The organism is Bradyrhizobium sp. CCBAU 51627 (assembly GCF_028128765.1).
GTDB lineage: Bacteria > Pseudomonadota > Alphaproteobacteria > Rhizobiales > Xanthobacteraceae > Bradyrhizobium.
Map to the genome: position 1 here is coordinate 1 of NZ_LBJG01000075.1, position 49585 is coordinate 49585.

The following is a 49585-nucleotide window of genomic DNA, read 5'->3' on the forward strand; positions in this document are numbered from 1 at the left end:
GCAAAGCCGCCCGCCCGCTACGGCGCTATGTGGGAGCGCGCGTCCGGGCGGCCTTGCTCTACCGAACTACACCACTACTGGGGACACGACCTTGCCGGATCCGGTGGTCGCGGGCGACGTCAGACCGACCTGGGCCACCCAGACATTCGGTCAGACGTCCGAGCTCTGGATCGCAATCGACAGGCGCAAGCTGAAGCGGCAGCCACAGGTTCGGCCAGGATTCGTTCTTGTCGGGATCGCAGGCTTGGAGCGTTTCTCAGGTCAATGAGCGGACACCCACGCCCTCGCCTCACGTTGCGCGGCAGAAATCTCCGCATCCGACATCTGGCCGGCCACTTCCTGACGCAGCGCGACGGCGTCCTTGCGGCCCTTCAGCGCGGCGAGATTGAACCATTTGTGCGCGGCGACGAGATCGACCAGGCCCGAGCGGCCGCTCGCCCAGTAGATGCCGCGTTCGAACAGAACGTCCGACAGCGCGCACGAATCGATCGGCGTTGCCGTATCGAGATCGAAAGTACCCTGAAACATGACGCATCCCCTTTTTCTTATGCCGCCTCGTTCCACCGAGCGCGGCTCCCGTCCAACTCTGATTTGCGCGATCCTTCCGGATCGTGCGCTGTTCAACTCATCCCCGATGCCGTTTGCCGGCTTGTTGGAGGCGATGATGGCGGGCAAATTTGAATGGCAGTTTAAGTATCGCGATGAAGCAGACGTAAACGGGAAGCCGCGCCACAGGCGCCGGCAACCCAAGAAGTCCGTGATTGGCAGGCACTTCTGAGATTCGTCAGATTCCGTTTACCGCAGGATTTTGGGACATCGATAACCATCGCACACGGTGGTGCCGGCGCTGTGGCTGCTTCCCTTCAACTGTCGTCACCCGCAAAGGCCGGTGACCCAATATCCGGAGCGGCTGCCGTCGTGCCCCGAGAAGCCGCGGCGTACTGGATCGCCCGGTCGGAGCCGGGCGATGACACTGTGCGTGGAGAAACAGCGCGCAATCACGCCACAGCCCCGCCTTGCCTCTCAAGCTAAGCGATGAAGCCAGCATGACGGAAGCGGAGCGACCACGTCGCGGTCAGATCAACAATGTCGGGAAAGGGATGCCGGCAATACCCCGGCCTCAAGGAGAACGAGGGCGTCGGCGAACACGTCAGGACCAGATTCCATGATGGCCCGAAGGCCGCTTGTGGAATTGCGGAGCTCCTTTGAAGGAGACCCGCACCGAACGAAGAAAACTCTGTTTCTTCTGCCGGACCGTAAAGTCGAACGATCCGACCGTTGACCTGATGTCTCGCCGACACCCTCTATCGTCGACCAGAACCTCTAGGAGGCGCTGATGACGTGCCGGCTGCTGGAGCCGGCAACTTCAGAAGCGAAGTTACTTCTTCTTCTTCGCGACCTTGCGGGTCTTCTTCGCAGTCTTCTTCACTGCGCTCTTCGCCTTCTTCGCCTTCTTCGCTTTCTTGGCCATGTTGCCCTCCGATGTGTGAGATGGCTTTAATCGCTGTGCGCATTCGGGGATCGAATGCACTCACCCCGAATACACCAACACGACGAAAAAAACATCTTCTGACTTAAGGAAGTGTTGACGACGCAGCGCGCGTGCGCCAGCCGCGCTTGATTTGCCGACACGCGGAGAGACGCGACTGCGATTGCCAATGCGCCTCGCAACATCGATGGCGGCAAGCGCTGCGATTGCAGGAAAACACTATGCAGCAAGTACTATTCTGTCTGTGCACATCACGCGCGATCGGTGCGACGACGCACGCTGCAAAGCGCGCGATGGTCTCGCGAGACCGAGTCGCGGACTCTGAGTCGCGAATTTTGGCAACGAAATTATTTTCATGCTTAATGGCGGCGGCGCGCGTCGGAGCATGTGCAGGACGCCGTTTTGCGCGAATCGCGAGGACCGCGATTCGGTCGTCGCATCGCGCTTGGATGGGATGATGCTTGCCGTCGATGACGCGTGCGAGCGTCGCATCGCGAGATGAAGCGAGGTGACGAAAGGCATCGTCACCTCGTCCGAACGCGCAGCTAGATACCGAGCTTGGACTTGAGCAGCTCGTTGACCGCCTGCGGGTTCGCCTTGCCGCCTGAAGACTTCATCACCTGGCCGACGAACCAGCCGAGCGACTGCGGCTTATCCTTCACCTGCGCGGCCTTGTCGGGATTGGCCGCGATGATGTCGTCGACAACCTTTTCGATCGCCGAGAGATCCGTGACCTGCTTCATGCCGCGGCTTTCGACCAGCGCGCGCGGGTCGCCGCCCTCCTGCCAGACGATCTCGAACAAATCCTTGGCGATCTTGCCGGAGATGGTGCCCTCGCCGATCAGGTCGATGATCCCTGAGAGCTGCTCGGACGTCACAGGAGAGCCCGTAATATCCCGGCCTTCCTTGTTGAGACGGCCGAACAGCTCGTTGATCACCCAGTTCGCCGCCATCTTGCCGTCGCGGGCGCGGTTGGCGAGCTTGTCCAGCACCGTCTCGTAGAACACCGCGCTCTCGCGCTCGGCGACCAGCACGCTCGCATCATAAGCCGACAGGCCGAAGTCGGCGACGAAGCGCGCCTTCTTCTGGTCCGGCAGCTCGGGCAGCTTCGCCTTCAGCTCGTCGACGAATGCCTGGTCGAACTCCAGCGGCAGCAGGTCCGGATCGGGGAAGTAGCGATAGTCATGCGCCTCTTCCTTCGAGCGCATCGAGCGCGTCTCGCCCTTGTTGGGGTCGTAGAGCCGCGTCTCCTGGTCGATTGCTCCGCCCTCCTCGAGGATCTCGATCTGGCGGCGCGCCTCAAACTCGATCGCCTGCCCGATGAAGTTGATCGAGTTCATGTTCTTGATTTCGCAGCGGGTGCCGAGCGGCCCGCCCGGCTTGCGCACGGAGACGTTGACGTCGGCGCGCAAGGATCCCTTCTCCATGTCGCCGTCGCAGGTGCCGAGATAGCGCAGGATCGAGCGCAGCTTCGTCACATAGGCCTTGGCCTGCTCCGCGTCGCGGATGTCAGGCTTGGAGACGATCTCCATCAGGGCCACGCCAGAGCGGTTGAGATCGACATTGGTCATCGTCGGCGACCGGTCGTGGAGCAACTTGCCGGCGTCCTGCTCGAGATGCAGACGCTCGATGCCGATGGCGACGCTGCGGCCGCCGTCGAGCTCGACCAGAACTTCGCCCTCGCCGACGACCGGCGACTTGTACTGGCTGATCTGGTAGCCCTGCGGCAGGTCGGGGTAGAAATAGTTCTTGCGGTCGAACACCGAGCGCAGATTGATCTTCGCGTTGAGACCGAGACCGGTCCGGACAGCCTGCCTGACGCATTCCTCGTTGATGACGGGCAGCATGCCGGGCATGGCGGCATCGACCAGCGAAACGTGGCTGTTCGGCTCGCCGCCGAACGCGGTCGATGCACCGGAGAACAGTTTGGAGTTCGACGTCACCTGGGCATGGATCTCCATGCCGATGACCATCTCCCAATCGCCGGTGGCGCCTTTAAGAAGCTTGTGCGTGGCCGTGCTCATGTTGTGCTCCCAAGCAGCGTGGCAACGATCCGTTCCCACTCCGCTTCCAATGAATCCTTCGCAGCGGGCTGGCCGGCCTGGCGGTACCAGTAGCCGGCATTGCCGAGGTCGCCTTCGACGCGGTGCAAATACGCGTGCACCCAGGCGGCGTCGCGGCCCTGGTCATCCTGGACGATCTTGTGCGCATGGTCCCAATCGCCCTTCGCAGCCCACCAGAGACCGGCAAGCGGCGCGTTCAGACCAGGCGCGGGCGCCGCGCCGTCGAGGCTTGCGATGAAGTCGACGACATTCACCACCACCTCGCGGGCGTGAAGCGGCCGGCAGCCTGCTCGATCACCTCGCCGAGCGAGAACAGAGTCTCCTCCTCGAACGGACGGCCGATCAGTTGCAGGCCGAGCGGCAGGCCTTGCGCGTCCTTACCTGCGGGCACCGCTATGCCCGGCAGACCCGCCATGTTCACAGTCACCGTGAAGATGTCGTTGAGATACATCTCGACCGGGTCGGCGCCGCCCTTCTCGCCGATGCCGAAGGCCGCCGACGGCGTGGCCGGCGTCAGGATCGCGTCCACGCCCCGAGCGAAGCAGTCCTCAAAGTCCTTCTTGATCAGCGTGCGCACCTTCTGGGCGCGCAAATAATAGGCGTCGTAATAGCCGGCCGAGAGCACATAGGTGCCGATCATGACGCGGCGCCGCACCTCGGCACCGAAGCCTCCAGCACGGGTGTTTTCGTACTGTTCGATGATGGTCTTGCCCTGCTCGCGCAGACCGTAGCGAACGCCGTCATAGCGCGCGAGGTTCGACGAAGCCTCGGCCGGCGCTACGATGTAATAGGCCGGCAGCGCGTATTTGGTGTGCGGCAGCGACACCTCGACCAGCTCGGCGCCGGCGGTCTTCAGCCACTTTGCCCCCGCTTCCCAGAGTTTCTCGATCTCGGCCGGCATGCCGTCGAGCCGATACTCCCGGGGGATGCCGATCTTCATGCCCTTCACGGACTTGCCGATCGCGGCCTCGTAATCCGGGACGGCAATATCGACCGAAGTCGTGTCCTTCGGATCGTGGCCGGCCATCGAACGCAGCAGCATCGCGGCATCGCGCACGCTGCGCGCGATCGGGCCGGCTTGGTCGAGCGAGGACGCGAAGGCGACGATGCCCCAGCGCGAGCAGCGGCCATAGGTCGGCTTGATGCCGACGGTGGCGGTGAACGCCGCGGGCTGGCGGATCGAGCCGCCGGTATCGGTCGCGGTCGCGCCCATGCAGAGCAGCGCCGCCACGGCCGAGGCCGAGCCGCCGGACGAGCCGCCCGGCACCAGCGTGGTGTTGCTTCCCTCACGCCGCCAGGGATTGCCGACCGGACCGAAGCACGAAGTCTCGTTGGCCGAGCCCATCGCGAACTCGTCATTGTTGAGCTTGCCGAGCATCACCGCGCCATCGCGCCAGAGCTGCGAGGTCACCGTGGACTCATAGGTCGGCACGAAATTGCCGAGGATCTTCGAGCACGCCGTCGTGCGCACGCCCTTGGTCGCGAACAAATCCTTGATGCCGAGCGGGATGCCGGCGAGCGGGCCGGCATCACCCTTGGTGATCTTGGCGTCAGCCTCCCGGGCCATGGCGCGCGCCTGGTCGGGCGTCTCCATCACGAAGGCATTGAGCACGCGCGCGGCTTCGATCGCGCTCAGATGCGCGTCGGTCAGCTCGAGGGACGAGAAAGTCTTGTCGGCGAGACCCTTGCGGGCCTCGGCGAGCGTCAACGATGTCAAATCGGTCATTTATTGATCGGGCTGCAGAAGAACGGAGACAGGGTCTTGTCGTTGGCCGGGTCGTCTTTTTTGGCGGCTGCATTCGCGGCGGCCTGGAGCTCGTCGAGCACGGCATTGACGGCGACATTGGGATCGGCAGCCTTGCCCTGCCGCTCCATCTTGTCGAGGTAATTCATGTAGGCCTGATAGGCCTTCTCATCGTCGCAAAGCAGACACATCGGACCACGTCCTAAGACTCTTCATTTGACGCGTTTTCTTCACGCGAACCGGACTCCACTTCGCTCGAAAACGCTATGTTACTCGACAACCTTCGGCACCAGGAAGAAGTGCCCCTCGGTTGCGGGCGCGTTGGCAACGATATCGTCGGCGATCTCGCCGTCATCGACCACGTCCTGCCGCTTCTTCATCTGCATCGGGGTTACCGAGGTCATGGGCTCCACGCCCTCGACATTGACCTCCGAGAGCTGCTCGACGAAAGCCAGCATGGCGTTGAGCTCGCCCTGCAGATGCGGAACCTCGTCCTCGGAAACCGCAATACGCGCCAGATGCGCGATGCGGCGGACGGTCGTGGCGTCGACGGACATTATATAAGGCCTCTCACGGCAAAACCTATGTGCCGTATAGCAGAGGCCGGTTTTGCGCCGCAACCGGCGTGGCTGGGCTACCCAGCCAGCGCTTTCATGCGGGCCAGCGCCGATTTCGCGAGATCCCGGGTCAATTCGGCCGCAGGGACCTCGCGGCCGAGCGCGATGGCCTGGCCGGCCCAGAGATTGGTGAAATCCACCCTGCCCTGCTTTTCGGCAGCCGCCTTCAGCGGTCCCAATGCCGTCGCGGCATGGGGAAAGGGCGGCGCGTCGGGCGAGACCGGCCCGGCCTCGCGCATCAGGCGGTTCTGGACGCCGCGCGCCGGACGACCGGTCATGACATTGGTGATAACGGTGGAATCGTCGCCCGCCTCGGCCAGCGCCTTGCGGCCACCCGCGCTGACCTTGGACTCCGGACAGCGCAGATAAGCACTGCCGATCTGCACGCCGGAGGCGCCGAGCGCAAAGGCTGCGGCGATGCCGCGTCCGTCCGCGATGCCGCCGGCTGCGATCACCGGGACCTTCACGGCATCGGCGACCTGCGGCACCAGCGCGAAGGTACCGGGCTGCTCGGCAATCTTGTCGGTCAGGAACATGCCGCGATGGCCGCCCGCCTCGGCGCCTTGCGCAATCACCGCATCGACGCCGCGCTGTTCGAGCCAGATCGCCTCCTTCACCGTCGTCGCTGACGAGATGACGAGACAGCCCGCCGCCTTGACGCGCTTGAGCAGCGCTGGCTCCGGCAGGCCGAAATGGAAGCTGACGACCTCCGGCTTCAGCTCCTCGACGACCTCGCAGAAGGCAGCGTCGAACGGTGCTCGGTTCGCAGCATTGATCGGCGCCGCCGGATCGAGACCGAGCTCGGCGTAATATCCCGTCAGCCGCTGCTTCCAGCGCGCTTCCGCCTCAGGCGTGAGATCGACGGGCGTGTGGCAGAAGAAGTTCATGTTCACCGGCGCTTTCACGCGCTGGCGGATGAGATTGACCTGCTCGCGCGCCTTCTCCGCCGACAGCATCGCGCAAGGCAGCGAGCCGAGCCCGCCGCCCTCGGCCACGGCGATCACCAGCTCCGCATCCATCACGCCGGCCATCGGCGCCAGCACGATCGGGAATTCGGTCTTGAAGAGATCGATCAGTCGACGGTCGGGCCACATGGTTCTTGCCTCGTATTCGCTGTTCCCCTCTCCCCTTGTGGGAGAGGGTGGATCGCCGCATAAGCGGCGAGAGGGGGGTATCTCTCGTCAAACGCAACACTAAGTTTGCGGAGAGATACCCCTCATCCGGCGCTGCGCGCCACCTTCTCCCACAAGGGGAGAGGGAAAAGCACCGGCCACCGAATTACGTTTTCCAGCCAGCAACAGCTCGGCCTCGGACGCAATCCGCTCGACGATCTCGGCTGCCGGTGGAATATCATGGATCAGGCCGACCGCTTCTCCGGCAAAGACGGCCGCGATTTCGAAATCACCCGCCATTTTCGCCGCAGCATACTCCTTGGCGACCTCGTCTGCGCGCTGCATCAACTCGATTTCACGGCCGGTCCAGCTCTTGATGTGGCTGTTCACCAGCGTGCGTGCGGTGAACGGCGCCGGCCAGAAAAGCTTTCGCGACCAATCAGGCACGACGCCGCGCACGGTGTCATTGCCGTCGGCCGTGCGAATACGCTGCTTCGCCTCCTCCGCGCCATTGGCCTCCACGCTCGCATAGAAGCGCGTGCCGATCAGCACGCCGGATGCACCGAGCATCATCATCGCCGCGAGGCCCCGACCATCGGCGATGCCGCCGGCTGCGACGACAGGCAGGCGCCCGGCGGCAAGATCGACGATCGCGGGCACGATATCGACCGTGGTGCGCGAAGCACCATGTCCACCCGCCTCCGTCCCCTGCGCGATCAAGATCTCCGCGCCGGCATCAAGCGCCTCCTTCGCCATGTCCTCGCTCTGCACCTGGCAGATCAATCGCGCCCCGCTAGCCTTGATCCGCGGCGCGAACGGCGCGGGATCGCCGAACGAGAGCATGATCGCTTGCGGGCGCGCATCGAGCGCAACGTCGAGAAGCCCGGGCTGCTTTGCCAGGCTCCAGGTGATGAAGCCGATCCCGAACGGTGCAAAGCCCTTCAGTTCCGCGGCCTCCGCCCCAAGTCGTGCGCGATCGCCATAGCCACCGCCCAGAATCCCAAATCCACCGGCCTCGCTGACGGCACGCGTCAGCCGACTGCCGGCGATCGTGTCCATGGGCGCCGACAGGATTGGATGCCTGATCCCGAGGAGCTCGGTTAGCGGCGTGGTGATCGGCATGAGGTCTCCCACTCTGGACAGGAACATTAGGCCCAACTAGCATTCTCAAAAAATGAATTGTTGCGAACGCTGCCATCACAAACGTGAAACGACGCCATGGAACTGAGCGATCTCAAGACCTTCGCCGCGGTCGCCCGCACCGGCGGCATCACCCGCGCAGCCGAAGAGCTCAACACGGTGCAATCCAACGTCACCCAGCGCATCAAGGCCTTGGAGGCCGAGATCGGCACGCCGCTGTTCGAGCGCCACAGCCGCGGCATGGCGCTGACCGGCGCCGGCAAACGCCTTTTGCCCTACGCGCATCGAATGACGGCACTATCGCACGAGGCAGTGCTCGCGGCGCGCGACGATGGCGAGCCGAAGGGACCGCTGTCGATCGGCTCGATGGAGACCACGGCCGCCGTGCGGCTGCCACCGCTGCTCGCTGATTTCCACCGCCGTTTTCCGGCCGTGCGCCTCAGCCTGCGGACGTCGCCGACCGCCGATCTCGTCGCCGGCGTGCTCGAAGGTGCGCTCGACGGCGCTTTCGTCGCGGGCCCCATCGCGCATGCCGACCTCACCGTCACAAGCGCATTCCGCGAAGAGCTGGTGCTGGTCAGCGCGCGGCGCTGGGCCTCGCTCGCCGAGCTGCGTGCCGGCACGCCGGAGTCGGGCCCGACTGCGCTGGTGTTCCGCACGGGCTGCACCTACCGCCAGCGCCTCGAGCAGATTTTCGTCGAATTCGGCTGGCCCTCGGCGGCGCGCTTCGAGCTCGGCACGCTCGACGGCATGATCGGCTGCGTCGCCGCCGACATGGGCGTGACGCTGTTGCCGCGCGTCGTGGTCGAGCGCAGCGCGATGAACGGTGCCGTGACGATGCATGGCTTGAGCCCGTCGCATGCGCGCGTCGAGACGCTGTTCATCCAGCGCCGCACTGGACATCAATACAGTGCGCTGAGCGGCTTCCTGTCCTGCCTGACTGAGGACGACATCATCGCGGCCTGATCCACCACCGCCGCAGCGCAACGACGGCCCAGATCGCCTCGACGAGACCGAACGGCCAGGCGCCTTGCAGAAAGCCGTAGGCCGAGCCGAGCCCGCACGAGGCGGCGAACAGCAACACGAACCAATGGCTGCGGTCCTCCAGGGCATAGCAGACCAGCATCGCCGTCACGGCAAACAAGCCGAATAGTGTCAGTGCATCCATCGTTACGGGTTCACTCCGCAGCGCGACGCGTGATATGCGCTAGTTCCATGCCGGCTCTTATCCTGCCCCTCGTCGAAGTTGCAACCCACTGGCCCGAACGCGGCGGGCTGATAGGCCTTGATTTGGGCACCAAGACCATCGGCGTTGCCGTGTCCAATCCGGACCGCCGGCTCGCGACCGGTGTCGAAACCATTCAGCGCAAGGCGTTCAAGCAGGACGCGGGCCGCCTGCTCGCCATCGCCGCCGAACGCAAGGTGGTCGGCTTCGTGCTCGGCCTGCCCATCAACATGGACGGCAGCGAGGGGCCGCGCGCACAATCGACCCGGGCGTTTGCCCGCAATCTCGCGAACCTGACGACGCTCCCGATCGGCCTCTGGGACGAACGCCTCTCGACCGCGGCCGTCGAGCGTGAGCTGATCGGCATGGACGTCAGCCGCGCCAAGCGTGCCGAGGTAATCGACGAGCACGCCGCGATTTTCATTCTGCAGGGCGCACTCGACCGGCTCGCCAATTTGCGCGCGGCGTCAGGGAATAGCTGATCCATGGCCGTCGTGATCGCGGCGCTGCTGCCGGTCTTCATCCTCATCGTGCTCGGCGTGGTGCTCCGGCACAGCCTGATGCGGCTCGACACCCAATGGCACGGGCTGGAGCGGCTGACCTATTTCGTGCTGTTTCCGATGCTCCTGATCCAGACATTGGTGAAGGCTGACCTTTCAAAAGTGCCGGTCGCCGGCGTCGGCGGCGCCCTGCTGCTATCGGCGTTGGCGATGTCGCTGCTCTGCCTCGCGCTCCGCCCTGCCCTGGCGCGGCTCGGCATCGACGGTCCCGCCTTCACCTCGATCTTCCAGGGCGCGACGCGCTGGCAGACCTATGTGGCGCTGTCCGTCTCGGCCAACCTGTTCGGCGAGGTCGGACTGGCGCTGGCCTCGGTCGCGATGGTCGCAATCATCCCGCTGGTGAACGTGTTCAGCGTTGCCGTGCTCGCGCACTACGCTTCCCCCGAGAAGCAATCCGCGCGCGCCGTCGTCATGACCGTGATCCGCAATCCGCTGATCTGGGCCTGCGCAATCGGCCTTGCCATCAACGTCCTCCATCTGCCGCTGCCAAAAATCTGGCACGAGGTCGCGGATGCGCTCGGCCGCTCCTCGCTCGCCATCGGCCTGCTCGTCACCGGCGCCGGGCTCCAGATCAAAGGCCTGCTCCGCCTGAGCCTGGGCGCAACGCTCGGCGTGGCGTTCAAGCTGGCCCTGATGCCCGTGCTCGCGTTGACGCTTGCCGTCTGGTTCGGGTTATCGGGCACCAACCTCGCAATCGTCGCGATCTGCGGGGCGGTGCCAACCTCGCCGAGCGCCTATGTGCTCGCCCGCCAGATGGGCGGCGACGCGCCGCTGCTCGCGCAGATCATTACGCTACAGACGATCTTGGCGGCAATCACCATGCCGATCGCGATCGCGCTGGTGGCGTGAATATGAGCCGTTGAGAGCACCTCTTTCGCCGTCGTCATTGCGAGTTTGGACCGGCAAGCGCAGCGAAGCTCGCGCCGGTATCAACGAGAGGCGTGCCGTTTTTGCGCTCCGCTGTGATGGGCGTAAACGGCATGAGCTAACCGGATAGGTGTTTTGCAGGAACTTCATCACACGATAGGTCTTGAAATCCAGTTCAATTTCCTCGGCGGAGATCGTGCGCACATGATGACAGGCCTGAAGCTGGCGTCATTATTTCTAGTCGTGGCGACAGTCATTCCGTCCGCGGCCCATGCGCTGGAGTTGCCGGGGAAGTTGCGGCTCGCGCGGGAGCAGTATCTCGCCGTGCAGCCCATCTATTATCCCGGGTTCACCATTATCGGCGCTGCGGAGCCGCTGTCGGTATTGGTGCTTGCGGGACTTGCCGCGCTTACGCCTCGCGGAACTTTGGCATTTTGGCTGATCGTGATGGCGTTGTTAGCCGCGGCGCTCGCACATTTGCTCTATTGGACGTTGACGGCGCCCGTAAACAAAGTCTGGCTGAGCCGCGAGACGCTTTCGGGCGGAGCGCAGCGGTTTTTCGGGGCTGGCGGATCCCTAAAGGAAAGCGATTGGACAATCCTTCGCGACCGTTGGGAATGGTCTCATCTGTACCGTGCAGCGGCTTCGGTGTTCGCGCTTATCCTGTTGTCAGTGGCACTGCTCGGGTAGGAAACAACTCGCTAGCCCCCCAGCCACATCGTCAGCACCACCGCTGTCGAGTTGTTCAGCGCATGCAGCAGGATGGTGAGCCAGAGCGAACCCGCTCGGTAGCGCATGTAGCCGAACCAGAGGCCGATGGAGAAGACCTCGGCGAGGAAGTACAGATCGTATTGCAGATGCACCGCCGTCCACACCAGCGACGACAGGATGATCGCGCCTGGCACCTGCAGGACACTCGCCGACCAGCCGCGGAAGAGAAAACCGCGCGCGAGCACTTCCTCCGACATCGGCGCGGCCACGCTGAAGGCGAACAGCAGCAACAGCGCGGCGCCCTTGTCGCGGCCGGATTTCAAGAGATCGGTCATGAACCCCGGTGTGGCCTCACGGCCGAGGAATCGCGAAACCACTTCCCAGGCCAAAACGGTCAGCAGCAGCCCGGCGGCGCCGAGGAAGAATTGCCGCCAGGTCGGCCAGTACAGCGCGAGATAGTCGACGAAAGATGCCTTCTTGATGCGGATGGCGAGCCACACCACCGCGAGCGTCGCCGGCAGGCCCATGATGACCGAGAGCGCCAGCGCCTGCGGCTCGCGGCCGACGACCTGCAGCGAAGCCAGATCCATCGGAAGGCCGCGCAGCGCCACCAGCACAACGACGGCGCCGATCTGGCCAACGAACATGGCGAAAAAGATGAGGAGGCCCCACAGCGCCGTGCCCCAGAATTTCCAGACGCGCGGCGGCGCAGGCGTCTCGATGAGCGGCGGATGGTCGGGATTGAGGGAGTCCATCAGGAGGCTTTCGTTAGGAAGGCTCAAGGCAGCGCCCGCTCCAGCAGCGCGCGTACCTCGCCGCTCGCAAGCTCCACTGCGCCATACATGCTGGCGTGGTTCGTTGCGAGCCGTGTGGCGGCGAAAAGTTCGGCCTGGCGCGGCGTAACACCGTTCAGTGCGGCAGCCGCGGCCAGCAACGCCAGCTTCTCGACGGCGAGCCGCGCGACGCGCTCGCCATCGGCGCGGCGGAAGGTCTTGCCGATGAACGCGACGGCTTCGCCTGCCCCCGACAAGCCTTTTGTCTCGGCCGCCAGCGATTGCAACACCGCTATCGCCGCCTCCGGCTCGCGTGCGAGCGCGCGGAGCACATCGAGGCACATCACATTGCCGGAGCCTTCCCAGATCGCGTTCACCGGCGACTCCCGGTAATGGCGCGCCAGAATGCCGTCCTCGACATAGCCGTTGCCGCCGAGGCACTCCATGGCTTCGTAAAGGAATGGCGGCGCGCTCTTGCAGGTCCAGTATTTGATCGCCGGCGTCAGCAGCCGCATATAGGCGGCCTCCGCCGCATCGTGGGGCGTGCGGTCGAAGGCGCGGCAGAGCCGCATCACCAGCGCCGTGCTCGCTTCGACATGCAGCGCCATATCGGACAGCACGGCCTGCATCAAGGGCTGATCGGCAAGATGCTTCTGGAACACGCTGCGGTGACGGGCGTGGTGCAGTGCATGTGCGAGGCCCGAGCGCATCAGGCCGACTGAGGCAATCGCGCAATCCTGTCGCGTCAGCTGCACCATCTGGATGATGGTGCGAATGCCCTTGCCTTCCTCGCCGACGCGTTCGGCATAGGCGCCGACGAACTCCACTTCCGAGGACGCGTTCGAACGATTGCCGAGCTTGTCCTTCAGCCGCTGGAACTGGATCGCGTTGACGGATCCGTCAGGTGCAAAACGAGGCATGAAAAAGCAGGTCAACCCGCTATCCGCCTGCGCCAGCACCAGGAACGCATCGCACATCGGCGCCGACATGAACCATTTGTGCCCGGTGATGCGGTAGGCGTCGCCGTCGCGCACTGCGCGCGTCATGTTGGCGCGCACGTCGGTGCCGCCCTGCTTCTCGGTCATACCCATGCCGAGCGTCATGCCGCGCTTGTCCCACCATGGCGAGAAGCTGGGGTCGTAGCTCCTCGTCGAGAGCACCGGCATCACTTTGCTGAGCAGATCCGGCTGCATCGCGAGCGCGGCGACAGAGGCGCGCGTCATCGTGATCGGACAGAGATGGCCGGTCTCGACTTGCGCCGCCATGTAGAATTTTGCTGCGCGGATGACCTCGGCCGCATCGCCCAGCGGGTTCCCGTCCGCGGTCCAGGTTGAATTGTGCACGCCGGCATGGGCGCTGTGCGCCATCAGTTCGTGATAGCTAGGGTGAAACTCGACCTGATCGCGGCGATTGCCCTTGGCATCGAAAGTGCGAAGCTTTGGCGTGTTCTCGTTGGCGGTACGCCCGCGATCGGCCATCGCCGCCGAGCCCCAATGCTTCCCGAACTCGGACAGCTCCCGTTCCGCCGCTGCGCCGCCATTGGCCTTCACGGCCTCGACCAGCGGACGGTCCGCGGCAAACAGATCAACACCTTCGAACGGCGGTGACTGGTTGAAGACCTCGTGGGTGGTAAAGCTCGGTTGGGTCATCTGGTTTCCTTGGCGGACTCAGTTCCGCCGCGGCTGGATCGGGAAATCATAGGCCGCCCCGCCCGCCCCCGGCAGGGAAAAATGCCACCACTCCTTCGAATAGTTCACAAAGCCTTGCCTGGCCATTGCAGCCACCAGCCGCTTGCGCCAGGCGCGCTGTTCCCGTGTGATCGACGGTGCTGCGGTATGCCCCTTCGCATCGGTGCAGTCATAGCCGGTGCCCATGTCGACGCTGCCCTCCGGCGGCCGCGTCTCGACCGATGCGGTGCAATCGGCATAGTTTTTTGAAGGATCAATCTTGGCGGAATTGTCGGCCTTCAGATCGACCAAAGTGAGGTCGAGCGCAGCACCGGTAGAATGCTGCGAGTGGCTTGCGATATAGCCGAGACGAAACAGCTCGGTTTTCGGGATCCGCGGATTATAGCGCCGATCAGCCGCGGTCTCATGGCCGTTCTGCGACCATCTCACCATATCGAGCGAGGCGCGCGCCGGCCGGTAGCAATCGAACATTTTGAGCGACAGGTTCTGCGCCGCCAGCTCCTGCTGCACCGCCTTCAGCCGCAGGCCGACTTCGCGCTTCACCACGCATTCGCCGGCGATGTAACCGGCCAGCGGACGACCGACGAAATTGTTGGACGTCGCGTAGCGGATGTCCTGGATGATGGTGGGATCGATATCGCGCAAATAGACGAAGCCGCCGGGGAGTGATTGGGCGTTGGCGGATGCGGCTATGGTTATCGTTAAAAGTGAGACGAAAATTGATTTCACGAAGCGCTTCCATTCTCTCGATCGTCATTCCGGGGCGATGCGAAGCATTGAACTCCGGTACGCCCTTGCGCACCTGAGAATCTCGAGATTCCGGGTCCGGCGCTGACGCGCCACCCCGGAATGACCGTGTAACAGACTCGGCAGGGGATAACTCCCCGACCCGGCATTGGCCCTTGCTCCACCCGCCATCCGCGCCTATAGCTCTCGCTTTAATGACATCGAAATCGACCTTCGTCCTCGGCCACCGGCATTTGCTGGGCATCGAGGGCCTTTCCGCGGCCGACATTACCGGCCTCCTCGACCTGTCCGAAGAATATGTCGAGCTGAACCGCCAGGTTGACAAGAAGCGCACCGTCCTGCGCGGACGGACGCAAGTAAACCTTTTCTTCGAGGCCTCCACCCGGACCCAGTCCTCGTTCGAGCTCGCGGGAAAGCGCTTGGGGGCCGACGTCATGAACATGTCGGTGTCCTCCTCGTCCATCAAGAAGGGCGAGACGCTGGTCGACACCGCGATGACGCTGAACGCCATGCACCCTGATATCCTGGTGGTGCGCCATCACGCCTCCGGCGCGGTGGAACTGCTGGCCCGCAAGGTCGACGGTTCCGTGATCAATGCCGGCGACGGCGCGCACGAGCATCCGACGCAGGCGCTGCTCGATGCGCTCACCATCCGCCGCAACAAGGGCCGGATCGAGGGCCTCGTGGTCGCGATCTGCGGCGACGTGCTGCATTCGCGCGTGGCGCGCTCCAACATCATCCTGCTCAACACCATGGGGGCCCGCGTTCGCGTTGTCGGCCCCTCCACGCTGTTGCCGCCCGGCATCGAGCGGATGGGCGTCGAGGTCGCGCGCGACATGCGCGAGGGGCTCAACGGCGCCGACATCGTGATGATGCTCAGGCTCCAGCGCGAGCGCATGAACGGCTCCTTCGTGCCGTCGACATCAGAATATTTCCACTATTTCGGGCTCGACCAGAAGAAGCTAGCTTATGCCAAGCCCGACGCGCTGGTGATGCATCCAGGTCCCATGAACCGCGGCGTCGAGATCGACACCGCGGTCGCCGACGGCGCACAGTCCCTGATCCGCGAACAGGTGGAGATGGGCGTGGCCGTGCGCATGGCGGTGCTGGAAGCGCTCGCCCGTAACCTGCCGAACGCGTGATGCCCATGCTGATCGACCGCCGCCCGATCCTGCTCGCCAACGCCCGTGTCGTCGATCCCTCCAGGGATTTCGACGGCCCCGGCGACGTTCTGATTGCCGACGGCATCATCCGCGAGACCCGCCGCGGCATCGGTGCGGCCGGCGTCCCCGAAGGCACCGATGTCGTCAATTGCTCCGGCAAGATCGTGGCGCCGGGCCTGATTGACATGCGCGCCTTCGTCGGCGAGCCCGGCTTCAGCCATCGCGAGACCTTTGCCTCGGCGAGCCAGGCGGCCGCGACCGGCGGCATCACCACCATCATCTGCCAGCCCGACACGGCCCCGGTGATCGACAATTCGGCGACCGTCGACTTCGTGATGCGCCGTGCCCGCGACACCGCGATCGTCAACATCCAGCCGATGGCGGCGCTGACCAAGGGCATGCACGGCGAGGAGATGACCGAGTTCGGCCTGCTCAAGGCTGCCGGCGCCGTTGCCTTCAGCGACGGCGACCGCAGCGTCACCAATTCGCAGGTGATGCGGCGCGCGCTGACCTACGCGCGCGATTTCGACGCGCTGATCGTTCACCACACCGAGGACCCTGACCTCGTCGGCGAAGGCGTGATGAACGAGGGCGAGTTCGCCTCGCGGCTCGGCCTGATGGGCATCCCGAAGGCCGCCGAAGCCGTGATCCTCGAACGCGACATGCGCCTGGTCGCGCTGACCGGCGGCCGCTATCACGCCGCCGCGCTGTCCTGCATCGAGTCGCTCGAGATCCTGCAGCGCGCCCGCGACGCCGGCCTTGCGGTCAGCGCCTCGGTCTCGATCAACCATCTTGCGCTGAACGAGAACGACATCGGCCCCTACCGCTCGTTCCTGAAGGTGTCGCCGCCGCTGCGCTCCGAGGACGATCGCCGCGCGATGGTCGCCGCCGTCGCCTCCGGCCTCGTCGACGTCATCATGTCCGACCACAATCCGCAGGACGTCGAGGTCAAGCGCCTGCCCTTCGCGGAAGCAGCTCCCGGCGCGATCGGCCTCGAGACCATGCTGCCGGCGGGCCTGCGGCTGGTCCATAATGACGAGATGGACCTCAAGACGCTGATCCGGGCGATGTCGACCCGGCCGGCCGAACTGCTCGGCCTGCCGGGCGGAACCCTGCGCGTGGGCAGCCCGGCCGACGTCATCGTCATCGACCCTGACGTGCCCTGGGTGGTTGATCCCGCCGAGCTCAAATCGCCCTGCAAGAACACCCCATTCGACGAAGCCCGCTTCACAGGTCGCGCGATCAGGACCATTGTTGGCGGGCGAACGGTGTACGAGCATGTCTAATGGGCGCTGGCTATGTCAGCCATGGAGGTACCGCCATGGGGCTTGATGCCTTCCTGCCGGTGGCCTTTGTCATCGGCTATTTGCTCGGCTCGATTCCCTTCGGGCTGGTGCTCACAAAGCTCGCCGGCATGCAGGATCTGCGCTCGATCGGCTCCGGCAATATCGGCGCCACCAACGTGCTGCGCACCGGCCGCAAGGGCCTCGCCGCGGCCACGCTGCTGCTCGACGCCCTCAAAGGCACCGCGGCCGTGGTGATCTCTGGCTATGTCGCCGGCCCGAATGCCGCGATGGTGGCCGGCCTCGGCGCCTTCCTCGGCCATCTCTTTCCGGTCTGGCTCAAATTCAAGGGCGGTAAAGGCGTCGCCGTCTATATCGGCATCCTGCTCGGCCTGTTCTGGCCGGCGGCGCTGGTGTTCTGCCTGATCTGGCTCGCGACCGCCTTCACCACCCGCTATTCCTCGCTCTCGGCGCTGGTGGCGGCCTTCATCACGCCCCTGTTCCTGTGGTGGTTCGGCCACCTCACGCTGGCCTCGCTGTCGGTCGTGCTGACGCTGCTGCTGTTCTACATGCACCGCGAGAACATCAAGCGGCTGCAATCAGGAAAAGAAGGCCGCATCGGCGAGAAGGCCTGAAGCCGGAAAAAGTACGGATACCGCCGCACCCTCTCCGCATTATATGCCAAATCCTGTTCGCAACTTTCACCCGGCTTGCGGGTGGCAGTGGCGGTCAGGTTCCATGCCTGTCATCCTGACACAGGATTGGCGTTACGCGGTTGCTCAGAATGAGCGAGAAGATTAACGGCACGCATGAGGACGGTGGCTCGGAGGGGACCGCGGCAAGCCGCCTGCTCTCGCTGACCAACATCTGGTCGGATGCGCCCTCACTGCCTCCGGCCCCAGTGCCCACTCCCGTTCCGCCTCCGCGACCTGCTCCCATCGCGCAAGCCCCTGTAATGGTCGAGGTCGCACCAGCGCCCGCGCCTGTCCCACCCGTGCGAGCGCGCGCCGAACAATGGCCACCGCAAAAACTCTCGCTGGCGCTACAGGGCGGCGGCAGCTTCGCCGCCTTCACCTGGGGCGTGCTCGAGCGGCTGCTGGAAGAACCTTCTATCGAATTCGACACCATCAGCGGCGCCAGCGCCGGTGCCATCAACGCATTGCTGCTCGCCGCCGGCCTTGCCGAAGGCGGCCGCGAAGCGGCGCGCGCACGGCTGAACCGGTTCTGGGTCCGCCTGATGCACGAGGCCTCGTTCCGCTCGCTGATGCTGCTCGGCGGCTTCTCGCCGGCCGGAAGCTCCGTCGCGTTCGGCCCGACGCTGCGCTCCGGCCAGTTCGATCCGTTCGATCTCGATCCGCTGCGCCAGGCGCTGTCGCGCGACATCAATTTTGAAGCCCTGCGCGGCGGAAAATGCCCGAAGCTGCTGATCGCGGCGACGCGGATCCGCGACGGCCAGCAGCAGATTTTCGGCAACGACGCGATCACCGCCGACGTCGCGCTGGCCTCGACCTGCCCGCCCCTGGTGCACTGCGCCGTCGAGATCGACGGCGAGGCCTATTGGGACGGCGGCTTCGGCGGCAATCCGCCACTGATCAAGCTGGCGCAGCTATCGACGACCGCCGATTTGTTGCTGGTCCAGGTCACGCCGACGCGCGACAGTTACGTGCCGATCACGCTCGCCGCAATCGATCGCCGTCTCGACCAGATCGCCGCCAATGCCGCGCTCAATGCCGAGATCGCCGCGATCGCGTGGGCACAAGATTCCACCGCGCCTTCGCTACGCCTCTCCAGGATCGCGGCCGAAGACTCCGTCGACGGGCTGGCGCAGCGCTCGTCGACCGATCTCGGTCGCGGCTTCATTCGCCTGTTGCACCGGAACGGGCGCGAGGCCGCCGCGCGCTGGCTCGGGCAAGAGACCGTGAGCGCCAAATCCCGGCACGCCGCGCCCGCGGCCGAGTTCGCGCTAGCCTGATTTCGCCAGCGCATCCTCCAGGAACCAGGCCGCCGAAAGCGCGCCGGGGTCGTTGCCGAAGCGCGCGATCACCTGCACGCCAACAGGCAGGCCGCCGACCTTCATCACGGGCACGTTGACGCAAGGATTGCCCATCAGCGTCCACAGCCGGTTGTAGCGAGGCGAACCGGTCGAGGCGAGCTCCTTGGCCGGCGCGGTCCCGGGCGCGGAATAAGTGAGCAGCACGTCGAAACCTTCGAACAGCTCGCCAAGCTCGCGGCGACCACGGCGGGCGATCCGGCGTGCATCGTCATATTCCTTCGGCGTCAGCCCGACGGTTTCATCGAGGCTTGCGCGCAGCATCGGCGCGATCTCGTCGTGGTGCTGGTCAAACTCCCAGGCGAGCGCGCGATGCGCTTCAAAATCCTGGATGATGGGATGGATGCGCCAGGCCTCCTGCACCGCCTCGGGCAGATCGATGGTCTGCACGCTGGCGCCGGCCTTCTCGGCCGCCTTGATCGCAGCCAGCAAGCCGTCTTCGGCTGCCGGCTCCACGGCTTCGGCGAACTCCTGCCTGACCACGCCGATGCGCGGCGATTTCGCTGCGACGACGCCAGCGAATTCGGTGCGGCCGGTCATCGCCAGAAGCCCGCGCGCAAGATCTTCCGCGCGCGACCCGAACAGGCCGACCGTGTCGAGCGCCCAGGAATAGCACTTCACGCCGACCGTCGGCAGCATGCGGAACGACGGCTTGATCGCCGCAGCACCGCAATAGGCGGCGGGCCGGATCACCGAGCCGCCGGTCTGGGTGCCCAGCGCCAGCGGGATCATGCCGGCGCCGACCGCCGCCGCCGAGCCCGAGGACGAACCTCCCGGCGTATGGCCGGGATTGTGCGGATTGAGCGTTTGCGTCGGATCGCGCGAGGCGAAGGCGGTGGTCGTGGTCTTGCCGATGATGGTGGCGCCTGCCCGCTTCAGCATCATCACGACGGGCGCATCCGCGCGCGGCTGCCAGCCGCGATAGATCTCCGAGCCCATTTCGGTCGGCATATCGGCGGTGTCGATGATGTCCTTGATGCCGATTGCAATGCCTCGCAACGGGCCGGCGGCTTGCGCCTTCGCGGACTTGTCGTGCCGGACGAAAGCGCGGACGTCCTTGTCCCTGGCCTCGATCGCCGCATGCGACTGGGCGATGGCGTCCTCAGGCGAAAGCTCCCCCGCTTCGATGCGGCGCTGGAGGTCGGCGAGTGAGATCATGGCAAAATCCTTCTTATTGTCATCGCTTTTAGCATCGGGGCGAGGCCGCGCAAGCGCACGCCGCTATTGCGCAACGCCCTCAGGTTGTTACATGCTGTCGCCACAAGGAGACGCCGTGGACGCCATCAACCCAAGTGTGGAGCTGACCGAGGCTGAGCGGATCGACCGGCTGCGGCTGATCCGCTCCGACAATGTCGGGCCGCGCACCTTCCGCTCGCTGGTCGATCATTTCGGCACGGCCCGCGCCGCGCTGGAGCGGCTGCCTGATCTGGCACGCCGCGGCGGCGCACAGCGATCCGGGCGCATCTGTAGTGCGGACGAAGCGAAGGCCGAGCTCGTCGCAAGCCGCCAATTCGGCATGGCCTGGCTCGCGCCCGGGGAAGAGGGCTATCCGGCGCGGCTGGCGACGCTTGACGATGCGCCGCCGCTGCTCGCGGTGCGCGGTGACACCAGGACGCTGATGCGGCCGATGATCGCGATCGTCGGCTCGCGCAATGCCTCTGGCGCCGGGCTCAAATTCGCAGGCCAGCTTGCCCGCGAGCTCGGCGAAGCCGGCTTCATCATCATCTCGGGGCTCGCCCGCGGCGTCGACCAGGCTGCTCATCGCGCCAGCGTCGGGACCGGCACGATCGCGGTGCTCGCCGGCGGCCAGGACTGCATCTATCCGCCCGAGCACAGCGATCTGCTTGCCGCGATCGTCGATCACCAGGGCGCAGCGATCTCCGAAATGCCGCTCGGCCACGAGCCGCGCGCCCGCGACTTCCCGCGCCGCAACCGGCTGATCTCGGGCGCCGCACTCGGCGTGGTCGTGGTGGAGGCAGCGCACCGCTCGGGCTCGCTGATCACCGCGCGCATGGCCGCCGAACAAGGCCGCGAAGTGTTCGCAGTCCCAGGCTCGCCGCTCGATCCGCGCGCAGCCGGGACCAATGACCTGATCAAGCAGGGCGCAACGCTGGTCACGGAAGCTTCCGACATCATCAACGCGGTCCAGCCGATCATGGAGCGGCCGCTGATGATTCCTGCGAGAGAGCCCGACAGCGAACCGTTCGAGAGCGATCCGCAAGGGCACGACCGCGACCAGATCACGAACCTGCTCGGCCCCGCCCCCATCTCGATCGACGATCTCGTGCGAATGTCCGGCGCCTCGCCTGCAATTGTGCGCACCGTACTGCTGGAGCTCGAGCTTGCCGGTCGCCTCGAGCGTCACGGCGGGGGATTGGTGTCGCTACTCTAGGCGCCGTTGCGCTCGTCGAAGTGCGTGCGCGCCGCCGCGATCTGCGCCTGGTGCGCGATCGCCCACTCGCCAAGCGCCTTCACCGGCTGCTGCAACCCGCGACCGAGGTCGGTCAGCTCGTAGTCCACGCGCGGCGGAATGGTCGGGAAGATCGTGCGCGTGACGAGGCCGTCACGCTCCAGTCCGCGCAAGGTCAGGGTCAGCATCCGCTGCGAGATGCCGTTGATCATGCGCTTCAGCTCGTTGAAGCGTTTCGGCCCGTCGCTGAGCATCATGATCACGAACACACTCCATTTGTCGCCGACGCGGGACAGCACGGAAGCAACCCCGCGGCAATCCGCATGGTTCGGATCCGGCATTGGATCGGGCCTTTGATGCGGCTCCGGCGCGGCAGGCAAATCGCTGTGCGTCGGTTTCAATAATGTGCCCATGGCTCAAAAAAGTGCGTTCTTGCGGGGATTTCGACAGTCACTCATGTAGTGCGGGTTACAAATCTATACCATGGGTGACCCCAATGAAACTCCTCCATCTCGACTCCAGCGTGCTTGGCCCCCACTCGGTCTCCAGGCAGGTTTCCGCCGCCATCGTCGACCGCCTCAAGCAGGCCACGCCCACCCTTCAAATCGTCTATCGCGACCTGACCCAGGCCCCGCTTGCCCATCTCTCCGGCTCGCACCTCGCCGCCGCGCAAGGCGCTCCCGCGCCCGCGGAACTTGGACCGGACCTCGCCGCGAGCGCGGCCGTGCTCGACGAGTTTCTCGCTGCCGACATCGTCGTGATCGGCGCGCCCATGTACAACTTCACCATCCCAAGCCAGCTCAAGGCCTGGATCGACCGCATCCTGGTGGCGGGGAAGACATTTAAGTATGGCGCGACTGGGCCCGAGGGGCTCGCCGGCCGCAAGCGCGTGATCGTGGCGATTTCACGCGGCGGCTATTACGGTGCGGCGACGCCCTACGCCGCCGGAGAACATCTCGAAACCTATTTGCGCTGGGTGTTCGGCTTCATGGGGGTCACCGGCGTCGAATTCATCTCCGCCGACGGTATCCAGGTCGGCCCGGAACATCGCGAGAAGGCGCTTGCTGGCGCGCTCGAGGCGGCAACGAGCCTGCACGCGGCCTGAGCGTTATGCCGACATCATCAGCCGCCAAACTATCTGCGGCGGCTGATGCACCGGCCGATGGTCCGGAAAGCTAGAACCAGGCGCCCTGTACACCCAGGATCACGGCAACGAGTGACATGAGCAGGCCGATCCCCGAAAAGATGACGACCCCAATGAACTCTGATGTATCGGAACGTTTGGCGGGAACTGCGGAGCGTTCGGTGTAAATGCGTGTGACTGAAATCGGCGAAGCAATGCGGGCTGCTTTCGGCATAACGGACTCCTTTTTAAAAAAATGAGTCTTTTGACCCCCGGCCCGTAGAAGGGTCTTTGCAACGCGCGCGAAGGTTCAACGCATCCCGCAAGGTTCAGGAAAATACATCTCAGGGCACGAGGGAACCGGCCGGCGCAACCGCTCGCGGTTTGCGCGGCCGGCTCAGTGTTCAGATGAGTTGATCAGCCACGATAGATCGGCGCGCCGCTCGGCGAGGCCACGGCGCCGCCGTCCACGAAGATCTCCTGTCCCTGAATATGTGCGGCATCGTCGGAGGCGAGGAACAGCACTGTCTTCGAGATGTGATCCGGTTCACCAATGCGGCCGAGCGGCGTCATCAACCCGATCCGCTGCTCGAACGCCTTCTCGGCTTCGGGCGTTGCGATCGCCGCGCCCCAGATCGGCGTGCGGATCGCGCCGGGCGCGACCACGTTGACGCGGATGCCGCGCGGCGACAGTTCCGAAGCCATGATACGCGCCATCGCGCGCACGCCCGCCTTCGCCGCGCCGTAAGCGGAGTAGCCGGGAACGCCAAGCACCGATATCACCGAGCCGTTGAGGATAATCGAGGCGTTGTCGTTGAGATAAGGCAGCGCTGACTGCACGGTAAAGAACACGCCGGTCAGATTGGTGCTGATCACCTTTTCAAACGTCTCCAGCGTCGCCGAGCCGAGCGGCGTGCTGCCCGGAATGCCGGCGTTGGCGAACACGATGTCGAGCTTGCCGAACTTTTCCGCGCCTTGCTTGATCGCAGCCTCGGTCGCGGCGACGTCGGTGGCGTCAGCGACAACGGCGAGCGCATTCGCGCCCAACGCCTTCGCCGCAGTATCCAGCGTCTCCTTGTTGCGTCCGGTAATGATCACCTTTGCCCCCTCGGCTACGAACAGCTTTGCCGTTGCCAATCCAATGCCGCCATTGCCGCCGGTAATCAGGGCCGTCTTGCCTTTCAGTCTCACGCTCGCCTCCGTGTGGTTGCATTATTAAACCAGATTGCCATTTAGGCCGCATGGTTTTATGATGCAACCACACAAGCGCGTGATCCACGCTGAAGCCGGGCAAACGCGACAGGACGAGAACGATGGTGAAACGAACGAGCTTCGAGGGCGATTCATGCCCGATCGCGCGCTCGCTTGAGGCGCTTGGCGACTGGTGGTCGTTCTTGATCATTCGCGAGGCGTTGTTCGGGCTGCGTCGCTTCGGCGAATTCCAGAACAAGCTCGGCCTCGCCAAGAACATCTTGTCCGTGCGGCTGCGCTCCCTCGTCGATCACGGAATCCTCGCGACCGCGCCAGCCTCCGACGGCAGCGCCTACCAGGAATACGTGCTCACGCCGAAGGGCCGCGGCACCTTCCCGATCCTGGTGGCGCTCCGGCAATGGAGTGAGGAATTCGACGATGCCCCCGAAGAGATCGCGACCATCCTGGTCGATCGCGCCAAAGGCCGTCCGGTGAAGAAGCTCGAAATGCGCGCCGAAGACGGGCGCCTGCTCAGCCCGGCGGATACCATGCTGAAGCCACGGCCGGCGCCACGACGGCGGTCGGCGCACTAGTTACTGTTTGGCAAGCCGTCACTCCACACGCGATGTCATTGTCCGCTTGACCGGGCGATCCGATCCAGTATTGCAGAGACGGCCCAGATTCCCCGATAAGCTGAGGCGTACTGGATTTCCCGCCTTCGCGGGGAATGACGGCGATGGTGGAGCAACAGCCAGCCCATCACGATAGCTTGCGCTTGCTCCGCAGCCGCAGGTGCTCGTCGGCTTCGAGCTTGGTCATCCCCAGGAGATAATGCAGCACGTCAAGTTTGTGCCGCTCGGCAAGCTTGCGCAATGCGCCGACCTGCTCGGCGATGAAGGCCACGGCTTCATCGACGCCGCCTTCGCCCGGTTCCTCGCTGCGTGAGCCTCCCCGCGCGCCTGATGCGGCGCGCGCCCGTTTCTTTCCTGGCTTTGCCACCAGCCCCACCCGAATCCATGCCCCCAGGAACATTACGCCCATAGCGGCCGCAACTCCAAGGTTGTAATTTGCAACTTTCTCGATATGAAACTTTTCCCATCCCGCGGGCTTTCAACACCCCTCGATTTGACAGCGGCGGCCTCACCACCCATGTTCGGGTCGAAACGGCCGACCCGAGTCCTTTCGTTTTCGGCCCGAAATTTTCCCGTAAGTTACTGGAACTACATGAATATCGTCATTGTGGAGTCGCCGGCGAAAGCCAAGACGATCAACAAATATTTGGGCTCGTCCTATGAGGTTCTGGCCTCGTTCGGCCATGTCCGCGACTTGCCCGCGAAGAACGGTTCCGTCGATCCCGAGGCCAATTTCAAGATGATCTGGGAGGTCGACCCCAAGGCGGCCGGCCGGCTCAACGACATTGCCAGGTCCCTGAAGGGCGCCGACCGCCTGATTCTGGCGACCGACCCTGATCGCGAGGGCGAGGCCATCTCCTGGCACGTGCTGGAGGTGCTGAAGGAAAAGCGCGCGTTGAAAGATCAGAAGATCGAGCGCGTGGTGTTCAACGCCATCACCAAGCAGGCTGTCTCGGAAGCGATGAAGCATCCGCGCCAGATCGACGGCGCGCTGGTCGACGCCTATATGGCGCGCCGCGCGCTGGACTACCTGGTCGGCTTCACCCTTTCCCCCGTGCTGTGGCGCAAGCTGCCGGGCGCCCGCTCGGCCGGTCGCGTGCAGTCGGTCGCGCTGCGGCTGGTCTGCGACCGCGAACTCGAGATCGAGAAGTTCGTGCCGCGTGAATATTGGTCGTTGATCGCGACCTTGCTGACGCCGCGCGGCGAGGCCTTCGAGGCGCGTCTGGTCGGCGCCGACGGCAAGAAGATCCAGCGTCTCGACATCGGCACCGGCGCGGAAGCCGAAGACTTCAAGAAGGCGCTGGAACTGGCGACCTATGCCGTCACGTCAGTCGATGCCAAACCGGCTCGCCGCAATCCGCAGGCGCCCTTCACCACCTCCACGCTGCAGCAGGAAGCCAGCCGCAAATACGGCTTTGCGCCCGCACACACGATGCGGATCGCCCAGCGCCTCTATGAAGGCATCGACATCGGCGGCGAGACCACCGGACTCATTACTTATATGCGTACCGACGGCGTGCAGATCGCCCCCGAGGCGATCACCCAGGCGCGCAAGGTCATCGGCGAGGATTACGGCAAGGCTTACGTGCCGGATGCGCCGCGCCAGTACCAGGCCAAGGCGAAGAACGCCCAGGAAGCGCACGAAGCGATCCGCCCGACGGACATGTCGCGCCGCCCCGACAGCATGAGCCGCAAGCTCGATGCCGATCAGGCCAGGCTCTATGAGCTGATCTGGAAACGCACCATCGCAAGCCAGATGGAATCGGCCGAGCTCGAGCGCACCACCGTCGACATCACGGCGAAGGCAGGCGGTCGCACCCTGGAACTGCGCGCCACCGGCCAGGTCGTCAAGTTCGACGGTTTCCTCACGCTCTACCAGGAAGGCCGCGACGATGAGGAGGACGAGGATTCCCGCCGCCTGCCGGCGATGAGCCAGGGCGAGGCGATCAAGCGCGAGTCGCTCTCCGTCACCCAGCATTTCACAGAGCCGCCACCGCGCTTCTCGGAGGCTTCGCTGGTCAAGCGCATGGAAGAGCTCGGCATCGGCCGGCCCTCGACCTATGCCTCGATCCTCCAGGTCCTGAAGGACCGCGGCTACGTCAAGCTCGAGAAGAAGCGCCTGCACGGCGAGGACAAGGGCCGCGTCGTGGTCGCGTTCCTTGAAATCTTCTTCAACCGCTACGTCGAGTATGATTTTACGGCCAATCTGGAGGAGCAGCTCGACCGCATCTCCAACAACGAGATCTCCTGGCAGCAGGTGCTGAAGGATTTCTGGACCGGCTTCATCGGCGCCGTCGACGAGATCAAGGATCTGCGTGTCGCGCAGGTGCTCGACGTGCTCGACGAGATGCTGGGCCAGCACATTTATCCGCCACGCGCCGACGGCGGCGACATCAGGCAGTGCCCGAGCTGCGGCACCGGCCGATTGAACCTGAAGGCCGGCAAGTTCGGTGCTTTCGTCGGCTGCTCGAACTATCCGGAGTGCCGCTACACCCGTCAGCTCGCCGCGGACAGCGAGACCACCGCCGACCGCTCGCTCGGCCAGGATCCCGACACGGGTCGCGATGTCTGGGTCAAGGCCGGGCGCTTCGGCCCCTACATCCAGCTGGGCGAGCAGAAGGATTACGAGGAAGGCGAGAAGCCGAAGCGTGCGGGTATTCCCAAGGGCACCTCACCCAGCGATGTCGACCTTGAGCTTGCGCTCAAGCTGTTGTCGCTGCCGCGCGAGATCGGCAAGCATCCCGAGACCGGTCAGCCGATCACCGCGGGCCTCGGCCGCTTTGGGCCGTTTGTGAAGCATGAGAAGACCTATGCCAGCCTCGAGGCCGGCGACGAGGTCTTCGATATCGGCCTCAATCGCGCAGTGACGTTGATCGCGGAGAAGGTCGCGAAGGGGCCGAGCCGTCGCTTCGGCGCCGACCCCGGCAAGGCGCTCGGCGATCATCCGACGCTCGGCACCGTCACCGTGAAGAGCGGTCGCTACGGCGCCTATGTCACGGCAGGCGGCGTCAACGCGACGATCCCGGCCGAGTTCGAAAAGGACACCGTGACGCTTGCCCAGGCAATCGCGCTGATCGACGAGCGCGCGGCCAAAGGCGGGGGCACGGCCAAGGCGAAGAAGGCCGCGAAGCCGGCCAAGGCCAAGAAGACTGCAGCGAGGGCCACCGACGGCGACAACGCGCCCAAGCCCAAAAAACCGGCTGCAAAGAAAGCGGCCAAGACCAAATCCGAATCCACCAGCAAGGCGCGCGCAGGCGTGGCGTCGACGGCCAAGACTTCTGCCACAAAGCCGTCGGCGACCAAGTCAGGTGGCGCAGCCAAAGCTCCGGCCAAGAAGAGTGCCGGCACCAATTAGAGGTTAAGTGAAACGCAAGAATGACCGTGGCTTTCCCGACCGGCAAGCCATCGTCGCCTTCATCAAGGCACATCCAGGAAAGGTCGGAACCCGCGACATCGCGCGCGAGTTCGGCCTGAAGAACGCCGATCGCGTCGAGCTCAAGCGCTTGCTGCGCGAGCTTGCCGACGACGGCACGATCAAGAAGAAGCGCCATACGGTTTCAGAACCGGACGCGCTGCCGCCGACGCTGCTCGCCGACATCACCGGCCGTGACAGCGATGGCGAGCTGATCGCCTCCCCCGCCGAATGGGACGAGGTCGAGAGCGGCGAGCCGCCAAAGATCCTCATCGAGATGCCGCGCCGGCCGAAGCCCGGCACTGCCGCCGGCGTCGGCGACCGCGCGCTGCTGCGGGTCGAGCGTACCGACGAGAGCGAAGGTCCGGCCTATCGCGGCCGCATCATCAAGGTCATCGACAAGGCCAGGAGCCGCATCCTCGGCGTGTTCCGAGCTCTTCCCGAAGGCGGCGGACGGCTCATCCCGGTTGACAAGAAGATGGCCGACCGCGAGCTGAACATCGCGAAAACCGATACGGGTGGCGCGCAGGATGGCGACCTCGTCAGCGTCGACATCGTCCGCACCCGCGGCTTTGGCCTGGCCTCCGGCCGCGTCAAGGAGAAGCTCGGCTCGGTCAAGAGCGAGAAGGCGATCAGCCTGATCGCGATCTACGCGCACGACATCCCCTTGCAATTCTCCCCCGCCGCGATACGCGATGCGGAAGCTGCAGAGACCGCGAACCTGAAGGGACGCGAGGACTGGCGCGACGTCCCGCTCGTCACCATCGATCCGCCTGACGCCAAGGATCACGACGACGCGGTGCATGCACAGGCCGATCCAGACCCGAACAACAAGGGCGGCTTCATCGTCGACGTCGCCATCGCCGATGTGAGCTTTTACGTGCGACCGGGCACCGCGCTCGACCGCGACGCGCTCGACCGCGGCAATTCGGTGTATTTCCCCGACCGCGTCGTGCCGATGCTGCCCGAGCGCATCTCCAACGATCTCTGCTCACTGGTGCCGGGCGAGCCGCGCGGCGCGCTCACGGTGCGGATGATCATTGCGCCTGATGGCCGTAAGCGTTCGCACAGCTTTCATCGCATCCTGATGCGTTCGGCCGCCAAGCTGAGCTACGCGCAGGCGCAGGCCGCGATCGATGGACGGCCTGACGACACCACCGGCCCCCTGCTCGATCCGATCCTGAGGCCGCTCTATGCGGCCTACGCCTGCGTCAAGCTTGCACGCGACGAACGCGATCCGCTCAATCTCGATCTGCCCGAGCGCAAGATCCTCCTGAAGAGCGACGGCACCGTCGACCGCGTCGTCGTGCCTGAACGTCTCGATGCGCACAAGCTGATCGAGGAGTTCATGATCCTCGCCAATGTCGCGGCGGCCGAGATGCTGGAGAAGAGATCGCTCCCGCTGATCTACCGCGTGCATGACGAGCCGACGCTGGAAAAGGTTCACGCGCTCTCGGAATTCCTGGAAACGCTCGACGTTCCCTTTGCCAAATCAGGCGCGCTGCGCCCCACGCTGTTCAACCGCGTGCTGGCGCAGCTCGAAGGCCACGACTATTACCCGCTGGTGAGCGAGGTGGTACTGCGCGCCCAGGCGCAGGCCGAATACTCTTCTGAGAATTACGGGCATTTCGGCTTGAACCTGCGCCGTTACGCGCATTTCACCTCGCCGATCCGCCGCTACGCCGACCTCGTCGTGCACCGCGCGCTGGTCCGCGCGCTCGGCCTCGGCGAAGGCGCCCTGCCCGAGAGCGAGACGCCGGAATCGCTCGGCGAGGTCGCCGCGCATATTTCCCTGACCGAACGGCGCGCGATGAAGGCGGAGCGCGAGACCGTCGACCGCCTGATCGCTCATCACCTCGCCGACCGTATCGGTGCGAGTTTTCAGGGCCGCGTCTCCGGCGTCACCCGCGCCGGCCTGTTCGTGAAGCTGAGTGAGACCGGCGCCGACGGATTGGTTCCGATCCGATCCCTTGGCACGGAATATTTCAACTATGACGAGAGCCGCCACGCGCTGATCGGCACGCGCAGCGGCACCATGTACCAGCTCGGAGATGTCGTCGACGTCCGTCTGATTGAGGCTGCTCCGGTCGCAGGCGCACTGCGCTTCGAGTTGCTGCCATCCTCCAGCGAGACGAGCCCGCGCGAGCGCAGGCGCCCCGGTCAACAACGCCGCCCGTCGTTCAAGGCCCATCCGGGCCGCAGCCCGGATAAAAAACGCAAGCCGCCGCGGCCAAAATCCGGCAAAGCGAAGGGCAAAGGAAAGAACAAGGGAAAGGCTAAAGGGAAGAAGGGCAAGGCATGGTGACGATGAGCACAGTTCCAAAGATCTGGACCCGCGAGACCGGCCTCGTCGAGAAGCGCGACGTGTTTGCCGCGCTGAAACGCGGTTTTCGCGGCCGCTGCCCGCGCTGTGGCGAGGGAAAGCTGTTTCGCGCCTTCCTGAAGACCGCGGACAATTGCTCGGTCTGCGACCTCGACTTCACGCCGCATCGCGCCGACGACCTGCCCGCCTACCTCGTCATCGTCATCGTCGGCCATATCGTGGTGCCCACGATCCTCTGGATCGAGACCAATTACACCACGCCGGTCTGGCTCAGCTTTGCCGCCTATCTGCCCTTCACCTTCTTCGCCTCGCTCGGGCTGCTGCAGCCGGTGAAGGGAGCTGTGGTCGGCTTGCAATGGGCTCTGCGCATGCACGGGTTTGACGACAACCCGCCGGATGGTATTCCGCCTGTGTAAGCAAATAGAAGCGTTTCGGGTGAGGACATGACGGATATTGCGCAAGCCGAGGAGAAGGCCGGGATCCACGAGGGGAAGGAGGCCGACCACCATCCCTATTTCCGTCCGAAGGATGCGGCGACACTGATCCTGGTCGATCGCAGCGGCACTGTGCCAAAGGTGCTGGTCGGCAAGCGCCACGACAAGGTGGTGTTCATGCCCGGCAAATTCGTTTTCCCCGGCGGCCGCGTCGACAAGGACGATCATCGTGTGCCGGTCGCGGCGCCCATCACCGCCGAACTCGAAACCAATCTCGCCAAGGGCAGTCCAAAGACCCCGGCCTCGCGCGCAAAATCGCTGGCGATTGCCGCGATCCGCGAAGCGTGCGAGGAGACCGGCCTCTGCCTCGGGCGAAAGTCCGAGGGCAAGGCGAGGCTCGAAGGTCCATGGAAACCGTTCGCCGATGCGGGCCTCTTGCCCGATCCCTCCAGCCTGTTCCTGATCGCGCGCGCAATCACCCCACCCGGCCGCGTCAAGCGCTTCGACACGCGCTTCTTCACGGCGGATGCGTCCGCAATCACCCACCACGTCGAGGGCGTGATTCACGCCGACGCCGAGCTCGTCGAGCTGGTCTGGGTCGAGCTTGGCTCAAAACCGCTCGCCGATCTGCATCCGATGACGCGCAACGTGCTCAACGAGCTCGACACGCGCCTTGCCACCGGTCCACTCCGTCACGATGCGCCGGTGCCGTTCTTCCATTTCTACGGCGGCAAGATGCAGAAGGATATTTTGAGCTGATCAATCTGCATCGTCGGAATCGGGCTCGGTGCCGACATAGTCGCGCGCGGGGAGTTTCAGGAGGCGGCCGATCTCGCCGGCGAGCTTGTCCGCCTCCTCGCGGCTGGTAAAGCTCTGAAGCGTGATCGGCTCGGTGCCCTTGCTGCCGCAGAGGTTGACGTCGTAGGTCGTCAGCTCGGGATCATAGTCGTCGGTGATGCTGATGAAATGATATTCGGCGAGATCGCGCTGCTTGCGGATATTCAGCGGGCCGAACTGCCTGGTGATGACGATCTGGCGCAGCGCCTCGTTGAGCACGACGAAGGTGCGGAATGTCAGCAGGATCAGTCCGGGAACGCCGATGAGCAGCCCGAGTCCGGTAAACACCAGCACCGGCACGAGGTCGTCGGCAAGCCTGCCGAAGCCGGAAAAATCCTGGCGCAGGCCGAGTGCGACATTCCAGAGCAGATAGGCGCTCGCCGCGAGCAGCGGCAGCGACAGCAGCCGGCCGAACCAGGGCATTGGCCGGTCGATCCGGACGATGCCGCCATCTACGGTCATTGCGCTGGCCATGAGAGGTCCCCTCGGAAGCAAAGGTTCTTGGCTTGGTCGGTATGAGAGGTGGATTGGTTCGATCGGACCCCTCCTCTCGTAATTCCGCCAAGTCATCGCGTTCGAGCACTCGCGCCGCCGGCATGGCCGGGCTTGTCCCGGCCATCCACGTCTCGCCTCGGAGCACGAAGTTCGTGGATGCCCGGACAAGCCCGGGCATGACGTTGAGGAAGCAGCGACGTCCCGCAAATGACGCGATTGTGCTGAACGTGTCGCAAAAAACAAAAAAATCTTCCCTCCCCCACCGATGGTGGCGTTCCCCGCCGTGCCTATGTCTTTCCCCAACAACACCAGAACGGGATTTGGGCGCGATGGCACAACGGCAACTCAAGCTTGGCGCGTTCATGCGCCCGATCAGCATCCACACCGGCGCCTGGCGCTATCCTGGAGCCTGGCCCGACGCCAATTTCAATTTCGGGCACATCAAGACGCTGATCCAGAAGCTCGAGGCCGGCAAGTTCGACGCCTTCTTCATGGCCGATCACCTCGCTGTGCTGAACATGCCGATCAACGCGCTCAAGCGCAGCCACACCGTGACCTCGTTCGAGCCGTTCACGCTGCTGTCGGCGCTCTCGGCTGTCACCGAGCGCATCGGCCTGATCGCGACCGGTTCGACCACGTTCGACGAGCCCTATCACGTCGCGCGGCGCTTCGCCTCGCTCGACCATCTCAGCGGCGGGCGCGCGGGATGGAACATCGTGACCACCTCGAATCCGGACGCGGCGCTGAATTTTGGTCTCGATGATCACATGGAGCATGCCGAGCGCTACAAGCGCGCCCGCGAGTTCTACGACGTGGTCACGGGCCTGTGGGATTCCTTCGCCGACGACGCCTTCGTGCGCGACGTCGAGGGCGGACTGTTCTTCGAGCCCTCGAAGATGCATGTGCTCGACCATGTCGGCAAATATCTGAAGGTGCGCGGCCCCCTCAACATCGCCCGCCCCGTGCAGGGCTGGCCCGTCATCGTGCAGGCCGGCGCCTCGGAAGACGGCAAGCAGCTCGCGGCCGAGACGGCGGAAGCCGTCTTCACCGGCGGCGGCAGCCTCGCTGACGGACAGAAGCTCTACGCCGACATCAAGGGCCGGATGGAGAAGATCGGCCGCGACCCCGAGCATCTGAAGATCCTGCCCGGCGCATTTGTCGTGGTCGGCGACAGCGTCGAGGAGGCGAAGGAAAAACGCGCCCTGCTCGACAGCCGCGTGCATTACGACAGCGCCATCGCTTCGCTCTCGGTCATCCTCGGCACCGATGCCTCCGGATTCGATCCGGATGGCCAATTGCCTGATATCCCGGAGACCAACGCCAGCAAGAGCGGCCGCCAGCGCATGGTCGACCTCGCCAGGCGCGACAAGCTCACGGTACGCCAGCTCGCCCAGCGCGTCGGCGGCTATGGCGGGCTGTCCTTCGTCGGCACGGCCAAGACCATCGCCGACCAGATGGAGGAATGGCTGGTCGGACGCGGCTCTGATGGCTTCAACATCATGTTCCCGTTCCTGCCCCAAGGCCTCGACGATTTCGTCGACAAGGTGGTCCCGGAGCTGCAGCGGCGCGGGATTTTCCGGAAAGAGTATGAAGGGGCCACTTTGAGGGAGAATCTGGGCCTTCCCCGGCCAAAAAACCGCTTCTTCGAAGGGTGAAAAGGCCCGATTTGGGTGGTTTCCTGCCCCTAAATCCTTGACTTCCCCCGGTTTCTGGCTAGGTTGCCGGCCAACGCGGGCCGTTTGGCCGGCTCCAGATTCCCTTCATTTCTGAGGTTCAGAACATGGCCAAAGCGGTCACCATCAAGGTCAAGCTCGTGTCCTCGGCCGACACCGGCTTCTACTACGTCGCCAAGAAGAATTCGCGCACCATGACCGACAAGCTGGTCAAGAAGAAGTATGACCCGGTCGCGCGAAAGCACGTCGAATTCAAGGAAGCCAAGATCAAGTAAGATCGGCGAGAATTGAAGAGTTTTGCGGGGCCCTTTCGGGGGCCCCGTTTTTGTTTCCGCTCTCGTGGCCCGGACGCGCAACAAGCCACCAGCCTCACGAAATCCTGGCGTGGTTAGAAAGACTAGCCTCGCTGCCTTCAATTGCGGGGGATACGACTTCCATCGCTCCAAACCATTCATGAATCGCAGAGAGCGCCGAGCCGCCGCGGCCAGACAATCCGGAAAGGTCTCACCGGCCGCACTCTGCCAGGCTGGCTTTGCGCATTTTCAATCGGGACGCATTGCCGAGGCCGAGCTGTGTTGCCGGCAGGCGCTGACATTGGACGAACAACACCCGGATGCTCTCCATCTGCTCGGGGCGCTCTGTTTTCACGCGCAGCAACCTGACGCCGCCGTGGAATGGATCGGGCGAGCGGTCCGGCAGGCGCCGAAGGCGGAGTATCTCGTCAGTCTCACCACGGTGCTGGAGCGGCAAGGTCGGCTCGAGGACGCGCGACAACACTACCGCCATGCGCTGCGCCTCAAACCCGAAGATGCGGGTCTCTGGAATCACGTCGGCAACCTGCTCTGGCAGCTCGGATACAAGGACGAAGCCGCGCAGCATTTGCAGCGGGCCCTGAAGCTCAATCCGCACTATTGGGAGGCCGCACATAATGGCGGCATGCTGCTGCTCGAGCTCGGCCGGCATGCAGAAGCCGTGGCTTGCTTCGACATCGCCGAAAAACTGAATCCAAGTTCCGCAGCACTGTATCAGATGCGCGCCGTTTGCCTGTCAGCGCTCAACCGCTTCGACGAAGCGGAAGCCGACTACGAAAAATCGATTGCGCTGGATCCAAGCCTTGCGGAGACGCACAACAATCTCGGCCTGCTGCATTGGCGTTTCGGCCGGCCGGAGCAGGCCTTTGCCTGTTTTGATCGGGCACTGGCACTTCGCCCGAATTTTCATGCCGTGCTCAACAACAAGGCCGTGGTCTTGCTGCATCTGCAATTGCTGGACGAGGCTTTCGCGACCCTGCATAGATCGCTCGCCGCCGCACCTGATGATGCGCAGACGCTGTTCTATCTGGCGACGCTTCAGCTCCTGACCGGCGACTTCGAGCGCGGCTGGCTTGCGCGCGAGGCGCGTTGGCGGCTTCCATCCGTCGGCCTGGTCGATCGCGGCTTTTCGCAAGCCCTTTGGCGTGGCGATCAGCCGCTCGAAGGCAAAACCATCCTGCTGCACTCCGACGAGGGACTGGGCGACGCGATCCAGTTCGCGCGCTATGTGCCGTTGGTGGCCGCGCTTGGAGCGCGCGTGATCCTCGAAGTCGAGCCTCCGATCCAGCGGCTCCTGGCCGGCATCACCGGGGTTGCAGAGTGTGTCGGCCGGTCGGCCGTGCCGGCATTCGACCTGCACTGCCCGCTCGGCACGCTGCCTTTGGCATTCGGGACACGCCTCGACACGATCCCGCTCGCGCAAGGCTACGTTTCTGCGCCGCCGGCAGCGCGGGTGGACGCGTGGGACGATCGGCTCGGTCCCCGTACCCGCTTCCGCGTCGGCCTGGTCTGGGCGGGCAATCCCGATCACAAGAACGATCACGACAGATCTATAGCGCTGCGCACGCTTGCGCCGCTGCTTGATTGCGGCGTCCAGTTCGTCTCCCTGCAAAAAGGCGTCCGCGATCAGGACCGGGCCTTCCTCGAGCAGCATCCTGACATTGTCGACCTGACGCAACATCTGACGGATTTCAGCGAAACGGCGGCACTGGTCTCCTGCCTTGACCTGGTGATCTCGGTCGACACCAGCGTCGCCCACCTCGCCGGCGCGCTCGGCGCGCCAGTCTGGACGCTGGTGCCCTTCAACCCGGATTGGCGCTGGCTGCTCAATCGCACCGACAGCCCGTGGTATCAGTCGATGCGGCTGTTCAGGCAGCCGGCGCGCGGCGACTGGGGCAGCGTGGTGGACCGGGTTCGCGCCGAACTGGAGAGCCTGGTGTCGGTGTGGCCACTGCCCGTCTCGGCGAAGGCGAACTCCGTGCCGTCCTAGCCCTGACGGCTGCTCGACGACGGAATGCTTGCGTGCGTGGGCACGAGGTTCGCTATACGAACAGATCGTGCATGAGATGGTGCTGAGCGCCTCTTGCGTGATCAAGGGCGCTGTGCTCGGCGTCTGAAGGACCAATTGGCGCGAAATCATCGAAGGGCACCGATCTGTCATGTCCGGCCGTGAGCGGGCCGTATCCGATGAAATCGGCTGAGTGCCCATCGTGCACGTCAGAACCATACGGCGCGTCGGAAGCTGCAATGTCATTCTTGAAATGAAACGAATCTCCGAGCGGCGGGGCAGCCGCCGTTTGTGCCTGACCGGACTCGTCGGCAGCTTGGCCCTTGGCTCCGGCGTGCTGGCTCGAATCCGCATGCGAGTTTCCGGGAGCGTTTCCGGACGACCCGTGCAACTCCCGTTCGGATTGGCCGGAATTGGCGCCGCCGGCCGACCTCGCCTCATCCCTCGCAAGTTGTTCGGCAGTGGCCGAACCGTCTTCCGAATGGTGCAAATCGCGCTGCGATTGCCCGTGAGCGGAATTGGCCTCCGGTGCGCCTTGCTCGTCCTGCTGCTTGGAGCCCGGGCCGCCGTCCTCAGCATCTTGCAAACCACGTTGCGGTTGACCGGGATCGGACTCGTCTCCCGCGGTCGCCTGCGCCTTGTCATGGTCGGTTTTTCCGAGCGCGTCGGAAGCGACCGCCTGCGCGAAACCGCCATGATCGATCGGGGCGTCAATGGCTCCGGATCCGACGTGCGGATTGCCGCCGTTGCTTACGCTATCTTCGCCCGCGTTCGCACCGATGGCCTGAACGGCATCGACATTTCCGGAGATCGCATCGCTTCGAGGAGCCTCGAAGGCAAATGATTGATGGTATGTGTCAGGATGCCACCAGGCGAGGTTGTCGACACTGCCGCGTGTCGCATCGGCACTGCTGTTAAAATCGAGGGCTGCCGACTCGCCGGTACCACTTCCTGGAGCTGCCGCAAAAACGGTATCACCAAAACTAGACGCGTGCGCGACGCTGTTCAGCAGCTCGCAAATCCAGATCCCGACCGCCGTCATCACGAAAGGACCGTAGCTGCCCAAGGCGGCTCTTGCAGCGTTGGATGCCTGCAACGCGATCGTCCCCGGCGCTATATCGGTGCTGGATTGGACGAGTTTGCCGGCCTGCCCCGGCGTCTCAGTTATGGGAGTTTCTCCGCGGCCGGCTTTGAACGCGGATTTCGCCGTCTTGCCCGAGGCAGACGTCGTCTTCTTGTCGTTGATTTTGATGGTGACAGCCTCGGTCGTACCATCTGCGGGCACCACCGTAAGAGTGTCGGTCAACGCCTCGCCGGATGCGGTGGCATTGGCGGCCCTAAAGTCGTCTAGGGCAGCGTAAATCAGGGCTGCAAGGGCACCAATTCCGCCGTAGAGGCGCGACAGAGCGAACGCTGCCACCTCGGTCCGGCTCTTGATCTCAAGCTGTGTAGATATGCGATCGAGCCGCGCCTTGATGGTGCCTGGGGAGACCTTGAGCTCGCGCGCGATCTGTTTGTTCGACATGCCATAAGCGACCAGGCGCATGATTTTGCGCTCCTGGTCCGTCAGTGCCGCCAGTCTATTGTCCCCCAACGCGCCATTTTGTTCCTTGCCGGCCGTCGCCCGGTCCGGGGTGGATGCCACCAGCCTCAGGGACTGCAACAACGTTTTGGGTTCCTCGCGCATGGAAATCGCGCAGCAAGCCCCCGCCGCGATGGCCGCAGCGAGATCGCCATCGGCGAGGGATGCAGTGTAGAAGACCAGCCGTGTCGGAATATTTTCGGCGTGGACGACGGCGAGCATGTCAGAAGCCGTCACGTCCGAAAATCCGTCCTCGACAAGCACGAGATCCGGCATCAAGGTCCGAACCACCTTTAGGCAACCGGCTCCATCAAGACACGAAGCGACGATCGCGAAGTCATGCTCCGCCGCAAACAGCGTCGCAAACCCCTGCAGAACGATAGGGCGGCGATCTGCTATCACGAGCCGGATGGGACGCATGCGCGTTTTCGTCGCCAGCATTGTGAGCTCAACGAAATATGTCTTCGAGGTTTGCGCGCCACTGTCAAGACCAGCGCGGCAACGCCTGACATCGCTCCAGGTTCCAGCAGGAATCAGCGGCCGCAGCGGTCGATTGCGACAAGCAGTCCGGCCACGTCCCGCCTACACCGTCCGCAGCACCGGGGCTGGCGGCTGCGATGGCCTCACAAGCGCGAACGCGACCTGGATGAGGCCGCCGGCAAGGCCCAGCGCGACGCCGATGCGCCAGGCCATGGTGTAGGAGCCGAGCGCGTCGTAGATCAGCCCTCCTCCGTAGGCGCCGAGGAAGCTGCCGATCTGATGGCTCATGAAGGCAAGGCCCTGGATCATGGCCTGCCAGCGCAGGCCGAACATTTCGGCGACGGCGCCCGCGACCAGCGGGCCGACGCCCATCCAGAGGAAGCCCATGATGGCCCCGAACAGCAGCGTCGAGAACGGCGTCGCCGGCAGCATGAAGTACCAGGCGAGCGCGAGCGAGCGCAGGATGTAGATCCCGCCCAGCAGCGCCAGCTTGTTCCAGCGCTGGCCGGCCCAGCCGAAGAACAGCGAGCCCAGCACGTTGAAGCCGCCGATCATGCCGAGCGTCTGCGCGCTCAGCATCGGATCGAGGCCGCAGATCGCCAGATAGGACGGCAGATGCGTCGTGAGGAAGACGAGCTGCATGCCGCAGACGAGATAGGCGCAGGTCATCACCATGAAAGCGGCGTTGCCGAACGCCGCCCTGGTCACGGACGCAGCCGTGGCATCGCCGATGTCGTCGGCAGCCGGCTTCGGCAGCGGGATGGCGTCGACGCGGCCGGCGTACCAGGCGGCAGGGATCATCAGCGCCGACATGATGACGAAGCCGGCGAGCCCGATGCGCCAGCCAAAGCCCTCGTTGAGCAGCTGCCCGATCGGCGCCGACAGCAGCGCGCCGAGCGAGCCCGCGCCGGACACGATGCCGAGCACGGTCGAGCGCACCGTTGCGGGCACCGCGCGCGCTGCCACCGACATCGCGATCGCAGCCGCCGTGCAGGCGAGCGAGGTGCCGATCAACACGCCGGCGCCGATCATGATGCTGACGAGCCCGTTCGCGGTCGTCATCAGGATGAGGCCCCCGATGTACATCAGCGCACCGGCGATCATGATCGGACGGAAGCCGAAGCGCACCGTCATCGCACCGGCAAGCGGCTGGAGAAAGCCCCAGGCGAGATTCTGCACGGCGAGTGCCAGCGTGAAGTCCGACACCGACAGGTGGATGTCGTGCGTCAGCGGCTGCATGAAGATGCCGAGCGACTGCCGCAGTCCCATGCTCAACGTCAGCATGATCGAGGCACCGATCAGGATCGGCAATGCCGGGCGCAGGACCTGCAACAGGGGCATTCTTGTTCTCCCTCATGGGCGCGGCATGCGCGCCGGCATCTGCATTTCGCGTTGATTTTTGTTACACAGACCTGTGTAATTAGTCTATAGGTAACGGGCGCTGTCAAGGCGCTTGTTACACAGGTCTGTGTTATGCCGTCCGCCGAAAAATCCGACATGAAGGAACGGATCCTCGAGACCGCCGACAAGCTGTTCTATCTGCAAGGCATTCGCGCCATCGGCGTCGACACCATCGCAGCCGAGGTCGGCATCTCCAAGCGCACGCTCTACAACCACTTCCCCTCCAAGGACACACTGATCGCGGCCTATCTCGAGCGCCGCTTCGTGCGTGCCCGTCCCTCCGACAAGCCGCCGGTCGAGCAAATCCTTGCCACCTTCGATTCGCTGGAGCGACGCTTTGCAGCGAAGGATTTCCGTGGCTGCCCGTTCGTGAATGCGGTCGCCGAGCTCGGCCCGCAGGACCGCGCCGTGAGGAAGATCGCCATCGCCTTCAAGGAAAGCCGCCGCGTCTGGTTTCGCGAACGGCTGAAAGAGCTCGGCGTTGCGGACGCGGAGGCACTCGCGACGCAGCTCGTGCTGCTGGTCGACGGCTCCATCGCCCAGGACCTCGTGCGTGACGATCCCGCGATGGCGCGCGCGGCGAAGGAAGCGGCGAAGGTGCTGCTGCGGAATGCCGGGGTGGATGTGGGTGGGGATGCGGTGAAGCCTGTGGTGAAGCGCAAGCGCCCACCCCAATAACCACTGTCGCCGTACCTTTCGGTGTCATCACCCGCGAAAGCGGGTGATCCAGTATTCCAGAGACAGCGAGGTTCGAACCGAGAGTCCGCGGCGCACTGGATTCCCCGCTTTCGCGGGGAATGACAGCGGAGTTTAGGGGAACGGTTACAGCCCCAGGCTATACACTGCAGCCAGTTGCGCGAACGGTTACGCCGCCTGCGACACCACGCGATTTCGACCGTCGTGCTTGGCACGATAGAGCGCCGTATCGGCGCGCTTGAGGACGTCGGCGACCGCCTCGCCCTTCTGCTCCAGCGTGGTGAGGCCGATCGAGATCGTCACCTCGATGTGCTTGGTACCCTTGTGGACGGCGAACGGCTCGCCCGCGATGGAGCGGCGCAGGCGCTCGGCGACCATGCCGGCGACGTGAAGGTCGGTCTCGGGCATCACGATGACGAACTCCTCGCCGCCATAGCGGCAGGCGAGATCGATGCCGCGGATCGACTTGCGCACGCGCACCGCGAATTCACGCAGCACGTCGTCGCCGGCGTCGTGGCCGTAGGTGTCATTGATCGACTTGAAATAATCGATGTCGAGGATCATCAGCGCCAAGGGCTTGCCGCGCGTCGAGGCCTGCTCGGCGAGCGTTGCCAGATGGCTCTCCATGTAACGGCGATTGTGCAGGCCGGTGAGCGCGTCGGTGATCGCCATCTCGATCGAGTTCTGCACGTTGTCGCGCAAATGATCGGTGTAGCGGCGGCGGCGGATCTGGGTGCGGGCGCGCGCCAGGAGTTCGGTCTTGTCGATCGGGCGCAGCAGGTAGTCGTTGACACCGATCTCGAGACCACGCAGCAGCCGCGTGGAATTTTCCGCTTCCGCAATCGCAAGGATCGGCACGTGGCGCGTGCGCTCGAGTGAACGGGCCTGGCTGCAGAGCCGCAAGCCATCGAAATTGCTCAGATCGAGCGAGACGATCAGGAGATCGTAATTGCCCTCGGCGGCGTGGAACAGCGCTTCGGTCGGGTTGGGCTCGACGTCGACAGTGTGCTCGGCGGCGAGGATCGTCGCCAGCCGTTCATAGGAGGACGCGCGGTCGTCGACCAGGAGGATGCGGCCGCCCTTGCCGGTGTCAGCCACCGCGGTCCGCTCTGGCGCCTGCATGCCGATCTCGAGCGAGGTGATGGCGCGCATGCGCAGCTCATCGGTCATCATCTTCAGCCGCGTCAGCGAGCGTACGCGCGCGATCAGCACGACGTCGGAGACGGGTTTGGTGAGGAAGTCGTCGGCGCCGGCCTCCAGGCCGCGGTTGCGGTCCGACGGGCTATCGAGCGCGGTGACCATGACGACGGGAATGTGGTGCGTGGCCGGATCGGTCTTGAGGCGACGGCAGACTTCATAGCCGTCCATATCCGGCATCATCACGTCGAGCAGGATGATGTCGCATTCGGCGCGGCGGGCCAGCGCCAGCGCCTCGGTTCCGTTCGAGGCGGTCATTACGTCGAAATATTCGGCGGAGAGACGGGCCTCCAGCAGTTTGACGTTGGCGGGAACGTCGTCGACCACAAGGATACGCGCGGACACTGTGAACTCACTTCCTATCCGATAAAACGCCGGACCGTCTCGATGAATTTGCCGACCGAGATCGGCTTGGACAAATAGGCTTCGCAGCCGCCTTCGCGGATGCGCTCTTCGTCGCCCTTCATCGCGAAGGCCGTGACCGCGACGACGGGAATGACGCGCAGCTCCGGATCGTCCTTGATCCAGCGCGTCACCTCGAGCCCCGAGACCTGCGGCAACTGGATATCCATCAGCACGAGGTCGGGCCGCATCTTGCGCACGAGATCGAGCGCCTCGTAGCCGTTGCTGGTGCCTGATGTCTGGTAGCCATGCGCCTCCAGCAGGTCGCGGAAGAGCTTCATGTTGAGCTCGTTGTCTTCCACGATCAGGACGGTCTTAGCCATCCCGCCCTCCTGTTTGGTCCTGACGACCGATGCATGTGACGCCTCAGGCGCCGCTTTCCGGCGCTTCGAAAACTGGATTCAAACTAGCCTCAGATTCGCTTGAGTTTCGTTAAACCCGAGGGGCCACTTTCTGCGATGTGGTTTCCAGTTGCTTGTCTGGGGCCGCAAGACTTGCGCCCGAGACTCAGTCCCAAGACTCGGGCATAGTCCAAAGTAGACACCGAAAGTTAACGGAAAGGCAAATCGGGCCCTTGAAAAAGCCTGTTCACAACCCCCGCGAAGTCGCTGAAATCGTTGCGATTCAGGCGCTGTCCTTTGTCGCCGGCGAGCCCGAAAGGCTGGGCCTGTTCCTGGCTGAGACAGGGGTCGGTCCGGAGACGCTCCGGAACGCCGCCTCGGACCCGCATTTCCTGCTCAGCGTGCTCGATTTCGTGCTGCGCGATGACGACACCGTGAAGGCCTTTGCCAAGGCCTCGGACCTGCATCCGACCAACGTTGCCGCGGCGCGGCAAGTGCTGGGCGATGCGCTCGGCGACCCGACCTGGGAGCGCGACGTGCCGTGACCGCCCCCGATCTGGCCGGGCCCCGCTGCTTCTGCCGGGATTGTCTGGCCGATCTGGATATGGGCGGGCGACGCTGTTCCGCCTGCGGCTCCCCTCGCCTCGTCCGCCACCGGGCGCTCGCAGGGCTCACCATCGCCCACATCGACTGCGACGCCTTCTATGCGACGGTCGAAAAGCGCGACAATCCTGATATCGCCGACAAGCCGGTCATCATCGGCGGCGGCAAGCGCGGCGTGGTCTCGGCCGCCTGCTATATCGCGCGCACCTACGGCGTGCGCTCGGCGATGCCGATGTTCAGGGCGCTCGAAGCCTGCCCCCATGCGACCGTGATCCGCCCCGATATGGCAAAATACGTGCGGGTCGGACGCGAGGTGCGGCAGGCCATGCAGGCGCTGACGCCGCAGGTCGAACCGCTGTCGATCGACGAGGCCTTTCTCGATCTCTCCGGCACCGAGCGCGTGCACGGCATGATCCCGGCAAAAGTGCTGGCGCGTTTTGCCCGCAAGGTCGAGCGCGATATCGGCATCACCGTCTCGGTCGGCCTGTCCTGCAACAAGTTCCTGGCCAAGATCGCCTCCGATCTCGACAAACCCCGCGGCTTTGCGGCGCTCGACCAGGAGGAAGCGCGAACGATGCTCGCTTCGAGGCCCGTCGGCTTCATCTTCGGCGTAGGACCTGCCACGCAGGAGCGCCTCATGCAGCGCGGCTTCCGCATCATCGCCGATCTTCAAAAGGCCGATGAGATCGAGCTGATGCGGCAATTCCCCAGCGACGGCCGCCGGCTGTGGCGGCTCGCGCGCGGCATCGACGACCGCCGCGTCGAAGCCGACCGCGGCGCCAAGACGATTTCGAGCGAGACAACCTTCGAGACCGACATCCGCGATTTCGCGTCGCTGGAGAAGATCTTGTGGCGCCTGTGCGAGAAGACGTCGTCGCGGCTCAAGAGCAGCGAGCTTGCGGGGTCGACCGTCACGCTGAAGCTGAAGACCGCCGATTTCCGCCAACGCACCCGGTCGCAGTCGATCGCGGCGCCGACGCAGCTCGCCACAAAGATCTTCTCGATCTGCCGCGAGATGCTGGCCAGGGAAACCGACGGCACTGCCTTCCGCCTGATGGGCGCCGGCGTCAGCGCGCTGCGCGAAGGCTCGCCCGCCGACGACACCGACATGCTCGACCGCCGCGCCGCACATGCCGAGCGCGCGGTGGACAGCCTGCGCAAGAAATTCGGCAGTGCCGCCGTGATCCGCGGTATCGCCTTTGAGGGACCGGAGAAGGCGCAGGAGTGATGGTAGGCCGTGTCCACGTCGTCATTGCGAGCCGCAGCGAAGCAATCCAGACTGTTACCGCGGAGAGATTCTGGATTGCTTCGCTGCGGCTCGCAATGACTGACCGTCGCTGCACGGCTTCCCGAAAGGAAGCACCATGCCAGGCGAACGCGATCTCAACGCGCTGCTGAAGCACATGAAGCCGGAGCTGCGGCCGGGCATCTTCGTGTTCTGCGCGATCCCGACGGACAAGCCCGTTACCACGGCACTCAATCCGCTGCTGACGTTCCGCGAGCAGGAAGGAACGACGCTGGTCATCCTGCGCGAAGAAGCCGAAGCAGCGGGCTTGCCCTACGCATTCCCTTCGCGCCTGATCACCCTGACAGTGCACTCCGCGCTCGATGCCGTCGGATTTCTGGCGGCGATCACAGCCCGGCTGGCCGAAGCCGGCATCAGCGTGAATGCAGTTTCGGCTTTCCATCACGATCACCTCTTCGTGCCGGCCGAGAGGGCGGACGAAGCGATGGTCGTGCTGCGGAAGATGTCGGAGCCGATTCACCTGTAGTCCGATGCTGCCGTGAGCTTCATCTACGCGAGGCTCAGCGTGCCATAGTGCCAGTGTTTTGCCCGACGCGGCGCAGCGCGCCGGCCCTCCCGGGGCCGCCCGGGCTACCACTTAATCCGCAACCGCGATCGCCTCGATCTCGATCAGCCATTCCGGCGCGGCGAGCGCGGAAACGCCGACAAGGGTCGAGGCCGGCGGCTCCATGCCCTCGAAGAAGGCCGACCGGGCCTTGCCGATGATCGGTCGCAGCTCCGGCTTGTAGCCGACGACGAAGGTCGTGATCTTGACGATGTTGGCGTAGGTCGCGCCGGCCGCCTTCAGTGCGTGACCGAGATTCTGCATCACCTGCGTGGTCTGCGCGGCAATATCGCCCTCGCCGACGATTCGCCCCTCCTCGTCGACCGACACCTGGCCGGAAATGTAGATCGTGCGCGCACCGGAGGCGGTGACGACGTGGGAATAAGCGGGATTGTGGTGCAGGCCGCTGGGACGGAGATGGTCGAGCTTGGGCATGGGCTGGCTCCCGGAGTCTATGGTTGGCCGGGAGCGTAGCTGGAGAGGGAGCGGAGAGCCAGGCCGTCATTGGCAATGACGGAAGAGAGAGCATGCCCCTCAATTGCAGGGCTTACTGTCCTTGACGTCGAACTTACCCATCGCACCGGAAATGACAAAGTCGTTGTAGTCGAGCACGAGCCGGCGGGAGACGCCGTTCTCGTAGAGCTCGAACGACATCGCATAGACCGGCGTCTGCTCGCCTTCCTTCTGCTGCACGTCTCGGTCGAAATAGCTGACCGTCACCGGCCAGCGCGTCAGCGATTTCATGTGCTCGTCGGATGTCGACGGATCGGGCGAAGCGGTACGGTCGGCCGGGATCGGCTGACCGATCACCGTCAGCGTGTTGTAGACTTTCTGGCCGTCGTCGGAGCCGTCATAGACGGAGAGCTCCAGCAGCGATTTGCCGTCCTTGGCAGCCGCGATGATGCGCTGGATCTGCTCGGTCGGAAACACGATCTTGCCGTCGAGAGTGAAATTCTTCGGTGCCGGCAATTTCAGCTTGACGTTGATGTGATCACCATCGCGTTCGGCCGAGCCGTCGACGAGGCCAGCCTCGGCCTCGTTCATCCGCGTCTCGATCTTGAAGCGATAGCTTTTTCCTCCGGCGTCCTCCCAGGAATTGGAGCGAAGGTCGCTGAGCGTGACCTTGCCCTCGCCGCTGTCGAGTTCGGAGACCTGGCGGAATTCGGAGGTGTAGCCCTCGCAGGAGCTTCCGGTGAAGTTATAGAGGATGCGGCCGCGCGCGCTGTTGATCGAGTTGGAACGCGATTTGACGAGGCTGAGGTCATACAGCGCCTGGTGCGGGAGGAACGGACCGCTGGCCGCCAGCGCTGCGCTGCCGGAGCCAAGAGCGGCCGCCGCGAGCGCCATCACACCGAGCGAAGTCCGGAAAAGGTGCACCATGTCTGTTCCTTGAGGATGCGTCCTTGGGGAAAGCGCAGATTCGACATTTTAATGACCGTTCCATTGCGTCGCAACTGAGGCCGGTTCAACTAAAGTTGCGGCGCTCGCTTTGAACAGCCTGTCAGCTCTCAACAAACTGCCGCCCCCTCCGGTTGCTTGCATGTGGGATCGCGATGGGCGAAACAGGGCGCGCCGCCCGGCGTCCTTGGAGGCGCCCGGGCGGATGAATTCCTGAACGGATTTTGGACAGCGAGGTCGAACATGGCGGGCACGGTCGAGCAGAAACTGGCGGAACAAGGGATCAAGCTGCACGAGGCTCCCACCCCCGTTGCCAACTACGTGCCATTCGTGCGCACCGGCAATCTGTTGTTCGTCTCCGGTCAGGTCTGCTTCGACCCCGCCGGCAAGCTGATCGCCAAGGGCAAGCTGGGTGCCGGCGTCTCGCTCGAAGACGGCGCGGCAGCGGCGCGCGGCTGCGCCGTCAACCTGCTCGCCCAGGTCAAGGCGGCGGTCGGCGACCTCGACAAGGTGGTCCGGGTGGTGCGCCTCGGCGGCTTCATCAACTCGGCGCCGGATTTCCTGGATGGGCCGAAAGTGCTGAACGGCGCCTCCGACCTGATGGTCGCGGCCTTCGGCGACAAGGGCCGCCACGCCCGCACCACCGTCGGCGTCGCCTCGCTGCCCGCGGACGCGGCCGTCGAGGTCGAAGGCGTGTTCGAGGTCGCCTGAGATCAGCATCGTGCGCGCTCCGGATTGGCTGACAGCGCGGCCGGTCGCCCACCGCGGCCTGCACGACATTTCCCGCGGAATTGTCGAGAACATGCCGGGCGCGGTGCAGGCTGCGATATCGGGCAATTTCTCGATCGAGGTCGACATCCAGCTCTCGGCCGACGGCGAGGCCATGGTGCACCATGACCATGCGCTTGGCCGCCTCACAGAGGCCAGCGGCCCGGTAGTCGCGAAGACTGCGGCAGAACTGAAGGCCGTCACCTTCAAGGATACGCCCGAGCGGATGATGTCGCTCAGCGACCTCTGCGCCATGGTCGCCGGCCGCGTGCCGTTGGTGATCGAGGTGAAGAGCCATTTTGATGGCGACCGCAGGCTGGTGAAGCGGATGGCCGACGTGCTGGCATCCTATGACGGGCCAGCCGTCGGCATGTCTTTCGATCCCGACCAGGTGATGGCGCTGCGCGAGCTGCTGCCCTCCCGCCCGCGCGGCATCGTCGCGCAGCGGAGCTATGAGGACGCGTATTGGGCCCACCTGACCGAGGCACAGCGCGGCAGCATGCTGTACCTGCGCCACGGCTTCCGGACCCAGCCCCATTTCGTCGCCTTCAAGGTCGACCACCTGCCGGCGCCCGCCCCCTGGATTGCCCGCAACGTCTTCGGCTGCGCCCTGCTCGGCTGGACCGTGCGCACGCCGGAGCAGCGGGCTCGGGTCGGACAGTATGCCGATCAGATGATCTTTGAGGGCTTCGTGCCATAACGTTGATGTTCCCCGCCCTTGAAGTCGCTGCTGCAATGCACGATCTTGGGTTCAATGGCATCATCCGAAATAACGCTCGAGGCCGTCCCCTCCATTGGCGAAGTCTTGCCCGAGGATTGGGACGCCTGCGCAAATCCTGGCAAGGCCTGCAACGGGCATGGCCTGGGAACCTCATCCGGGCTTCCAGGCGATTCCCTCGGCCTCTTAAAGCCCGCCTATAACCCGTTCGTCTCTCACGCCTTTCTCTCCGCCACCGAGAAATCGGGTTCGGCCACGATCCGCACCGGCTGGGGGCCGCGGCATCTGCTGGCCAAGATCGACGGCCGCGTCGTCGGCGTCGTGCCCTGCTATCTGAAGTCGCACAGTCAGGGCGAATATGTCTTCGATCGCGGCTGGGCAGACGCGTATGAGCGCGCCGGCGGGCGCTATTATCCGAAGCTTCAGGTCTCGGTTCCTTTCACGCCTGCCACAGGCCCCCGGCTCCTGGTCCGCGACGGCGTCGACCGCGAGCGCATCATGGAGGCGCTGGCGAGCGGGCTGGTGGCGCTGTGCGGCGTCAGCAAGGCCTCCTCGGTGCACGTCACCTTCGCGCGCGAGGCGGAGTGGAAGCTGCTCGCCCGGCACGGCTTCCTCCAGCGCACCGACCAGCAGTTCCACTGGCACAACGAGGGTTTTGCCAGCTTCGACGATTTCCTGGCGACGCTGAATTCGCGTCATCGCAAATCGATCAAGCGCGAGCGGCGCGATGCGCTCGCCGCAGGGATCACCATCCACTGGCTCACCGGAAAAGACATCACCGAGGACGCTTGGGACGCCTTCTTCGAATTCTACATGGAGACCGGCTCGCGCAAATGGGGTCGGCCGTACCTCACGCGCGAGTTCTTCTCGCTGATCGGCGAGACCATGAGCGAGGACGTGCTGCTGGTGATGGCCCGCCGCAACGATCGCTGGATTGCTGGCGCCATCAACTTCATCGGCTCGGATACGCTGTTCGGCCGCAACTGGGGCGCGGTCGAGCACCATCCCTTCCTGCATTTCGAGGTCTGCTACTACCAGGCGATCGATTTTGCGATCAAGCACGGCCTCGCCCATGTCGAGGCGGGTGCACAAGGCGAGCACAAGATCGCGCGCGGCTACCTGCCGCGAACCACCTACTCGGCTCATTTCATTGCCGACCCCGGCCTGCGCCGCGCCATCGACGATTACCTCAAGCGCGAGCGCGCCTATGTCGCCGAGGCCGGCCGGGAACTCGCCGAACTCGGTCCATTCCGCAAAGGCATCGACGAGGCGCCTTGACGGTTTGCCACCGCAGGTGACAGTAAGCGCGAAAGTTCGAGGGAGCCGCCACCATGACCGCCTACGACACCAACAACATCTTCGCGAAGATCCTGCGCGGCGAGCTGCCCTGCCACAAGGTCTATGAAGACGAGCATGTCTTCGCCTTCCTCGACATCATGCCGCGCGTGCCCGGCCACACGCTGGTGATCCCGAAGGTCCCTGCCCGCAACATCCTCGACGTCGCGCCGGACGACTATGCCCATGTGGCGCGGGCTGCGAAGAAGATCGCGATCGCCGCGATGAAGGCGTTCAACGCCGACGGCATCACCGTGCAGCAGTTCAACGAGGCCGCCGGTGGACAGGTCGTGTTTCATCTCCACATGCACGTGATGCCCCGCCACGACGGCGTTGCGATGCTGCCGCCCGCAAGTCGCAAGGAAGACGCCAAGGTGCTGGAAGAGAACGCGACCAAGCTGATCGCGGCGCTGAAGGCGGGCTAAAGCGGGATGGTTTTAGTCTGAATCGATTTGGGATTCCCAAATCAGTCGGTTTCTGATTCACCATGCTGGCTGGACGGAGGCCAGCATGGATGGGCAAGCCGTATTCTCTGGATCTTCGCAAGCGTGTTGTAGCCGCTATCGAGGGCGGGATGTCCCGCAATAAGGCCGCCAAGCAGTTTGGGGTGGCGATCAGCACGGCCATCGGCTGGATGAAACGGGTCGATGAGACTGGCAGCGTGGCTCCAGGCCAGATGGGCGGTCATAAGCCGAAGGCGGTTTCGGGTGAGCACGCGGTCTGGCTGTCACAA

Annotated in this window: 51 protein-coding genes; 27 read left to right on the top strand and 24 right to left on the bottom strand. The window is 64.4% G+C overall.

All coding sequences use genetic code 11. From position 1 onward, the window contains the following. Positions 1 to 261: 261 nt before the first annotated feature. From XH88_RS26690 to XH88_RS26725, 8 genes are all read right to left on the bottom strand, one after another. Positions 262 to 528 carry a hypothetical protein gene (locus tag XH88_RS26690; RefSeq protein ID WP_271671221.1) on the bottom strand — a complete coding sequence of 89 codons (267 nt, stop codon included), beginning with the start codon at positions 526 to 528 and terminating at the stop codon, positions 262 to 264. 1506 nt (positions 529 to 2034) lie between these two features. Beyond that, entirely contained in the window at positions 2035 to 3513 is a 1479-nt protein-coding gene (gatB, locus tag XH88_RS26695) for an Asp-tRNA(Asn)/Glu-tRNA(Gln) amidotransferase subunit GatB (RefSeq protein ID WP_271671222.1), read from the bottom strand. Next, positions 3510 to 3806, bottom strand: coding sequence for a hypothetical protein (locus XH88_RS26700; RefSeq protein ID WP_442868476.1), 297 nt, complete (start codon positions 3804 to 3806; stop codon positions 3510 to 3512). Before XH88_RS26700 ends, gatB begins: the two co-directional genes overlap by 4 nt. Continuing rightward, positions 3803 to 5278 carry an Asp-tRNA(Asn)/Glu-tRNA(Gln) amidotransferase subunit GatA gene (gene gatA, locus XH88_RS26705; RefSeq protein WP_271671224.1) on the bottom strand — a complete coding sequence of 492 codons (1476 nt, stop codon included), beginning with the start codon at positions 5276 to 5278 and terminating at the stop codon, positions 3803 to 3805. The genes XH88_RS26700 and gatA overlap by 4 nt, the downstream gene beginning before the upstream one ends. Then, positions 5275 to 5487, bottom strand: coding sequence for a hypothetical protein (locus XH88_RS26710; RefSeq protein WP_271671225.1), 213 nt, complete (start codon positions 5485 to 5487; stop codon positions 5275 to 5277). The genes gatA and XH88_RS26710 overlap by 4 nt, the downstream gene beginning before the upstream one ends. 78 nt (positions 5488 to 5565) lie before the next feature. Next, positions 5566 to 5853: an Asp-tRNA(Asn)/Glu-tRNA(Gln) amidotransferase subunit GatC gene (gene gatC / locus XH88_RS26715; protein ID WP_271671226.1), complete on the bottom strand. Its 288-nt coding sequence runs from the start codon at positions 5851 to 5853 to the stop codon at positions 5566 to 5568. Positions 5854 to 5930: 77 nt separating this feature from the next. Further along, positions 5931 to 7007 (bottom strand): NAD(P)H-dependent flavin oxidoreductase, encoded by a 1077-nt coding sequence (locus XH88_RS26720; RefSeq protein WP_271671227.1) that lies wholly within the window; start codon positions 7005 to 7007, stop codon positions 5931 to 5933. A gap of 99 nt (positions 7008 to 7106) precedes the next feature. After that, on the bottom strand, positions 7107 to 8147 hold the full coding sequence (locus XH88_RS26725) for an NAD(P)H-dependent flavin oxidoreductase (protein ID WP_271671228.1): 1041 nt from the start codon (positions 8145 to 8147) through the stop codon (positions 7107 to 7109). Between the two features lie 96 nt (positions 8148 to 8243). Between XH88_RS26725 and XH88_RS26730 the strand changes: the two genes are divergently transcribed. Further along, positions 8244 to 9131, top strand: a complete 888-nt coding sequence (locus XH88_RS26730; protein WP_271671229.1) for a LysR family transcriptional regulator — start codon at positions 8244 to 8246, stop codon at positions 9129 to 9131. On the opposite strand, the gene XH88_RS26735 is transcribed toward XH88_RS26730, so the two are convergent. After that, positions 9118 to 9333, bottom strand: coding sequence for a hypothetical protein (locus XH88_RS26735; protein ID WP_212424458.1), 216 nt, complete (start codon positions 9331 to 9333; stop codon positions 9118 to 9120). The two genes, XH88_RS26730 and XH88_RS26735, sit on opposite strands and share 14 nt — an antisense overlap. A gap of 47 nt (positions 9334 to 9380) precedes the next feature. Between XH88_RS26735 and ruvX the strand changes: the two genes are divergently transcribed. From ruvX to XH88_RS26750, 3 genes are all read left to right on the top strand, one after another. Beyond that, positions 9381 to 9872, top strand: a complete 492-nt coding sequence (ruvX, locus tag XH88_RS26740; protein ID WP_271671230.1) for a Holliday junction resolvase RuvX — start codon at positions 9381 to 9383, stop codon at positions 9870 to 9872. Positions 9873 to 9875: 3 nt separating this feature from the next. Further along, complete coding sequence (locus tag XH88_RS26745) at positions 9876 to 10799, top strand: AEC family transporter (protein WP_271671231.1); 924 nt, start codon at positions 9876 to 9878, stop codon at positions 10797 to 10799. Between the two features lie 153 nt (positions 10800 to 10952). After that, entirely contained in the window at positions 10953 to 11507 is a 555-nt protein-coding gene (locus XH88_RS26750) for a DUF1772 domain-containing protein (protein ID WP_271671232.1), read from the top strand. 11 nt (positions 11508 to 11518) lie between these two features. Here the strand turns inward: XH88_RS26750 and XH88_RS26755 are convergent, their stop codons facing one another. Genes XH88_RS26755 through XH88_RS26765 form a run of 3 tightly spaced genes read right to left on the bottom strand, consistent with a single transcriptional unit; the run spans position 11519 to position 14718 of the window. Continuing rightward, a complete protein-coding gene (locus XH88_RS26755; RefSeq protein WP_271671233.1) occupies positions 11519 to 12283 on the bottom strand; it encodes a CPBP family intramembrane glutamic endopeptidase in 765 nt (254 codons plus the stop codon). A 23-nt stretch (positions 12284 to 12306) separates the two neighbouring features. Continuing rightward, the gene (locus tag XH88_RS26760; RefSeq protein ID WP_271671234.1) at positions 12307 to 13950 is read right to left on the bottom strand and encodes an acyl-CoA dehydrogenase family protein; all 1644 of its coding nucleotides are present in this window, start codon (positions 13948 to 13950) and stop codon (positions 12307 to 12309) included. Between the two features lie 18 nt (positions 13951 to 13968). After that, entirely contained in the window at positions 13969 to 14718 is a 750-nt protein-coding gene (locus tag XH88_RS26765) for a M15 family metallopeptidase (RefSeq protein ID WP_271671235.1), read from the bottom strand. 212 nt (positions 14719 to 14930) lie between these two features. On the opposite strand from XH88_RS26765, the gene XH88_RS26770 reads away from it, so the two are divergent. The 4 genes from XH88_RS26770 to XH88_RS26785 all read left to right on the top strand — a co-directional run bounded on the left by XH88_RS26770 (position 14931) and on the right by XH88_RS26785 (position 19154). Further along, positions 14931 to 15878, top strand: a complete 948-nt coding sequence (locus XH88_RS26770; protein WP_143845774.1) for an aspartate carbamoyltransferase catalytic subunit — start codon at positions 14931 to 14933, stop codon at positions 15876 to 15878. 5 nt (positions 15879 to 15883) lie between these two features. Then, positions 15884 to 17185, top strand: a complete 1302-nt coding sequence (locus tag XH88_RS26775; RefSeq protein ID WP_271671267.1) for a dihydroorotase — start codon at positions 15884 to 15886, stop codon at positions 17183 to 17185. 35 nt (positions 17186 to 17220) lie between these two features. After that, the gene (plsY, locus tag XH88_RS26780) at positions 17221 to 17817 is read left to right on the top strand and encodes a glycerol-3-phosphate 1-O-acyltransferase PlsY (protein ID WP_271671236.1); all 597 of its coding nucleotides are present in this window, start codon (positions 17221 to 17223) and stop codon (positions 17815 to 17817) included. Positions 17818 to 17966: 149 nt separating this feature from the next. Then, positions 17967 to 19154 carry a patatin-like phospholipase family protein gene (locus XH88_RS26785; RefSeq protein WP_271671237.1) on the top strand — a complete coding sequence of 396 codons (1188 nt, stop codon included), beginning with the start codon at positions 17967 to 17969 and terminating at the stop codon, positions 19152 to 19154. Here XH88_RS26785 and XH88_RS26790 read toward each other — a convergent pair. Further along, positions 19146 to 20390, bottom strand: coding sequence for an amidase (locus tag XH88_RS26790; RefSeq protein WP_271671238.1), 1245 nt, complete (start codon positions 20388 to 20390; stop codon positions 19146 to 19148). The genes XH88_RS26785 and XH88_RS26790 overlap by 9 nt on opposite strands. 91 nt (positions 20391 to 20481) lie before the next feature. On the opposite strand from XH88_RS26790, the gene dprA reads away from it, so the two are divergent. Beyond that, positions 20482 to 21624, top strand: a complete 1143-nt coding sequence (dprA, locus tag XH88_RS26795) for a DNA-processing protein DprA (RefSeq protein WP_271671239.1) — start codon at positions 20482 to 20484, stop codon at positions 21622 to 21624. Here the strand turns inward: dprA and XH88_RS26800 are convergent. Next, complete coding sequence (locus XH88_RS26800; protein WP_271671240.1) at positions 21621 to 22055, bottom strand: winged helix-turn-helix transcriptional regulator; 435 nt, start codon at positions 22053 to 22055, stop codon at positions 21621 to 21623. The two genes, dprA and XH88_RS26800, sit on opposite strands and share 4 nt — an antisense overlap. A gap of 83 nt (positions 22056 to 22138) precedes the next feature. On the opposite strand from XH88_RS26800, the gene XH88_RS26805 reads away from it, so the two are divergent. Then, the gene (locus XH88_RS26805; RefSeq protein WP_271671241.1) at positions 22139 to 22747 is read left to right on the top strand and encodes an FMN-dependent NADH-azoreductase; all 609 of its coding nucleotides are present in this window, start codon (positions 22139 to 22141) and stop codon (positions 22745 to 22747) included. A 70-nt stretch (positions 22748 to 22817) separates the two neighbouring features. Here the strand turns inward: XH88_RS26805 and XH88_RS26810 are convergent, their stop codons facing one another. After that, the gene (locus XH88_RS26810; protein WP_271671242.1) at positions 22818 to 23000 is read right to left on the bottom strand and encodes a hypothetical protein; all 183 of its coding nucleotides are present in this window, start codon (positions 22998 to 23000) and stop codon (positions 22818 to 22820) included. A gap of 182 nt (positions 23001 to 23182) precedes the next feature. Further along, positions 23183 to 23956, bottom strand: coding sequence for an SDR family oxidoreductase (locus tag XH88_RS26815; protein WP_271671243.1), 774 nt, complete (start codon positions 23954 to 23956; stop codon positions 23183 to 23185). Between the two features lie 122 nt (positions 23957 to 24078). Here XH88_RS26815 and XH88_RS26820 point away from each other — a divergent pair, with 122 nt between their 5' ends. Continuing rightward, the gene (locus XH88_RS26820) at positions 24079 to 24549 is read left to right on the top strand and encodes a winged helix-turn-helix transcriptional regulator (RefSeq protein WP_271671244.1); all 471 of its coding nucleotides are present in this window, start codon (positions 24079 to 24081) and stop codon (positions 24547 to 24549) included. Positions 24550 to 24715: 166 nt separating this feature from the next. Here the strand turns inward: XH88_RS26820 and XH88_RS26825 are convergent, their stop codons facing one another. Continuing rightward, the gene (locus XH88_RS26825) at positions 24716 to 24955 is read right to left on the bottom strand and encodes a hypothetical protein (RefSeq protein WP_271671245.1); all 240 of its coding nucleotides are present in this window, start codon (positions 24953 to 24955) and stop codon (positions 24716 to 24718) included. 225 nt (positions 24956 to 25180) lie between these two features. Between XH88_RS26825 and topA the strand changes: the two genes are divergently transcribed. Genes topA through XH88_RS26845 form a run of 4 tightly spaced genes read left to right on the top strand, consistent with a single transcriptional unit; the run spans position 25181 to position 31516 of the window. Then, positions 25181 to 27943 (top strand): type I DNA topoisomerase, encoded by a 2763-nt coding sequence (gene topA / locus XH88_RS26830; RefSeq protein ID WP_271671246.1) that lies wholly within the window; start codon positions 25181 to 25183, stop codon positions 27941 to 27943. 7 nt (positions 27944 to 27950) lie between these two features. Then, positions 27951 to 30305, top strand: coding sequence for a ribonuclease R (gene rnr, locus XH88_RS26835; protein ID WP_271671247.1), 2355 nt, complete (start codon positions 27951 to 27953; stop codon positions 30303 to 30305). After that, positions 30299 to 30739 carry a DUF983 domain-containing protein gene (locus tag XH88_RS26840; protein WP_271671248.1) on the top strand — a complete coding sequence of 147 codons (441 nt, stop codon included), beginning with the start codon at positions 30299 to 30301 and terminating at the stop codon, positions 30737 to 30739. Before rnr ends, XH88_RS26840 begins: the two co-directional genes overlap by 7 nt. 27 nt (positions 30740 to 30766) lie before the next feature. Further along, the gene (locus tag XH88_RS26845; protein WP_271671249.1) at positions 30767 to 31516 is read left to right on the top strand and encodes an NUDIX hydrolase; all 750 of its coding nucleotides are present in this window, start codon (positions 30767 to 30769) and stop codon (positions 31514 to 31516) included. On the opposite strand, the gene XH88_RS26850 is transcribed toward XH88_RS26845, so the two are convergent. Then, complete coding sequence (locus XH88_RS26850; protein ID WP_271671250.1) at positions 31517 to 32068, bottom strand: hypothetical protein; 552 nt, start codon at positions 32066 to 32068, stop codon at positions 31517 to 31519. 350 nt (positions 32069 to 32418) lie between these two features. Here XH88_RS26850 and XH88_RS26855 point away from each other — a divergent pair, with 350 nt between their 5' ends. The 3 genes from XH88_RS26855 (at position 32419) to XH88_RS26865 (ending at position 36063) form a co-directional block, all read left to right on the top strand. Continuing rightward, positions 32419 to 33744 carry an LLM class flavin-dependent oxidoreductase gene (locus tag XH88_RS26855; RefSeq protein WP_271671251.1) on the top strand — a complete coding sequence of 442 codons (1326 nt, stop codon included), beginning with the start codon at positions 32419 to 32421 and terminating at the stop codon, positions 33742 to 33744. A gap of 125 nt (positions 33745 to 33869) precedes the next feature. After that, complete coding sequence (gene rpmG / locus XH88_RS26860) at positions 33870 to 34037, top strand: 50S ribosomal protein L33 (protein WP_057756569.1); 168 nt, start codon at positions 33870 to 33872, stop codon at positions 34035 to 34037. A gap of 178 nt (positions 34038 to 34215) precedes the next feature. Then, entirely contained in the window at positions 34216 to 36063 is a 1848-nt protein-coding gene (locus tag XH88_RS26865) for a tetratricopeptide repeat protein (protein WP_271671252.1), read from the top strand. Between the two features lie 52 nt (positions 36064 to 36115). Here the strand turns inward: XH88_RS26865 and XH88_RS26870 are convergent, their stop codons facing one another. Then, positions 36116 to 38104 carry a LuxR C-terminal-related transcriptional regulator gene (locus tag XH88_RS26870; protein ID WP_271671253.1) on the bottom strand — a complete coding sequence of 663 codons (1989 nt, stop codon included), beginning with the start codon at positions 38102 to 38104 and terminating at the stop codon, positions 36116 to 36118. Positions 38105 to 38245: 141 nt separating this feature from the next. Continuing rightward, positions 38246 to 39484, bottom strand: coding sequence for an MFS transporter (locus tag XH88_RS26875; protein ID WP_271671254.1), 1239 nt, complete (start codon positions 39482 to 39484; stop codon positions 38246 to 38248). Positions 39485 to 39640: 156 nt separating this feature from the next. Between XH88_RS26875 and XH88_RS26880 the strand changes: the two genes are divergently transcribed. Then, positions 39641 to 40222, top strand: coding sequence for a TetR/AcrR family transcriptional regulator (locus tag XH88_RS26880; RefSeq protein ID WP_271671255.1), 582 nt, complete (start codon positions 39641 to 39643; stop codon positions 40220 to 40222). A 186-nt stretch (positions 40223 to 40408) separates the two neighbouring features. On the opposite strand, the gene XH88_RS26885 is transcribed toward XH88_RS26880, so the two are convergent. Together XH88_RS26885 and XH88_RS26890 are read right to left on the bottom strand one after the other, a co-directional pair. Further along, complete coding sequence (locus tag XH88_RS26885) at positions 40409 to 41782, bottom strand: PleD family two-component system response regulator (RefSeq protein ID WP_271671256.1); 1374 nt, start codon at positions 41780 to 41782, stop codon at positions 40409 to 40411. Positions 41783 to 41796: 14 nt separating this feature from the next. Further along, the gene (locus tag XH88_RS26890; protein ID WP_271671257.1) at positions 41797 to 42162 is read right to left on the bottom strand and encodes a response regulator; all 366 of its coding nucleotides are present in this window, start codon (positions 42160 to 42162) and stop codon (positions 41797 to 41799) included. Positions 42163 to 42413: 251 nt separating this feature from the next. Here XH88_RS26890 and XH88_RS26895 point away from each other — a divergent pair, with 251 nt between their 5' ends. The 3 genes from XH88_RS26895 (at position 42414) to XH88_RS26905 (ending at position 44555) form a co-directional block, all read left to right on the top strand. Next, positions 42414 to 42725, top strand: coding sequence for a DUF3572 domain-containing protein (locus XH88_RS26895; RefSeq protein ID WP_271671258.1), 312 nt, complete (start codon positions 42414 to 42416; stop codon positions 42723 to 42725). Further along, the gene (locus XH88_RS26900) at positions 42722 to 44011 is read left to right on the top strand and encodes a DNA polymerase IV (RefSeq protein WP_271671259.1); all 1290 of its coding nucleotides are present in this window, start codon (positions 42722 to 42724) and stop codon (positions 44009 to 44011) included. The genes XH88_RS26895 and XH88_RS26900 overlap by 4 nt, the downstream gene beginning before the upstream one ends. A gap of 136 nt (positions 44012 to 44147) precedes the next feature. Next, the gene (locus XH88_RS26905) at positions 44148 to 44555 is read left to right on the top strand and encodes an ACT domain-containing protein (protein ID WP_271671260.1); all 408 of its coding nucleotides are present in this window, start codon (positions 44148 to 44150) and stop codon (positions 44553 to 44555) included. Between the two features lie 111 nt (positions 44556 to 44666). Here the strand turns inward: XH88_RS26905 and XH88_RS26910 are convergent, their stop codons facing one another. Beyond that, entirely contained in the window at positions 44667 to 45068 is a 402-nt protein-coding gene (locus XH88_RS26910; RefSeq protein ID WP_057751440.1) for a RidA family protein, read from the bottom strand. 99 nt (positions 45069 to 45167) lie between these two features. Beyond that, complete coding sequence (locus tag XH88_RS26915; protein ID WP_271671261.1) at positions 45168 to 46013, bottom strand: cell envelope integrity EipB family protein; 846 nt, start codon at positions 46011 to 46013, stop codon at positions 45168 to 45170. Positions 46014 to 46274: 261 nt separating this feature from the next. Between XH88_RS26915 and XH88_RS26920 the strand changes: the two genes are divergently transcribed. From XH88_RS26920 to XH88_RS26940, 5 genes are all read left to right on the top strand, one after another. Beyond that, positions 46275 to 46742, top strand: coding sequence for a RidA family protein (locus XH88_RS26920; RefSeq protein WP_271671262.1), 468 nt, complete (start codon positions 46275 to 46277; stop codon positions 46740 to 46742). Between the two features lie 10 nt (positions 46743 to 46752). Then, entirely contained in the window at positions 46753 to 47499 is a 747-nt protein-coding gene (locus XH88_RS26925; protein ID WP_271671263.1) for a glycerophosphodiester phosphodiesterase, read from the top strand. Between the two features lie 54 nt (positions 47500 to 47553). Beyond that, positions 47554 to 48795, top strand: coding sequence for a GNAT family N-acetyltransferase (locus XH88_RS26930; RefSeq protein WP_271671264.1), 1242 nt, complete (start codon positions 47554 to 47556; stop codon positions 48793 to 48795). A 53-nt stretch (positions 48796 to 48848) separates the two neighbouring features. After that, entirely contained in the window at positions 48849 to 49277 is a 429-nt protein-coding gene (locus tag XH88_RS26935) for an HIT family protein (RefSeq protein ID WP_271671265.1), read from the top strand. 89 nt (positions 49278 to 49366) lie between these two features. Beyond that, on the top strand, positions 49367 to 49585 hold a 219-nt coding region (locus XH88_RS26940; RefSeq protein ID WP_271671266.1), incomplete at its 3' end, for a transposase.

Bases quoted from the DNA above. Each gene is read 5' to 3' on its own strand.
- XH88_RS26760 (WP_271671234.1), bottom strand. From the start codon at position 13,950: ATGACCCAACCGAGCTTTACCACCCACGAGGTCTTCAACCAGTCACCG.
- XH88_RS26790 (WP_271671238.1), bottom strand. From the start codon at position 20,390: ATGATCTCACTCGCCGACCTCCAGCGCCGCATCGAAGCGGGGGAGCTT.
- XH88_RS26915 (WP_271671261.1), bottom strand. From the start codon at position 46,013: ATGGTGCACCTTTTCCGGACTTCGCTCGGTGTGATGGCGCTCGCGGCG.
- XH88_RS26775 (WP_271671267.1), top strand. From the start codon at position 15,884: ATGCTGATCGACCGCCGCCCGATCCTGCTCGCCAACGCCCGTGTCGTC.
- XH88_RS26810 (WP_271671242.1), bottom strand. From the start codon at position 23,000: ATGCCGAAAGCAGCCCGCATTGCTTCGCCGATTTCAGTCACACGCATT.
- XH88_RS26840 (WP_271671248.1), top strand. From the start codon at position 30,299: ATGGTGACGATGAGCACAGTTCCAAAGATCTGGACCCGCGAGACCGGC.
- XH88_RS26875 (WP_271671254.1), bottom strand. From the start codon at position 39,484: ATGCCCCTGTTGCAGGTCCTGCGCCCGGCATTGCCGATCCTGATCGGT.
- plsY (WP_271671236.1), top strand. From the start codon at position 17,221: ATGGGGCTTGATGCCTTCCTGCCGGTGGCCTTTGTCATCGGCTATTTG.
- XH88_RS26785 (WP_271671237.1), top strand. From the start codon at position 17,967: ATGAGCGAGAAGATTAACGGCACGCATGAGGACGGTGGCTCGGAGGGG.
- XH88_RS26730 (WP_271671229.1), top strand. From the start codon at position 8,244: ATGGAACTGAGCGATCTCAAGACCTTCGCCGCGGTCGCCCGCACCGGC.
- XH88_RS26745 (WP_271671231.1), top strand. From the start codon at position 9,876: ATGGCCGTCGTGATCGCGGCGCTGCTGCCGGTCTTCATCCTCATCGTG.
- XH88_RS26805 (WP_271671241.1), top strand. From the start codon at position 22,139: ATGAAACTCCTCCATCTCGACTCCAGCGTGCTTGGCCCCCACTCGGTC.
- topA (WP_271671246.1), top strand. From the start codon at position 25,181: ATGAATATCGTCATTGTGGAGTCGCCGGCGAAAGCCAAGACGATCAAC.
- XH88_RS26800 (WP_271671240.1), bottom strand. From the start codon at position 22,055: ATGGGCACATTATTGAAACCGACGCACAGCGATTTGCCTGCCGCGCCG.
- XH88_RS26820 (WP_271671244.1), top strand. From the start codon at position 24,079: ATGGTGAAACGAACGAGCTTCGAGGGCGATTCATGCCCGATCGCGCGC.
- gatB (WP_271671222.1), bottom strand. From the start codon at position 3,513: ATGAGCACGGCCACGCACAAGCTTCTTAAAGGCGCCACCGGCGATTGG.
- XH88_RS26770 (WP_143845774.1), top strand. From the start codon at position 14,931: ATGACATCGAAATCGACCTTCGTCCTCGGCCACCGGCATTTGCTGGGC.
- XH88_RS26935 (WP_271671265.1), top strand. From the start codon at position 48,849: ATGACCGCCTACGACACCAACAACATCTTCGCGAAGATCCTGCGCGGC.
- XH88_RS26910 (WP_057751440.1), bottom strand. From the start codon at position 45,068: ATGCCCAAGCTCGACCATCTCCGTCCCAGCGGCCTGCACCACAATCCC.
- rpmG (WP_057756569.1), top strand. From the start codon at position 33,870: ATGGCCAAAGCGGTCACCATCAAGGTCAAGCTCGTGTCCTCGGCCGAC.
- XH88_RS26735 (WP_212424458.1), bottom strand. From the start codon at position 9,333: ATGGATGCACTGACACTATTCGGCTTGTTTGCCGTGACGGCGATGCTG.
- XH88_RS26890 (WP_271671257.1), bottom strand. From the start codon at position 42,162: ATGGCTAAGACCGTCCTGATCGTGGAAGACAACGAGCTCAACATGAAG.
- XH88_RS26905 (WP_271671260.1), top strand. From the start codon at position 44,148: ATGCCAGGCGAACGCGATCTCAACGCGCTGCTGAAGCACATGAAGCCG.
- XH88_RS26880 (WP_271671255.1), top strand. From the start codon at position 39,641: ATGAAGGAACGGATCCTCGAGACCGCCGACAAGCTGTTCTATCTGCAA.
- XH88_RS26755 (WP_271671233.1), bottom strand. From the start codon at position 12,283: ATGGACTCCCTCAATCCCGACCATCCGCCGCTCATCGAGACGCCTGCG.
- XH88_RS26710 (WP_271671225.1), bottom strand. From the start codon at position 5,487: ATGTGTCTGCTTTGCGACGATGAGAAGGCCTATCAGGCCTACATGAAT.
- gatA (WP_271671224.1), bottom strand. From the start codon at position 5,278: ATGACCGATTTGACATCGTTGACGCTCGCCGAGGCCCGCAAGGGTCTC.
- XH88_RS26720 (WP_271671227.1), bottom strand. From the start codon at position 7,007: ATGTGGCCCGACCGTCGACTGATCGATCTCTTCAAGACCGAATTCCCG.
- XH88_RS26845 (WP_271671249.1), top strand. From the start codon at position 30,767: ATGACGGATATTGCGCAAGCCGAGGAGAAGGCCGGGATCCACGAGGGG.
- XH88_RS26930 (WP_271671264.1), top strand. From the start codon at position 47,554: ATGGCATCATCCGAAATAACGCTCGAGGCCGTCCCCTCCATTGGCGAA.
- XH88_RS26850 (WP_271671250.1), bottom strand. From the start codon at position 32,068: ATGGCCAGCGCAATGACCGTAGATGGCGGCATCGTCCGGATCGACCGG.
- XH88_RS26920 (WP_271671262.1), top strand. From the start codon at position 46,275: ATGGCGGGCACGGTCGAGCAGAAACTGGCGGAACAAGGGATCAAGCTG.
- XH88_RS26690 (WP_271671221.1), bottom strand. From the start codon at position 528: ATGTTTCAGGGTACTTTCGATCTCGATACGGCAACGCCGATCGATTCG.
- XH88_RS26865 (WP_271671252.1), top strand. From the start codon at position 34,216: ATGAATCGCAGAGAGCGCCGAGCCGCCGCGGCCAGACAATCCGGAAAG.
- dprA (WP_271671239.1), top strand. From the start codon at position 20,482: ATGCTGTCGCCACAAGGAGACGCCGTGGACGCCATCAACCCAAGTGTG.
- XH88_RS26725 (WP_271671228.1), bottom strand. From the start codon at position 8,147: ATGCCGATCACCACGCCGCTAACCGAGCTCCTCGGGATCAGGCATCCA.
- ruvX (WP_271671230.1), top strand. From the start codon at position 9,381: ATGCCGGCTCTTATCCTGCCCCTCGTCGAAGTTGCAACCCACTGGCCC.
- gatC (WP_271671226.1), bottom strand. From the start codon at position 5,853: ATGTCCGTCGACGCCACGACCGTCCGCCGCATCGCGCATCTGGCGCGT.
- XH88_RS26855 (WP_271671251.1), top strand. From the start codon at position 32,419: ATGGCACAACGGCAACTCAAGCTTGGCGCGTTCATGCGCCCGATCAGC.
- XH88_RS26870 (WP_271671253.1), bottom strand. From the start codon at position 38,104: ATGCTGGCGACGAAAACGCGCATGCGTCCCATCCGGCTCGTGATAGCA.